The organism is Pseudoalteromonas sp. SR44-5, assembly GCF_014163675.1.
Taxonomy (GTDB): domain Bacteria; phylum Pseudomonadota; class Gammaproteobacteria; order Enterobacterales; family Alteromonadaceae; genus Pseudoalteromonas; species Pseudoalteromonas rhizosphaerae.
In genome coordinates this window covers 1-57,671 of the sequence record NZ_JACJDT010000028.1, presented here as the reverse complement: position 1 = coordinate 57,671, position 57,671 = coordinate 1, and the positions used below count along the sequence as shown (strand labels likewise).

The 57,671-nt window shown below is 39.1% G+C and carries 52 protein-coding genes (1 of these 52 running past the window's edge); 6 read left to right on the top strand and 46 right to left on the bottom strand.

The genetic code is table 11. The annotated features are described in order from the left end of the window. The 18 genes from H5154_RS14845 to H5154_RS14760 all read right to left on the bottom strand — a co-directional run. On the bottom strand, positions 1 to 695 hold the 5' portion of the coding sequence (locus tag H5154_RS14845) for a hypothetical protein (RefSeq protein ID WP_182718764.1). The gene continues 112 nt to the left of window position 1, outside the view; only the first 695 of its 807 coding nucleotides appear in the window; its start codon is at positions 693 to 695; its stop codon lies beyond the left edge, outside the window. 142 nt (positions 696 to 837) lie between these two features. Then, positions 838 to 2,334: a helix-hairpin-helix domain-containing protein gene (locus tag H5154_RS14840; RefSeq protein ID WP_182718763.1), complete on the bottom strand. Its 1,497-nt coding sequence runs from the start codon at positions 2,332 to 2,334 to the stop codon at positions 838 to 840. Positions 2,335 to 2,337: 3 nt separating this feature from the next. Next, positions 2,338 to 3,807: a PP2C family serine/threonine-protein phosphatase gene (locus H5154_RS14835; RefSeq protein WP_182718762.1), complete on the bottom strand. Its 1,470-nt coding sequence runs from the start codon at positions 3,805 to 3,807 to the stop codon at positions 2,338 to 2,340. Continuing rightward, positions 3,807 to 4,856 (bottom strand): TerY-C metal binding domain-containing protein, encoded by a 1,050-nt coding sequence (locus tag H5154_RS14830; protein WP_182718761.1) that lies wholly within the window; start codon positions 4,854 to 4,856, stop codon positions 3,807 to 3,809. Before H5154_RS14830 ends, H5154_RS14835 begins: the two co-directional genes overlap by 1 nt. A gap of 9 nt (positions 4,857 to 4,865) precedes the next feature. Then, a complete protein-coding gene (locus tag H5154_RS14825) occupies positions 4,866 to 5,510 on the bottom strand; it encodes a VWA domain-containing protein (RefSeq protein WP_182718760.1) in 645 nt (214 codons plus the stop codon). Between the two features lie 9 nt (positions 5,511 to 5,519). Further along, the gene (locus H5154_RS14820) at positions 5,520 to 6,170 is read right to left on the bottom strand and encodes a VWA domain-containing protein (protein WP_182718759.1); all 651 of its coding nucleotides are present in this window, start codon (positions 6,168 to 6,170) and stop codon (positions 5,520 to 5,522) included. Between the two features lie 146 nt (positions 6,171 to 6,316). Then, positions 6,317 to 6,772: a tellurite resistance TerB family protein gene (locus tag H5154_RS14815; protein WP_182718758.1), complete on the bottom strand. Its 456-nt coding sequence runs from the start codon at positions 6,770 to 6,772 to the stop codon at positions 6,317 to 6,319. Between the two features lie 11 nt (positions 6,773 to 6,783). Next, complete coding sequence (locus H5154_RS14810) at positions 6,784 to 7,395, bottom strand: HAD family hydrolase (RefSeq protein ID WP_182718757.1); 612 nt, start codon at positions 7,393 to 7,395, stop codon at positions 6,784 to 6,786. A 2-nt stretch (positions 7,396 to 7,397) separates the two neighbouring features. Beyond that, positions 7,398 to 8,486: a cysteine protease StiP family protein gene (locus H5154_RS14805; protein ID WP_182718756.1), complete on the bottom strand. Its 1,089-nt coding sequence runs from the start codon at positions 8,484 to 8,486 to the stop codon at positions 7,398 to 7,400. Further along, positions 8,483 to 9,256: an HAD family hydrolase gene (locus H5154_RS14800; protein ID WP_220493403.1), complete on the bottom strand. Its 774-nt coding sequence runs from the start codon at positions 9,254 to 9,256 to the stop codon at positions 8,483 to 8,485. Before H5154_RS14800 ends, H5154_RS14805 begins: the two co-directional genes overlap by 4 nt. Next, a complete protein-coding gene (locus H5154_RS14795) occupies positions 9,250 to 10,323 on the bottom strand; it encodes a phosphoribosyltransferase domain-containing protein (protein ID WP_182718754.1) in 1,074 nt (357 codons plus the stop codon). The genes H5154_RS14800 and H5154_RS14795 overlap by 7 nt, the downstream gene beginning before the upstream one ends. Before the next feature lie 357 nt (positions 10,324 to 10,680). Further along, on the bottom strand, positions 10,681 to 11,766 hold the full coding sequence (locus H5154_RS14790) for a sodium:calcium antiporter (RefSeq protein WP_182718753.1): 1,086 nt from the start codon (positions 11,764 to 11,766) through the stop codon (positions 10,681 to 10,683). Between the two features lie 12 nt (positions 11,767 to 11,778). After that, entirely contained in the window at positions 11,779 to 12,357 is a 579-nt protein-coding gene (locus H5154_RS14785; protein ID WP_182718752.1) for a TerD family protein, read from the bottom strand. Positions 12,358 to 12,386: 29 nt separating this feature from the next. Then, positions 12,387 to 12,989 (bottom strand): TerD family protein, encoded by a 603-nt coding sequence (locus H5154_RS14780; RefSeq protein ID WP_182718751.1) that lies wholly within the window; start codon positions 12,987 to 12,989, stop codon positions 12,387 to 12,389. Positions 12,990 to 13,072: 83 nt separating this feature from the next. Next, positions 13,073 to 13,648 carry a TerD family protein gene (locus H5154_RS14775; protein ID WP_182718750.1) on the bottom strand — a complete coding sequence of 192 codons (576 nt, stop codon included), beginning with the start codon at positions 13,646 to 13,648 and terminating at the stop codon, positions 13,073 to 13,075. A gap of 288 nt (positions 13,649 to 13,936) precedes the next feature. Further along, positions 13,937 to 15,043: a TerD family protein gene (locus tag H5154_RS14770; RefSeq protein WP_182718749.1), complete on the bottom strand. Its 1,107-nt coding sequence runs from the start codon at positions 15,041 to 15,043 to the stop codon at positions 13,937 to 13,939. Between the two features lie 372 nt (positions 15,044 to 15,415). Beyond that, entirely contained in the window at positions 15,416 to 15,685 is a 270-nt protein-coding gene (locus H5154_RS14765) for a hypothetical protein (RefSeq protein WP_182718748.1), read from the bottom strand. 110 nt (positions 15,686 to 15,795) lie between these two features. Then, positions 15,796 to 16,263 (bottom strand): DoxX family protein, encoded by a 468-nt coding sequence (locus tag H5154_RS14760; protein WP_182718747.1) that lies wholly within the window; start codon positions 16,261 to 16,263, stop codon positions 15,796 to 15,798. Between the two features lie 155 nt (positions 16,264 to 16,418). Between H5154_RS14760 and H5154_RS14755 the strand changes: the two genes are divergently transcribed. Further along, on the top strand, positions 16,419 to 17,330 hold the full coding sequence (locus tag H5154_RS14755; protein WP_149982351.1) for a LysR family transcriptional regulator: 912 nt from the start codon (positions 16,419 to 16,421) through the stop codon (positions 17,328 to 17,330). Between the two features lie 58 nt (positions 17,331 to 17,388). Here H5154_RS14755 and H5154_RS14750 read toward each other — a convergent pair whose 3' ends face one another. Then, entirely contained in the window at positions 17,389 to 18,240 is an 852-nt protein-coding gene (locus tag H5154_RS14750) for a universal stress protein (protein ID WP_182718746.1), read from the bottom strand. A gap of 10 nt (positions 18,241 to 18,250) precedes the next feature. Next, a complete protein-coding gene (locus H5154_RS14745; RefSeq protein ID WP_182718745.1) occupies positions 18,251 to 19,738 on the bottom strand; it encodes a SulP family inorganic anion transporter in 1,488 nt (495 codons plus the stop codon). A gap of 542 nt (positions 19,739 to 20,280) precedes the next feature. Here H5154_RS14745 and H5154_RS14740 point away from each other — a divergent pair. Beyond that, on the top strand, positions 20,281 to 21,120 hold the full coding sequence (locus H5154_RS14740; protein ID WP_259398518.1) for an ABC transporter substrate-binding protein: 840 nt from the start codon (positions 20,281 to 20,283) through the stop codon (positions 21,118 to 21,120). Positions 21,121 to 21,163: 43 nt separating this feature from the next. Here H5154_RS14740 and H5154_RS14735 read toward each other — a convergent pair whose 3' ends face one another. The 8 genes from H5154_RS14735 to H5154_RS14700 all read right to left on the bottom strand — a co-directional run bounded on the left by H5154_RS14735 (position 21,164) and on the right by H5154_RS14700 (position 34,453). After that, on the bottom strand, positions 21,164 to 23,044 hold the full coding sequence (locus H5154_RS14735) for a hypothetical protein (protein ID WP_182718744.1): 1,881 nt from the start codon (positions 23,042 to 23,044) through the stop codon (positions 21,164 to 21,166). Between the two features lie 9 nt (positions 23,045 to 23,053). Next, a complete protein-coding gene (locus H5154_RS14730) occupies positions 23,054 to 24,145 on the bottom strand; it encodes a hypothetical protein (protein WP_182718743.1) in 1,092 nt (363 codons plus the stop codon). Positions 24,146 to 24,207: 62 nt separating this feature from the next. Then, entirely contained in the window at positions 24,208 to 27,276 is a 3,069-nt protein-coding gene (locus H5154_RS14725; protein ID WP_182718742.1) for a hypothetical protein, read from the bottom strand. 432 nt (positions 27,277 to 27,708) lie between these two features. Further along, positions 27,709 to 28,884 carry a 2-methylaconitate cis-trans isomerase PrpF gene (gene prpF, locus H5154_RS14720; RefSeq protein ID WP_182718741.1) on the bottom strand — a complete coding sequence of 392 codons (1,176 nt, stop codon included), beginning with the start codon at positions 28,882 to 28,884 and terminating at the stop codon, positions 27,709 to 27,711. Positions 28,885 to 28,895: 11 nt separating this feature from the next. After that, on the bottom strand, positions 28,896 to 31,502 hold the full coding sequence (gene acnD, locus H5154_RS14715) for a Fe/S-dependent 2-methylisocitrate dehydratase AcnD (RefSeq protein WP_182718740.1): 2,607 nt from the start codon (positions 31,500 to 31,502) through the stop codon (positions 28,896 to 28,898). A 146-nt stretch (positions 31,503 to 31,648) separates the two neighbouring features. After that, positions 31,649 to 32,773 (bottom strand): 2-methylcitrate synthase, encoded by a 1,125-nt coding sequence (prpC, locus tag H5154_RS14710; protein WP_145233600.1) that lies wholly within the window; start codon positions 32,771 to 32,773, stop codon positions 31,649 to 31,651. A gap of 25 nt (positions 32,774 to 32,798) precedes the next feature. Beyond that, positions 32,799 to 33,677 (bottom strand): methylisocitrate lyase, encoded by an 879-nt coding sequence (prpB, locus tag H5154_RS14705; protein WP_145233598.1) that lies wholly within the window; start codon positions 33,675 to 33,677, stop codon positions 32,799 to 32,801. 71 nt (positions 33,678 to 33,748) lie between these two features. After that, entirely contained in the window at positions 33,749 to 34,453 is a 705-nt protein-coding gene (locus H5154_RS14700; protein ID WP_145233596.1) for a GntR family transcriptional regulator, read from the bottom strand. Positions 34,454 to 34,718: 265 nt separating this feature from the next. Between H5154_RS14700 and rsmF the strand changes: the two genes are divergently transcribed. Both rsmF and H5154_RS14690 read left to right on the top strand, forming a co-directional pair. Then, entirely contained in the window at positions 34,719 to 36,155 is a 1,437-nt protein-coding gene (rsmF, locus tag H5154_RS14695; RefSeq protein ID WP_182718766.1) for a 16S rRNA (cytosine(1407)-C(5))-methyltransferase RsmF, read from the top strand. Positions 36,156 to 36,533: 378 nt separating this feature from the next. After that, the gene (locus tag H5154_RS14690; RefSeq protein ID WP_182718739.1) at positions 36,534 to 37,358 is read left to right on the top strand and encodes a polysaccharide deacetylase family protein; all 825 of its coding nucleotides are present in this window, start codon (positions 36,534 to 36,536) and stop codon (positions 37,356 to 37,358) included. Here H5154_RS14690 and H5154_RS14685 read toward each other — a convergent pair. The 16 genes from H5154_RS14685 to yceD all read right to left on the bottom strand — a co-directional run bounded on the left by H5154_RS14685 (position 37,355) and on the right by yceD (position 51,097). Beyond that, a complete protein-coding gene (locus H5154_RS14685; protein WP_149982362.1) occupies positions 37,355 to 39,208 on the bottom strand; it encodes a metallophosphatase in 1,854 nt (617 codons plus the stop codon). The two genes, H5154_RS14690 and H5154_RS14685, sit on opposite strands and share 4 nt — an antisense overlap. 7 nt (positions 39,209 to 39,215) lie before the next feature. Continuing rightward, positions 39,216 to 39,995 (bottom strand): TatD family hydrolase, encoded by a 780-nt coding sequence (locus tag H5154_RS14680; protein WP_145233593.1) that lies wholly within the window; start codon positions 39,993 to 39,995, stop codon positions 39,216 to 39,218. Between the two features lie 11 nt (positions 39,996 to 40,006). Beyond that, positions 40,007 to 40,333 carry a PilZ domain-containing protein gene (locus H5154_RS14675; RefSeq protein WP_145233592.1) on the bottom strand — a complete coding sequence of 109 codons (327 nt, stop codon included), beginning with the start codon at positions 40,331 to 40,333 and terminating at the stop codon, positions 40,007 to 40,009. A gap of 7 nt (positions 40,334 to 40,340) precedes the next feature. Continuing rightward, entirely contained in the window at positions 40,341 to 41,237 is an 897-nt protein-coding gene (gene holB / locus H5154_RS14670; RefSeq protein ID WP_149982363.1) for a DNA polymerase III subunit delta', read from the bottom strand. Positions 41,238 to 41,326: 89 nt separating this feature from the next. Continuing rightward, the gene (gene tmk, locus H5154_RS14665; protein WP_182718738.1) at positions 41,327 to 41,971 is read right to left on the bottom strand and encodes a dTMP kinase; all 645 of its coding nucleotides are present in this window, start codon (positions 41,969 to 41,971) and stop codon (positions 41,327 to 41,329) included. Between the two features lie 93 nt (positions 41,972 to 42,064). Then, on the bottom strand, positions 42,065 to 43,036 hold the full coding sequence (locus H5154_RS14660; protein ID WP_182718737.1) for a hypothetical protein: 972 nt from the start codon (positions 43,034 to 43,036) through the stop codon (positions 42,065 to 42,067). Positions 43,037 to 43,079: 43 nt separating this feature from the next. Next, positions 43,080 to 43,838, bottom strand: coding sequence for a dCTP deaminase domain-containing protein (locus H5154_RS14655; RefSeq protein ID WP_182718736.1), 759 nt, complete (start codon positions 43,836 to 43,838; stop codon positions 43,080 to 43,082). A 27-nt stretch (positions 43,839 to 43,865) separates the two neighbouring features. Then, positions 43,866 to 44,867, bottom strand: a complete 1,002-nt coding sequence (gene mltG, locus H5154_RS14650) for an endolytic transglycosylase MltG (RefSeq protein ID WP_182718735.1) — start codon at positions 44,865 to 44,867, stop codon at positions 43,866 to 43,868. Then, on the bottom strand, positions 44,861 to 45,703 hold the full coding sequence (pabC, locus tag H5154_RS14645; protein ID WP_259398517.1) for an aminodeoxychorismate lyase: 843 nt from the start codon (positions 45,701 to 45,703) through the stop codon (positions 44,861 to 44,863). Before pabC ends, mltG begins: the two co-directional genes overlap by 7 nt. 54 nt (positions 45,704 to 45,757) lie before the next feature. Continuing rightward, on the bottom strand, positions 45,758 to 46,996 hold the full coding sequence (gene fabF, locus H5154_RS14640; protein ID WP_149982366.1) for a beta-ketoacyl-ACP synthase II: 1,239 nt from the start codon (positions 46,994 to 46,996) through the stop codon (positions 45,758 to 45,760). 118 nt (positions 46,997 to 47,114) lie between these two features. Continuing rightward, on the bottom strand, positions 47,115 to 47,351 hold the full coding sequence (acpP, locus tag H5154_RS14635) for an acyl carrier protein (RefSeq protein WP_016707440.1): 237 nt from the start codon (positions 47,349 to 47,351) through the stop codon (positions 47,115 to 47,117). A 240-nt stretch (positions 47,352 to 47,591) separates the two neighbouring features. Further along, positions 47,592 to 48,338: a 3-oxoacyl-ACP reductase FabG gene (fabG, locus tag H5154_RS14630; protein WP_145233587.1), complete on the bottom strand. Its 747-nt coding sequence runs from the start codon at positions 48,336 to 48,338 to the stop codon at positions 47,592 to 47,594. A 12-nt stretch (positions 48,339 to 48,350) separates the two neighbouring features. Further along, a complete protein-coding gene (fabD, locus tag H5154_RS14625) occupies positions 48,351 to 49,277 on the bottom strand; it encodes an ACP S-malonyltransferase (RefSeq protein ID WP_145233586.1) in 927 nt (308 codons plus the stop codon). Between the two features lie 59 nt (positions 49,278 to 49,336). Beyond that, a complete protein-coding gene (gene plsX / locus H5154_RS14620; protein WP_145233585.1) occupies positions 49,337 to 50,380 on the bottom strand; it encodes a phosphate acyltransferase PlsX in 1,044 nt (347 codons plus the stop codon). 12 nt (positions 50,381 to 50,392) lie between these two features. Continuing rightward, positions 50,393 to 50,563, bottom strand: coding sequence for a 50S ribosomal protein L32 (gene rpmF / locus H5154_RS14615; protein ID WP_002962381.1), 171 nt, complete (start codon positions 50,561 to 50,563; stop codon positions 50,393 to 50,395). 9 nt (positions 50,564 to 50,572) lie between these two features. Next, complete coding sequence (gene yceD / locus H5154_RS14610; protein ID WP_145233584.1) at positions 50,573 to 51,097, bottom strand: 23S rRNA accumulation protein YceD; 525 nt, start codon at positions 51,095 to 51,097, stop codon at positions 50,573 to 50,575. 142 nt (positions 51,098 to 51,239) lie between these two features. On the opposite strand from yceD, the gene H5154_RS14605 reads away from it, so the two are divergent. Beyond that, positions 51,240 to 51,833, top strand: a complete 594-nt coding sequence (locus tag H5154_RS14605) for a nucleoside triphosphate pyrophosphatase (RefSeq protein WP_182718734.1) — start codon at positions 51,240 to 51,242, stop codon at positions 51,831 to 51,833. Positions 51,834 to 51,851: 18 nt separating this feature from the next. On the opposite strand, the gene H5154_RS14600 is transcribed toward H5154_RS14605, so the two are convergent. After that, positions 51,852 to 52,496: an HAD-IA family hydrolase gene (locus H5154_RS14600; protein WP_182718733.1), complete on the bottom strand. Its 645-nt coding sequence runs from the start codon at positions 52,494 to 52,496 to the stop codon at positions 51,852 to 51,854. Further along, complete coding sequence (rluC, locus tag H5154_RS14595) at positions 52,493 to 53,452, bottom strand: 23S rRNA pseudouridine(955/2504/2580) synthase RluC (RefSeq protein ID WP_145233581.1); 960 nt, start codon at positions 53,450 to 53,452, stop codon at positions 52,493 to 52,495. The genes H5154_RS14600 and rluC overlap by 4 nt, the downstream gene beginning before the upstream one ends. 625 nt (positions 53,453 to 54,077) lie before the next feature. Between rluC and rne the strand changes: the two genes are divergently transcribed. Further along, entirely contained in the window at positions 54,078 to 57,452 is a 3,375-nt protein-coding gene (rne, locus tag H5154_RS14590) for a ribonuclease E (protein WP_182718732.1), read from the top strand. Positions 57,453 to 57,671 lie beyond the last annotated feature (219 nt).

Below are 57,671 nucleotides of genomic sequence, written 5' to 3'. Positions count from 1 at the left end.
TCAAGAGAAATACTACCAATCTGTTTTAATACTGCTATGCCTTGACTTGTTAAGTTAATATCCATGTCATCTGTAAACCCAACGGAGATAGGATCTGCTCCAAGTGTTAAATTAAAACTATGAGGCTTTACTAAAGAGATTCCAGTTTGAATTGGTTTTAATGTGACATTAATTGATGCTTTGCGAAATACCTCTTCTGATGTTGCGACCATAAGCCCTATTACAGCACCAGTTACAACAACACCCATCGTATAACTTAAACCAAGGTTCATTACAACTAGGCCAATTGCTCCACCAACTGCACCAGCAATTAATGCAACCTGAACTTTTAAGTTAGGAATTCTTAACGAAGCAACATACCCTGCTGCCGCACCACTGATACTCCAACCAACTAGTCGTCCTATACCATCAGAAAAAATGCTCATCGACAAAAATGCTAACAAACCACCTGCGGCCCCAATCCCAAGCCCTTTAGCTGCACCATTAAGTATTTTATTTGTATTATTCCATGAGTTACTTTGGTAATAATTTTGTACATAGACAAGAAAAGCACCTATGAGAGCTGCGTCTATAGCACCTGTGAAAACCCAACTGCTAAAAGGTGAATCAAGAAGACCTAAAATGTTTGCCAAAATGGCACTAGCACCACCACCAATACCGGCTCCTGCTGCGAATAAACCCTTTTTATTTATCATATTCCGTCCTATAGAAAAATTTATTAGTGTAACTAATTTAAGTTGAGCAAACGTCACCTAGTGATGCCTATTTTAATAAACCAAAAACTGCTATTTATTTGCTATGATTGTTTTGTTGTTAACATGTATGTCTTATACTTTTTTATTTACTATCGACCATTTGAATATTCAATAATCGGTCGCCCCTCCCATTTCCAATTAATAAATTAATTCCGTCTGTAACTTCAATTTGGCTGCCAATTGTATAAGCCTCCTTTGTTGTCGCATTAATTAAGTTAGGCATATTTTCATTCACTAAATACCAAGCATTATTATGAAAAACAAAATACCCTTGTCGTTTTTTATCACTTTCTTGTAATCTTTCATTCGGTGTAATAAAGCGATTTGTGTGCCAGCGGTACAATGACTGATTCGTATACACCATTAATCTATGATTGTCAGAAACAAAACGACCTTTTTCTCTTTCTGAATAGAAATTAATAACCGGAAGCAACCCTCGATATTTAGTGCTGCAAAAAGGACACGTTGGAGATAGTGTGTTGTCAAAAATATACCAGCCTTGTGAGCACGTATCATTAACGCATGGCTGAATCAAATCAATCGATTTAATTAGCGCGCTTTCCCACTCATCAGCTGTTGGTCTGCCCTGAGGCGAATGAAGCCCTTCAATAAACGCTCTTTCGAATAACTTACTTATGTAAGGACCTGTGATGGTATAAGGCAGTTTATTTGTGTCTTTCCAAGGTAGCTCTGTTGCTTTTACTCTTTCTACTTTTATTCTGTTATCAGCGTTTGTAGGGTGTTCCACAAATAGAGCTTTTTCGCCCATTGATAACATTTCATCTTTTTGTGGGTCTAAATCTCTTACTTTATCGCCTCGCAAGGGGTGGCGTAATAATAAGTAGTTATAGATTAGTACCGCTAATGCATGCCTATCAGTGGATATATTTGGTAAACACCTAGCAGGATCTGTTTTAGATAAGTGCGCAGTGGCTACAACCTCAGGTGCAATAAAGTCAGGTGTGCCTACTACGTCTGGCGGGTACTTTCCTGGCACAACAAGGCCATCAATATCAATGATAGTTGCAAGCCCTTCGACGGGCGACACAAGCACATTTTTATAACTTAAATCTGAGTGGGCAAGTCCTGCTGCATGTAATCTACGTACGGCTCTGGCAATAGTAAGGGATATTTTTAAGTATTTAGACCAATCTCCTTTTTCACGTTTATCAAGAAAACGATTTTGATTATTTGCAGATGCAAACCACTTACCTTGTTTTTCTTTGCCTTTGATATTTAAAAAATCATTATTGACTGAGCCGTAATCAAAAAAGAAATGAGGCTGATACGATGGCACAACGATGCCTGTGCGACCGTCGTGTTCAACAATTTTTTCAGGCCAACAAAAAAAGTTTTTCCAGTAATCACCTGTTTCATGTTGAAAAACACTTTCACGATACCGACCCGTGATCATCTCTAGTCGTTCTATACTTGCATGATCTAGCTCGTCTCTATAAAAAGCGACCACATAAGATTTACAAGGGCTAAAGTACACATCTTTCATTGCACCTGAACCAATAATCTCATCAACAAATTCTACTGTAGAGCCATCAAGTGCGTTTATTTTAACAACTGTCATAAATCACTCCTTAACTAGGCAAACAGAAATTGTACGATCGTCATGGTTACCCTTTGACCAAAAATCCATCCACTGGGTTAAACCTTTTAAGCCATCTTCGCGGTTCTTGTTTGTAATATGCGGCTCTAACTCATTCCATAATCGATCCCAATGAGGTAATGAATCTAGTTGTTTTTCTGTTTCAAACCATGCATCGGTGATCCCATCTGTAGCAAGAATAAGAGCACTCATTGATTCAACTTTTTCTACTCTAACGCGCCTGTAAACACTACCATCTTCAAATATTCTGTTATCTAAAAATCGAGTTTGTCCAGCAAATTCACCACTGTCTGGCTCGCCCATTAACACTACTGTTTTATTTTTATCATATATTGCAATACCACCGTCACCAATCCAAAAAGAAATAACAAGGTAACCACCTTGCACTTTTTTATGTGCGGCAAGTATTAATGTTGTAGAGAAGTCTTTTACGCTGTCGCCTTTACTTGCATCAACACAATTATTTATTGCTTTAGCGGCACTAAAAACAGCCTTTACAATAGTATGTTGGTAAACTTCGAGTAATGATTTTTGGTTTTCTTCGTTACTATCATTAGAAAAATCATTATATGTCTTTTCAAGTGCGCTGCCATAATGCCCATTTAAAGACTCTTTAAGTGAATCGGTTGCATTACTAACAGCTACAAATGCGCCTTGGCGAGAATATTTGCACGAACCTGCACCATCAGCAACACAGCTTATAATCCATTCGGATGACTTATCACAATAGAGTTTAAAATCGTCATCACGATGAATACCTTTGTGAGCATGCGAGCGCCCTCTTACACTGCACCCCATTAATAACATGCTACTATTTTCACAATATGCGTGGTGGGTATCTGGTTTATGAAAACGAGCCGTTTCATCTGAGGGTATATTTTTCCAAAGTGATTTCGGATCTGGCACAAAAGTTACTTTTATTCTTACAACAACACTCTGAACTTGCCCATTAGCAAGTGGGGTTGAACCGTATAAATCAAACTGATGATCGCCAACTTGAGTAGTTGTGCCAGATAGCATTAATTTATCTGGATCAAATTCTACTCCCTCAAATTCATCAACACTTTTAGTTTGAAAAAAGCTGATCTTTGTATTGGCTTCACTCTCAAAAGATATTGATTCTGAAAACAACGTATTTATTTTAAGATTAGGTAATCGGACATTAATGACCAAAGGCGGTATTTGTTTATTTACACTTAAATTGTTCTTTTTTTTATGCAATTTTCCACCCTCAAAGGTTGTTAGACGCACCACACTCTTGTCATTCTTTACTAATGGAGTAAGTTCATTAAGTAATGCATTGATATGATGCTGTACAACGGTTTGATCTAAATATTGGTTAGCTCGCTTTTGAACAAATGACTGTCTGGTATTTGTAAGTGAAGCTTGGAGTAGAATCTCAAATAATGCTTGTTCAAGCTTTACTTTGCTCATTAGCCCTGGCCTCGCGTAATAGAAAAATCACTGCTTCCTTGACTGAACTTAATACTTTTTTCGCACCATGGACACATAACAAGATCCTCGTCACCAATACACAATAGTTTACCACAACCGCACATTGCAAAAGCTGACTGATTTCCGCATTGCGGGCAAGGCGGAATACCATCAAGAGAAGAAGTATCGACGCTCTGTGCAACATAGTTATCAGAGGACCATTCAAAGTAACTTTCTTCTAATTTATAAGCGCCTTCGAGATGATAATACTTATGGTTTGGAATAAAGCGCTCCATACCTTCAACGAGTCTTGGTTTAATGTATTTAATTAGATAAGGACGCCGATTAGTTGAACAACGCCCGGTTAACGTTACACAACTTGTATCAGAAATATTCTGTTCAGAGGTATCCCTAATCACTTTTAAGCCAGCGTTATCAACTTTATCTAAAGATACTGGAGAATTTTTATTGTTTAACTCTATCATTTGACTTTGTGCTTTAACGGATGCACTTACCCACTCAATAAATTTAAAAAATTGATTTTTACCTGTATTTTCTAGCGCTAATACGGAATTTGCAACTTGATTTAATATATCAATATCTGCATTTAGACCCAGTGTAATGGCAATAAGGCTAGCATTTTTAGCGTACTTATCTTGCCAACGCGTAATTGCCTTACTAGGGTTATCTGTTGGTTTCCCATCAGTAATAAGAAAAACAATAGGTTCCCAATCACCACGGGTTTCATACGTGGTTTTTTTTACATTGGTATCTATTTCATCCATCAATACATTTAATGCGCTACCCAAAGAAGTTCCACCACCAACAGGAATTTTAGGTGGATAAAAAGAAATTAAATCAACTAAGGGGGCAATTACTTTAGATTTTCCTGCAAATGCAATGATACTAATGAACACAGTTTCTAATGAATTAGGATCTTGACGCAAAGAAGAAACAATACTCTCGATTCCTTTCTCCATCAACTCAATTGGCTCTCCTGTCATTGACTCTGAAATATCTATAACAAAAAAAATGGGTAATCTACGCATATTATTTCCTTATAATACGATTTGAAACTCAGGCGGTGGAGGTGGTAATGAGTTTTCTAATGGTCCATCAACACCCGAGCTCATAGAGCCTGCTGCAATAGAATCACTAACCCATTTAAAAAATTGCGCGAATGCAGAACTTTCCATATTGTCTAATACAACAACATTCTTTGTTAATTGTTTTAAAAACTCAGGTTTTGCTTTTGGACCCGCTGCACAGGCAATTATTTCAGCAAAGTTACTAGCCTTAACTTTAGGCAGGCTTTCTTTAAATACCATCAAGTCTGAAGGTGAACCATCTGTCATAATAAATAGCATGGGCCTAAAGTCTCCTTTAGTCTCATCAGAAGATTTAATGACATTTTTTGCTACTTTATCAACTACAAACTCTAGCGCTTCTCCCATATGAGTAGCACCAGATTTAGGTAATTCAATTTCTGAAAACTGCGCACTTTCAAGTGGAGTTAATGGTAAAATTTCTTTGATTTCACGATCAAAAGTTATTAAAGATAAATATACTGATTCAAGTGCATATGGGTCTTGTCTGAGTGCAGTGAGCATTGAACTAATACCGACATTAACTGCATGAATAGGCTCTCCTTGCATAGAGCCTGAGCTATCAATTAAGAGATATACTGGTAATCGTCGACTCATGACGAGCTCCTACTTTTTGGTTAAATCAACTAAGTTAATTTCAGGTGGTGGAGGTGGTAGGTCTGATAGTTGTGATGCTTCAGACTCACCGTTTTCGACTTTTTGAGAGTTTGTTGAAATACTTGCAGATACCCATTCAAAAAAAGCTGATATTGCATTCGAGTCTGTATTTTCAAGATGCACAACATTCTCAGTAATTTTCGTGAGTTCATCTATTTTTGCATGATGACCAGCAGCACACGCAACTATAATACCCATTTTAGTTGCTTTTAAATCATCAATGCCTTTTTGAAAGTCATCCGTTGCACCACCATCACTAAATACAAAAACTAATGGCCTCCAATCGCCTTTTTCTTCTAAGGTCGTTGTTTTGACTTCTTCATTAACTTTGTTCGCTAATAGAGTAAGTGCAGACCCTAGTGATGTAGTACCTGATGGAGTGAGTTCAGGTGCTTGAAACGACATCAAGTCTGTAAGTGGCACTGACTGAACCGCTTTACTGTTAAACTCAATTATCGATAAAAATGCAGTTTCCAATGCGTAAGGGTCTTGGCGTAAAGAAGAGAGTAAAGTTTCTAATCCATTTTTTACAGATTCAATCGGTTCTCCATACATAGATCCAGATGTATCTAATAATAGGTATACTGGTAAACGTCTCATTATGAGCTCCTAAATAGGTAATGATAAAAACTAATCTCAGAGGAAACAGCCAATATAAACTAACAACACAAGATAATAATTGTCATTATTAATTTATGAACATTTTTGCTTAGAGTCTCGTCTACACATTAGCTTTTATAACTGATTTATAAATCAAACTCAGATGGTAAAATACCAACAGCATTACAAGCATCCTTAATTGCTTGCTTTTCATCTGCGTCAAAATCTCCATCAGCTCCACCAATAATAATACCTAATTGAATACAAGCTCTCGCTTGGTCTTGCTTACCTTTTAAAGCACTTAACGCTTGAATGGCTTCTATTTTACCAAAATCATAATCCGCTTCTAATTTATTACAATAAAAATCGAATTTATCTTTTAGATCCGATGCAGAAAAAACTTTTAAAGACTCATTAGACATAATAAAACCAGTCGTTTTTTTCCGCTCATCCGCATCTATATCACCATCAGCGGCTGCAACTAATGCACATATAGCCATTGAAGCATCTGCAAATTTCTTGTTTTTAAATTGTCCAATGTTCTTTTGTAAACTATCGTTTGCATCGCTTATTTTTTCTTTAACGTTATTCCAAAAACTCATACTATTCTCCATTAATTGTTTATAAACGGACTTAATTGCCCTTTTTTAACATAAAACTTTTTTTCAGCGAGCTCTAACATGGGGATATCTACAGGTAAATTACCGTATGCCTCTTCAACTGAGCACGTTAATTTTTCACCCGCAATTAACGTATTAAATCGCGCTACTTTTTCTTCAATTTGGCACTCTGTACCAATTAATCCATTTAGTACATTAGCATCTTCTTTCAATAATGTACCAATTACTCTTTCAACGGGCCATTGTAGTTTATTAACTATACCTTCAATAAAGTATTGGGGCGAAGCGGTAATAATCCAAATTTCTACCCCTTGAGCGTGTAAATGCATCATTCTGTCTACAACAGGTTTAATAGGTGTTAATTTTTCAGCGGTATCTAAGCCTGCTTGAAATACTAGTTCGTTACTTTTTTTGTTTAAAGAAAGCATATAAAAATGCTGCTTAATTGAGTTTTTTATTGTTCTTCTGGATACTTTTTGTTTGGTAAATATGGGTAAAAGATAAGTAAAAAGAGGTCTTTTACCTAAAAAATACTTGAATAAAAAACTCAAAGAGTTTTCTTTCACTAGTGTTTCGTCAAAATCAAATACTGCAATTTTTTTCATAACTAATCTACATCTTTTATAAGTGCACAAGCACCAAATGGCATTTCAGGTAGTACACATACCTCAATACTTTTTTCGTTGGCAATAGTAATTAAATGTGCGATATTTGGGTTGTTAGCGTCATTTACAATTAAAAGATCTGGCACCCGTCGTAACATCACTCGTGTTGCTTCAGCAATTCCGGGTTTAATTCTGTTTATATCAGTCACACTAAATTTGCTCATTAATAAACGAATATAATTTTGAGTTAGCTGATGGCGTGCTTCTCTTTGCTGCTGATCTGGCACTGCTGCTAATTTATAATATACAGTTTTAAAGCAATTGGAAATTTCAAAAATAAACCAATTTGAATGATCATATTGAGCTAAATGCTCATACGAAATACACCCATGAAAATCATCTTTTTTAATCTGTTCATTAATAACTGAGCGACTAATTAAACCACTTACTGTTGAGTTCATTAACGCACTGGGTATTGCATAGTCTTGGTAAGTAACTGAGTAATCGGCAGTTCCACCTATATCAGATACAACATATAACGTATTGCTTATGTTAACTTTACGGCTGGCATTATAATCTTCAATCGCTTTTTTAAGCTCTTTAGTAATAACACCTTTGGCAGTCCAACCATCAATAAATACGATGCTTTGAGGAGGTATTTTCAAATCAAAAATAAGATAATCCAATGCATTAACATCAATACCTTTATCGCGAACAATACTAATTGAGTAATGCGTTGAATTATATTGTGAGTAGTTGTTTATACCTTTATTAACAAGCACGCCAATAGGTGTGCCCGCTCTAACTAAAGAAACAATACACACATCTTGCTTAATATTATTGGAAATGAGGCAAGATAGATTAAGAATTTCTTCAGCTAATTTATGCTTATATTTTGCTGTTAAATCATGAAATAACTTTTCATATTCAGGTGTTGGCTTACTTTCTTGGCTAACCATTTGAGAGTAATGCAATTGACCCGTTTGAATTAATCTTTCTTTATCTTCGATAGAATGAAATTCTGGTTTTATTTTTTTTAATAAGAATATGCAATCATGCTCTGGATAACTACCAATTAGTGGTGTTTTCATTGATTTAGTTCCCTATCTAAAATTTGCGAACCGTTGGGAACAATTAAAAAATCAGACTCTTTCATAAAAGGTAAATCACTATTACTGTCGCCAATACTAAACACCGTATCATGCTCTCCTATCTTCAATTTATTTTTAATATACCTAACGGCAACGTCCTTTCTTGCATAAGGTGGTAGTATTGCAAAATTACGACTATTACTGTGCAATAACATGTCATCTTCAAGTATGCTTTTTAAATACGAATCAACATCTTTCGCTTTATTTTCGCTGTAATCATTTCGTGAAACTTTAACACAAATATAAGCAGTAATACCTTGGTCAGTAATCAGCCTTACCTTTACAGTGTTACCTATTGCAGTAAAATGATTATGTAAATGGTTAAACGTTTTTACTAACTCACTTTCCCAAAATGCTAAATTAAACTCTGCGTTAATAAATGTATGCCATCCATCTAGCAATCTGTGATTTTTATCTAATATAACAGCGCCATGCGAGACCACAGCATACGGTGTGTTTTTAATAACAGGTAAACTACAATTTAAAAACGAATCTGTTCTTCTGCCTGTAACTGGTATAAATACGCCACCTGCGGCTTCAAAAACACCAAGTAGTTTTTGTTGCTGCAACGAAGAATACCCCTGAGCTTCACCCTGGTTGTTCGTTGTTGCTACAAAAGATAAATCTCTTTTTGTATTTTTTAGGTTTTTAAACAATGAGTCGTCTAAATCAGTAAATACAAATAGCCTGGAGGTACGTTGTGCTAGCATTTCCATTCGTGGTATTTAACCTGTTCAGTAAAAAGTAACCCTTCATAATTTTTTTCACTAACGACAAATATTGATTTGTTTTCAGGAAAAAAATTATATAGATAATGTTCGGTATCATTTTCGACTGTTATAATTTTATATTTATTAACTATCGCATCGCATAGTAATATTGGCGAACGATTAATAGACTGAAAAACGACTTCCACGCCTTTATTTTCAAGCCTTTCTGCCAATAAAAATGGAATGTACTGATGTTCTCCATCGGCAATAACAACGGTGCTTTGAGATGTATCAATGCCCTTTATTTTTTCTTTGTAAGGCATTAATAATCCACACCGCCCTGTATCATTTGCACAAAGCGCACTAGAGATCTTTGAGTTTACTTTTTTAGGGAGTTGAGGATTAAAACCAGGATCTTTATCTAAACTAATATTAGCTTTAAGTAAGGAAACATAACGAATTGGAATATCTAAATTAAGTTCATATAAATAGTTTTGTTCACCCATCAGGTCGACAATTGCCGTGACCACTATTTCTTCTAAATCGGGTAAGTACGGAAGTATTTTTAAAAGCAATACCTTAATAGTGCGACCTGTTGTAATTTCATCATCAACAATAACAAGTCGTTTAGATTTTACTATAAAGCTTAGCAAGTTTTCACTTGGTTGATAAAACATATGATTAACTGCGTGACTATGTTCTTCATCTACAGTAAACCATAACTTTTCATCAAGCTTATGCCTCGTGGTGTGTTGAAAGTAAACATCATCATTTTGCGTGTGAGCTAAACTATCTGCCACACCTGCACCTAAACCTGTTGCAGCCTCTGCAAAACTTACGACATAGGTTTGTGATCCCTCTCCGATTTTTTCAGCTAATTGGTTATAGGTTTGCCTCATTAACTTTGGCGAAGTTGGGGTATAACGTCCTATTAATTTGTTTACTAAAATAAAATGACGCTTAGGATTCTCTCGACAAGCAAATGTCAAAATACGATCTAATGTTGCTCTTTTTTCATCCGTTTTTAACGAGAGTATACCAGCCTTAATGTCGTAGATATGTTTCATATTTTCCAGTTATATTTTAAGTATGCTTATAAAAAATCCAGTTGCTAACCCCCTGTTTAACTGAAAATTTTTAATGTATTGATAAGTTAATTGTATTTTTCAGCTAATATTTTTGTCTATTTTTATACCCCAGCATTTAACAAACAATACTAATTTTTTATCTGTTGAATAAATAATTCGGTTAATAATAGTAATAGAAAAACGCGATAAAATATGATTATTTAAACATTTTAGTTCTTAAAGAAAAAGCGAGTAAAAAGCAATGAATTTCATGCACCATAATTATAAATGGGCTTAATATTTAAGCCCATAATTTTATTAACATCAAGCTTATATCGTTTTATAAAAAATTAATACCTATTGAATAACGAAGTACATACTCGCTGCCCAAAAAGTAAACATAGCAAGTAAAAAATACGCTATGGTTTTTGTCACTTTCTTATAATTAAATAATAAACTCGCAGCCACTGCAACTGTAACCCCAACAATAGACCAACGTAATATTGTTAAGTTTTCATCTTGTACAAGTGGTAAAGAATCTACACCATTAATTATAAACCAAGCTAATAATGGTAATGCAAATGCAATGGTTGTATCAAAAGTGTTAGATGCTAATGGGTTAGCAACTGCATCTTCATATTCACCTTTTTGAGCATCTTTAACTGATAAAATTAAGTCTGGTACAGATGATGCCGCAGCACCAAAAACTAAACCAGCAAAAAACTGAGGAACACCTAATACTGTTGCGCTGCCTAAAACACCTTCAACTAATATATGAGAAGCCCCCGAAATAACAGCAATAGCGAATGATATAACAATTAAAGCACTTGTTGCCGTAAAGGTACGGTTTGAGAAGAATAAAGCATTAAAGTTAAATGTTAAAATATTAGCAATAACACCTTTATCTTCTATTTCTTCATACTCATATTCTTCATCATCATCGCCACTTATGTGATTTTTAGCATCAAAATATAAATGAACTGCATATAGAAAATAAATTACATTTAATATAACAGCCATCCAAACTGTAAAACTATTAAAACCAAGGCAAACAATTAGTGTAATTTCTGCGGTTAAAACCCAAAAAACATCACGTAATAAAACGCGTTTATTAAGTTCAATATGCTCTACAGATTTACCATTTCCATCTCTCGCCATAATTATAGACAAAGCAGGTATAACACAACCATTAAAGATAGCAGAACCAGCTGTAACACCTAAAGCAACCATAACTAGAGATGGGTCGTTAAACCAAAATAAACAAGCAATAACAACACACATTTCAGGCATGCTAGAACCAATAGCATTCACAGTCGCCCCTTTAACCCCAGGTGGGAAGTTACGACCTAAATACCCTGCTGCCTGCTCAAATGTATCGCACGCAAACTTCAGTAAGTAACACGACAAAATAATATATATAAATGGTAATATTGTATCTAACACGTATTTCTCCGACTAGGCAATATTAACGCCATAATTAACAGCCATAGCATGCAGACCACCTGCATACCCTTGACCAACCGCTCTAAACTTCCATTCATTATTATGTCTGTACAGCTCACCAAAAATGATCGCTGTTTCAGTTGAGTAATCTTCTGATAAGTCATAACGAATTATTTCTTCATCTGACTTTTCATTAACAACGCGTATAAACGCATTAGACACTTGCCCAAAGTTTTGAGAACGGGCGTTTGCATCATGAATGGTTACACCAATAATAATTTTATGAACGTTATTAGGAACAGCCGCTAAATCAATTTTTATAGACTCATCATCTCCGTCACCTTCTCCAGTTAAATTATCTCCAGTATGCTCAATTGATAAGCAAGGAGAAGTTAATGCACCATAAAAAATGAAGTGTTGATCAGATATGATTTTTCCATTTTCATTCAACATAAACGCTGATGCGTCTAGATCAAAATCGGCACCATCTGATGAACGAGAATCCCAACCAAGTCCGACTAAACATTTACTGATACCAGGTGCAATTTTTTCAAGAGAAACATTTGCGCCCTTTTGTAAGGAAATAGCCATTAATGACTCCTTTAATATCTATAAATACTTTACAGGTAACTACTTTCAGCTGTTTTTATCGTTTGCTCAAGTTTTTTATCGCTTGTTGTTTCACCAATTGCAGAAAATTTCCAGTTGCCATTATGCTTATACAACTTACCTAAAATCATAGAAACAGAACCCGCAAATTTAGGGTCGTTCGCAATATCGTATACTGCGTGAATTGAATCTACGCGACCAGGTGTACCTTCGTATAAACGAATTGATGCAAAAGGAATTGTTTTAAAATCATCGCCACTGAACGAGTTAAGTACAAATACAATTTGTTCTGCAGCAGCTGGTAATTGGCTCAAGTTAACGTTAATAACTTCGTTATCTAGTCCATCATCACCATCAGTATCACCGGTTAAGTCGTCACCCGAATGCTGAATACCCGTTGAAGCTAGTTTTCCAAAGTATACAATGTCTAATAATTTTTTATTAGCATCAAAAACTGCACAACTTGCGTCTAAATCTACTGCAACCATTTTCTTACCAAAGAAGCCTTTTTTCTCTATAGCTCCCCAGTTAACGCCTACACAGATGTTTGTTAAAGTAGAACCATTAGATTTTTCAAGGCTGATTTTCTGACCTTTTTGTAATGAAATTGCCATTTTAAATCCTTTATATTAAAAAAAATCAGCTGAAACTATAATTAATTTCAACTGATTTATTAGTTAACTAATGTGGTGTGGTATTAAACCGATACGCCGTATTGGCGAGCTAAAGGTGCAAGACCACCTTCAAAACCTTGACCAATCGCTTTAAATTTCCACTCGCTGTTATGGCGGTATAACTCACCAAAGATCAATGCTGTTTCAATTGAGTAATCTTCAGACAGGTCATAACGTGCAACTTCTTCATTTGATGAAGAGTTAACAATACGGATAAATGCGTTTGATACTTGACCAAAGTTTTGTTTTCTTGACTCAGCATCATGAATAGTTACAGCAACTACAATTTTGGTAATATCTGCAGGGATATCTTTAAGACTAACTTTGACTGATTCATCGTCACCCTCGCCTTCACCTGTTAAGTTATCACCAGTATGCTCTACTGATTTACACTCAGAAACTAGGTTATTGAAAAAGATAAAACCGTTATCTGCTTTTACCTTGCCTTCTGCATTAAGCATAAATACTGATGCATCTAAGTCAAAATCAGCGCCGTCTGTAGCACGAGAATCCCAACCTAGACCTAATAGACAATTTGTCATCCCTGGAGCAACTTTCTCTAGAGAAACATTACCACCTTTTTGTAAAGATACTGCCATTTTAAAACTCCTTTATAATTTATGTAAACGAATAAAAATAAAACACTTACGATACAGATTTAATGTATCTACTTAAAAAAATAATACCATAATGAACTATCTAAACAAGAGCAAGGTAATAAGACTTTTTAGTCTAATGTTTATTGCCTTTATAGCGCGAAATGCAAAGAGAAAATTCATAATAAAGAATTCAGAATCTGATATGTTTTTAAATCTTTCACTGTTAAGAGTGTAATACAGCAAGCTCTATCAACCTGTAGACCTTAGATCTTCTCAATTTATAGTTCGCTATTTACTTCCTGCACTCCATTTAAAGCCCCATCCATATGCTTTATCGCAATCAGCATGACCTTTGAAAAAACGATTAAGCCTTCCTACTGCAACTATATTATTTTCAACTGTTAGCTCTGCGATAGCACAAAAACCTGTATTACTTGACGTTTCATTTAGTTGGGTTTCAATCGGGGGCATGTCTGGTACATGTAACGTTACTACAGCATTTGCTTTGTCCCAATTTGGACTGCCTGAATAAATGAATGAAAAAATAATAATACGCTTTACGTTATTAATACTATTTCCATCTATATGTATCCACTCACCGTTTGAGCTTTCACCTGTTCTGTCATCAGCTAATAACTTAATGTAAGGACTAAATTCAAAACGATTTCCTAAAGCTTGAATTATGCTCTTGTCACCGTTTTTTAGCTCTATATATGCACCAAGATCGAGATCGATTCCTGAACTGAAAAAACCGCTTTTGCCCTTTTCCCAGTTTAAATTAACTTTTATAAGACCTAATGAGCCAGCCTTTTTGGCTAAATCAACTTTAGGAGAACTTTTAGTTAAATTAATTTTACTCAAATTAACTTTTGGTGCCGGTGTAGTTACAGGTGCTATCTTAGATGATAAAGATTCAACTACGGGTTCATCCTCTATATCAACGCCATAATGCTCGGCTAGAGGTTTTAAACCGCCGTTAAACCCTTGAGCTACTAGTCTTACCTTCCAGCTATTATTTCTATTGTAAATTTCTAATAGAATTAAGGCTGACTCAGTCCTGCTAGCTGTATTTATTTCACATGTAAAATCTTCACATCCGAGTGTGAAGTTGGGAATTTCAGAAAAGTTCTTTTTATCAAGTGTTGCTACAACTGATAATTTTTCTATGTTCGGAGGAACACGATCTAAATTTACAGTTATCACAGAAGGTTGTATATGAATTGTTCCACAGACGCTTTTAGGGTTACCATAAAAAATCATATCTTCGTCTGAAGTTACTTTCCCTTCACCGTTTAAGCAAAAAACAGAAACATCTGTGCTAGTAGGTAAAGAGTGCTTTATATTTATAATTGATTGGGAAAGATTAGTATTTCCACCCATAATCAATGATGCCATTATAATTCCTTTTAACTTCCGCTGACATGATAATAATAACTTTAATATAGCACAGGCTCAATAGTCAATTATTATATTAGACATGTTTATATAAATTGTTATTTATCAAATGAGAGTCCGCATTTACGTTATTGGGGTCAAAGCGAGGTCTATTGCAGCTTTGTTGCTTGGAGTTAATTAACTAATCTTTTATTTTTGGCTTTGCGACTTTATTTTGACATTGTTGAAAATTGCGGATGCTCAAATACTTATTGATAGTGAGCTAATTCAGCTGTGAAAAATACTTCCTATCTAATATTCATAGGTTGGATCTTAAGAAAACTTGAAGTTGAACTCTATTAATCATCAAATAGTTACGCGAATTAAAACCCCTTATCTCCGAAAAACACCCAGTTGCACTTGCAAAAATCCCTGAATTTCAAGTGCGCTACCGATTGCTAAGTGCTGTGCAGGTGCTGCATTGGCAGTAATAGTCGCTACTGACTCTTCCCAATGAGCGCTAATTAATAAAATGGCACTTGGTTTTTTTAGCGTGCTTGCAAGTGATTTTAAATAAGCAACCAATTGTGTATGGTTTGGTTCATTTAACAGTGGCATTGGGCCGCCACCATGAGAGATAAATGCAATGTCTACATTATTCATAGTTACTCCAAACAAGCTCACTTAACATGAGCAAGTAAACCTTGATAGTTAAACTAACGCAAAGCTAAGACGCGGATTTATCCGTAATCCACGTCATTTCATAATAGTGATTAAACATGCTTGGACTGTAACTGCCTAGACGTTAATTTATTCGCTATAAAGTTATCAATACTAAAACGACCACCACCTTGTAATGTTAGCGCAATCAGTACTACAAACAGTGTCAGTGCATATTCGTAGCCGTTATTTGCCATAAACAAGCCATTGTCTATATGTACTGAAAAAATAGCCACTAGCATGATAAATGCTGAAATAAGTGCAGCAGGACGCGTCAATAACCCAAGTAATAATGCTAAACCGCCAAAAAATTCAGCACTGCCTGCGAGTAATGCCATTAAATAACCTGGAGTAATACCGATACTCGCCATCCATTGACCTGTTCCTTCCAGACCATAACCACCAAACCAAGCAAACAATTTTTGTGATCCATGTGCAGCTAAAATCAAACCAATTGGCGCGCGAAGTATTAAAGCGGCAAGTCCTGCATCTGATTTTAGTATCGTGTTTATTAGTTTCATTATTTGTTCCTCTTTAGCAAAGTATTTATTTACGTTTTAATTAGACCCTGTTGGGATAAGTACACTTTACTATCAATGTCATGGCGGAGTAAGATGACAAATAAAGAATGATTAACAACAAAATGTTGTTAATAAATTTAAATATGAGAAAAATTATGGATAGAATTGATGCAATGCGGGCCTTTGTATCTGTGGTGATCGAAGGTAGTTTTAGCAATGCAGCAACAACCTTACAACTTTCACCACAATTGGTTAGTAAGTACGTTTCTAAACTAGAAGAACGCCTTGCTGTACGGTTACTTAATCGCACTACCCGTAAAGTGAGCCTCACAGAAGCTGGCACTCATTATTTTCAGCATGCGCAACAGATATTGTTAAGCATTGATGAAATGGATTCACAATTAGGGGGCTTACAGCAGCACCCAACCGGAACTCTGAGAATAAGTGCTCCGGTGTCGTTCGCGTTAAAACACATGGGTAAATTAGTGACTGAGTTCCAATCACATTACCCTTTTGTTAATGTTGATTTGCAACTGAACGACCGCAAAGTTGACATTGTTGATGAAGGTTATGATGTAGCACTGCGTATTGGTCGACTCAAAAGTTCGTCTTTGATTGCCAAGCAGGTCGCGCCTATTAGATTAATTTTATGTGCCTCACCTGACTACCTTGAAAAACATGGTACTCCTGAAAAACCTGAAGATCTAAAAAACCACCGATACTTGCATTATAGCTACACAGAAATGGATACTAAAGACGAAATATATCAGTGGTTACGGGTAAAAAACACGCAACGTAGTAGCGAGTTTCAAAGTAATAATGGGGATGTATTAGTTGATTGTGCTATCGCTGGTGCTGGGATCGCATTACAGCCTACATTTATCGCCAGTGAAGCCATTAATAGTGGCAAGTTGATCGAAGTTTTACCTCAATTTGCAACGGGAGCTGTTGGTTTATATGTTGTTTATGCCCACCGAAAATTACTACCACATAAAATCAGGTGTTTTATTGATTTTATTAACGGATACTATGGTACGCCGCCATATTGGGACAAAGCAATCGTTTAATCAGTAAAGCCAAACCGCAGTGTAAGCATAATTAAACTGCGTTTTGACTCACCTAAAATTAACGCAAAATCACCAGCGGCAGTTGGGTGTTTTCTATCATTTTTAGGGTATTACTGCCCAAAAAAGCAAGTGCTATTTTTGAATGCGAAAAGGCCCCCATCACCAGCATTTCTATTTCATTTTTAGCTTTATATGCCATTAAAGAACTAAAAATATTACCTTCTAAAATGCTTGATTTGACTTCAAAACCACTTTCAACAAGCAGCGCTTCGGTGCGTTTAAATTTTTCCAACAAATCATGTTTGCCATTTTCTACAGTCACTAAATGACACGTTAAATGATGCAACAAGCCACCAGCAATAATCTGTTTAACCATTTTATCTGCTGTTTCTCGTCCATCATAAGCAAGCATAAAGTTGTTCGGCTCACTAAAGTGACGATTGGCAATTAAAATAGGTGTATGAACATGGCGAATAACCTGCTCAATATGCGACCCAATAGCTTTAAAATTCTGTTCGTGAGTTTTACCGCTTCGGCCAATAACAATCAGTCGCGCTGCATCTTCAAGGTCGCAAATTGCCTCAACAATACCGCTATGGCGCTGCTTACTTTCAATTGACTTACACCCTTGTTGGCTAGCAAATACACTCGCGTGATCTAACATTTCTTTGCCTATTTGCAATGCTAATTTACTGCGTTGCTCATCCAGTGTCGCCATCTCTGATAATAATGATGTAGTTGCACCAAAACCAATTATGCCACTTAAGTCGTCAATCACAGCAGCGTTTTGTTTTTCTATGGCATGCAAAAATAGCATCGATTTATTAAGTTTCTTGGCCGCCCAAATCCCCGCCTTACACACATCATCTGTGTAAACTGAGCCATCTATACAAGTAATAATTTTATTCATTGTGTTCTCCTTAATGGCCTGCCATGAGTTTTTCAACTTCTTCAGGGTCATTGTGAACGCCAAATTTGTCAACAATCGTTGCTGTCGCGTCGCTCATACCAATAATCTCGACCTCTGCACCTTCGCGTCTAAATTTAATCACAACTTTATCAAGCGACGACACTGCCGTAATATCCCAAAAATGCGAATGGGTTAAGTCAATCACTACTTTAGCAACGACCTCTTTAAAGTCAAACGACTCAAGAAACTGCTCTGAGGATGCAAAAAACACCTGTCCAACAACCTGATATACTCGTTCATTAGCAGATGATTGCGCTGGCTTTACAACCATAAAACGACCAATTTTATTGGCGAAGAATAGTGTCGCCAATAGCACACCGACCAATACTCCCATGGCCAAGTTATGCGTTGCGACAACAACAACGACCGTGGCAACCATTACGATGTTACTTGATAATGGGTTTTTCTTTAAATCTCGCAGTGAACTCCAAGAAAAGGTGCCTATCGACACCATTATCATCACGGCAACCAATGCCGCCATTGGGATTTGCTTTAGCCATTCATCTAAAAACACCACCATAAGTAGCAGAAAAGTACCCGCGGTAAAACTTGATAAGCGGCCACGGCCCCCTGATTTTACATTAATGATCGACTGGCCAATCATCGCACAGCCGGCCATTCCTCCCATTAAACCTGAACCTATGTTCGCGATCCCTTGACCTTTACATTCACGATTTTTATCACTAGCGGTATCGGTTAAGTCGTCAACAATTGTCGCTGTCATCATCGACTCCAATAAACCAACGACAGCAAGGCCAAATGAATAAGGAAGAATTATTAGCAGTGTGTCGAGGTTGAAAGGCACATCAGGCCATAAAAATATTGGTAAGGTATCTGGTAACTGGCCCATATCGCCAACAGTTCGAATCTCAAGTCCTACCAACATTGCAACCAAAGTTAAAACCACGATACACACTAGTGGTGATGGAATTGTTCTGCCTATCACCGGTAAGTAAGGGAATAAATAAATGATCCCAAGACCCGCAGCCGTCATCGCATAGACATGCCATGTTACATTCGTCAGCTCCGGCAGCTGTGCCATAAAGATAAGAATTGCCAACGCATTTACAAAGCCTGTAACCACGGAGCGAGACACAAAGCGCATTAAACTCCCCAGTTTTAAATAGCCTGCAATAATTTGTATCACACCGGTGAGTAATGTCGCCGCCAAAAGGTATTCTAAACCATGCTCTTTAACTAAGGTAACCATCAGTAAAGCCATAGCGCCAGTAGCAGCAGAAATCATCCCTGGTCGTCCACCCACTATCGAAATAACCACGGCAATACAAAATGAAGCATACAAACCGACTTTAGGATCCACGCCCGCTATAATAGAAAAAGCAATCGCTTCTGGTATTAGCGCAAGCGCCACCACAGTACCTGCTAATAAGTCCCCTCGGATGTTAAAAAGCCAATCTCGTTTTATTTTTTCTAACATAAAAAACCTTGTCATGTAGTTAACATTAACGCGCATACAGCAGTCAATAAAACACCGACAATGCTTTACTAAACGATGACAACCGCATTTTCATTAATGTTTTTTTATTTATTAAAACGGCACATAAATGCCTACCAATGTTTGGTATATAGGTATCACGCAGCGGTGATTTAGAGGAGGAATAACTTAGGGCGGCGTTAAACGCAAAACATTGTTCCTTATGTAGAATGAATAAATTATCGTCTTTATTCTTGCATCTAACGTATTTTTAAGCAAGCCAAGTAACTTTTGTGTAGGCGCTGATAGCTGCTGTTACTCCTTACCTTGCCAATAAAAACACATAAAAAACATGCCATCATTTACCCGTTCCTTTTCAAACGGCTGCAACGATAAACATTGCCAATGCATTTTAGTTATCGTCTTTTTAAGTTGTTAAATGCATATATGCGACTAAGCTTTAGTAATAATTACGAAAACTTATCAAATAAATGAAAAAGTACTTAGTCTTTTTATTGTTATTTTGCGGGTTCACACAGGCAACTATGACCCCTGTTAGTTACCAAGTGGGTAAGCAAACAATCATTGCGCCAGCAGTACGATATGAATATGGTTATGCCTATAACATTGGTGGCAAAAGGCTTTTAAAACTAGTCACGTTAAATTGGGCTCCTTATATCGATGAATCATTGTGCAACAATGGCTGGCTGTTTCAATTAACCGTTAAACTGTTGCTGCAAAAAGGCTATGGTGTGCATATTGAATTTTTTCCATGGGCGAGAGCGGTTAGAGCAGCCGAGTTAGGAAAAGCGGATATTTTATTTCCCGAGTATTTTATTGATGATGCCATTATGTCAGATAATAGGCCGAGTAAAACACGCAATGATTTACTGGCTTTATCCTCAGCAGTTCCTGGTGGTAATTTGTCACTGATCGCACTCAGAGGTAATAACTCAAACTATAACGGCAGTTTAGAGTCAATAAAAGATCAAATTATTGGTGTGGTCCGATCATATAAAAACACCCCTGAACTCGATGAGCTGATTGATTCAAAAAAAATTAATACCATTATTGCCAATAATGAGTATCAGCTAATTCATTTACTAATGAGCCTGAGAGTCAACCTGATTGTAGCCGATTATGATGTGTTAATTGCCAGTATTGAAAAATCTGTCGCTTCAGCAAAAGAAAAGCAACAAATGAAAAACGCTCTGGTTCCATTATCCCCTGCTCTCGCTTACAAACCATTGTATTACATGGTAAGTAAAGCAAATCCACAGTGGCAGGAAATTTTAGCCGATCTCAATAACGAGATAAGTAAAATGAAAGAGCAAAGAACACTTTTAGCCTATATCGAAAAAAATAAGCAACAGTGTAGCCGATAATAGTAAAGCGCTTAAATATTAGCAAATAAGCGCCTTTATACTACTAAAACAACGACTCAAATGTCCCATCAGGAAATAATATACCAGGCACCCCTCTTACCGCTGTTACATCTGCGATTTGTGTATCGCCAAAATATAATCCACCACTGTAGTTGCGACCTTTTTGCTTAACATCTAACCAGCGACCTTGAGCACCGTGGATCACAGCATTAATATTATTGCCTACTGTACGTAAGTTAATTTCAAGTGCTCTATTCTTTAGCCGTAAGGCAATCTCTGCATTGGTAATATCAGCTAAACGATTCAAACGACCAACATAAGCAAACTGAAAATCCGGTGCGCCATTTAATGGCGTTATCAATTGCACAGCAAATGCAAGATTCTGTGTAGCTTCATTTATAAATGGCGTTGCTTCGATTGCTTGTAAGTTAAACTGTGTCGTTTGATTTTCACTAACAAGCTGACCCTTAAAGTCAAAACCAGATACCACTGTCACAAGCTCTTCAAAAGGAGTAACGAAGCGATCGGCGTTTAGCTTTATGTCACCTGTTAACACACCGCTATTGGCGTTTTCTAATGATAGCGTTGTCTCTATATTCAGCTGCCCGGTTGTTTCACTTTGATCATTTGAAAATGGATCGTCAGTACCATCAAACGACAGCACTAAATCACTCACATCGGCGTTTAGTTGAGTATCTTGGCCTATCACTTTAGCACTCATAATACCGGAGACTTTATTACCCAACAGTCCACTTACTTGCCATTGTGGAATATTCAAATCTAGTTGTACGTCATGATCATCATACTGGCCACTAATAGCCCAAGAATAAGGGGATTGTTGGTAGTTTATTGTCAGTCCCTGTAAATTATAAACACCTGCGTCGGTATTATTTAATGGCGAAAAATTATAGAGCACGTCATAAAGCACATTCCCTAAAACGATAATAGCTTGTTGCGAGTCTTCGCCTAATATTGTTTCAAATTCAGTCAGCTTTTGTTTGAGCTCATCACTGTACGTTTGCTCTTGTAAGCGTGCCACACCTATTATATTACGCACATCTTCGAGTAACTCACGAGAGTGTAATTGCTCTTCATCTCGTTCTTGTGGCGAAATATTGCTAGCACTCCCAATCATAACGAGCTGCTGTTTGACCTCTCCAACGACGGATTGTAATAATTGATTACCATCTTCATTAAGTAAATTCTCTGACACATAGCGATCTGCAAAAGTACGATAAAGTGGCAAACTTGCTAACTGGGCCTGTTGTTCTACCACCGTATTATTGGCTGTATTTAAGCTCGCCTCGATATCCGCAGCTCTTTTTAAGATCACACCAAAAGTCAGTGCATTAGTAAGCACCTCAGCTTCAAGGTTGTCATTTAGTTGGCTGTGAGTAAGGTGATAAAAAGGTGTCGCACTCAAGCTCTGCGTGGTTATGCTTATGTCTAAGTTATTGTCGCTAATCACTGAGCTGATCGGTGATAAATAGACCTTATTTTCGCCCGGAGCTGCAAAAAAATCAGCACGGTAACTTAATGTCATATCCATCACTTCTTGATAATCAATACGACGATTGGCATTCCCATCATTCGGATTATTTCTGACTGTGCGACCACAACCTGCAAAACTTGGACATGTTAACGTCGTTGCATTTGAGGTAAATTCAACATGATGAAAATTTAAAGTTGTGGCTGATAAAGTAACATCGTTAATATCTGCAACGTCAATATTTTTTATAGAGCCCGTGTTATCATTGATGATCGTTAATGTACCCGCAGTGGATTGCCAAGGAGCAATATAAAAGCTTACCGTAGAAGACGTTTCCAGCATGGCCGGTAAAGTATCTGCTGTGCCATTATCTGATGAGCCACCACAACCAACTAATGACATAAGTAAACTAACTGATATAAGTTTTTTAAACATCACAAGTCCTTAAAACGCTAACTTCAGGCACCAATTTACATTGGCATAATACGCTTTATCAATATCGAGATTATCAGTCTGTATATTGAAACCAAAATAATCGTTCTCGATACCAAGCAAAAATGCTTCACTTTTTATTTCATAACCACCAATTACTGCCCAATGATCCCAAAAGTGCATGCGTGCTTTTAATTGAGAAAACGTATCTTGATCAAATTGTTTAACCATCAGCTCAGTAGAAAACAAATCGTTAATGCGATAATCTGCATAAACTTTGATACGCACCGGCATATCAAATTTATGCGTGACTTCGTTGTCATACTCAGACGTTGCTAAGCGTACTGTTGGCTCAGTGACAATATCCCCATCATCGTTTTCAGTAAACGGGACCTCTGTTGTATAACCATTTGCAAAACCGCTTTTTTCATACTCAGTTTCATACAGTAAGTCTTGTGCAAGTAGCCCAACGCTTAAATCATGGTTTATTTTCCAATTAACGGCTAAATCAACGCTGTACCCTAAGCCGGATGGGTTCTCATCTGGAGTAAATCGCTTAAATAAAATATCTTTCGAAAAATAAGAGTCGACCGTTAATGCGCCTTGGATCTCATCACTATAAACTGTGCCTTCGACTTTCAGATCTTGAAAATGCGTACTAGCAAAAACCGTTAATTTAGGCGTTATTGTTAATGCGTCAGAGTCTAAAAATTTGAAATCATATGAAACAAACAACCCATTGGTGGTTGATTGCTTACCGTCTAGGTAATAAACATAATTTCTATCTTCAAAAGGCAGGTCATTTTTTTCAGTATGCAAATAACGCGCGGTATCCGCATCAAAGCTTAAAACATAATCAAAGCGGCTTTGATAACCGACTTTAAAATTTCCATAGCCAACACCAAACTCAAAAACATTATAAGTAAAGGCGCTATCACCGGATGTTAATGGAGCATCAAAATCATCTATAAATGCTTTAACTGGTTGGGTCTCTGTGTACACTTCTGAATCGAATGTGGTAAAGACTTGAAACTGCTCTGCAGCGTAACTAATAGGGGTAATTAAAAAAGCGGAAAATCCTAACGTGAGAATTTTTTTTTTCATACTTATTTCACTTGTTATTATTTTAGCTAAGAGGGAGAGTACTCTCCCTCTTAAAGTTACTTTTACTTAGACGAATCTAAGAAAGTAATATCTGTGTAATCGATGACTTCGCCATCATAATATTTAACAGATATACCATTTGTTATTTCTGTAACCTGTCCGAATTCCGTAATCATATTATTGAAATTAGCATTAACAGACCCAGAGAAATCTTCACCATCTCGAGCGCCAATGAACAACTCGTAACCAAACCCATTATGTAATTGAATTTCTAATCCGTAAAGGTCTTCTTGATAGTTACCATCAATAGAAATAGTTGCGGTAAAGTTAAGGCCTGAAGTTAATCCTGAAGCCGTAATTGCAGCTATACTAGAAGAGTCGGTTCCTGCTAATGAAAGTGTCCCCACAAAACCAGAATCACCATCAATTATTTCGACTCTGCTCCAACCATTTACAGCCAATACAGTTCCATCAATAGCCGTATCTGAGTTAACTTCTTCCTCAAAGTCAATTGCTAAACATGAGTCAGATTGCTCTGTTGAGATTACGCCATAGTAAGCATCAACACAATCTTCTAAAGCATCACTCATGTTAGCTAGTGTTTCGATTTTAATAACCGCACCATCTTCGCTTTTTATCATACCACCAAAAGCAAAAATAAGTGCTTTGTTGTTGATGGAGCCATTCACAGTAACCTTTTCGCCTGTTACTGTATTCATAAGATCCAGCTCTAAATCATCTTTATCAAAACTGTAAGTCCAAGCTGGATAGCGAGTTGAAACCACATCAACTCCTTCATCGCCATAATCCCATGCTTCAGTCAATACGTCGTAGATTACTTCTGAAATATCAAATAAAGCTTGGCCACCAGTTTTAGTTATAAGCGTAGCACTACGCGCTTGTTCTGTTCCTGCTTTTACCTTAACTAACAGCTCAAACTTAGCAATTGTGGATTTAGCATTTGTTTCAAGAGTTGTAGCTGTTGTAAGAGCAGTAGCGGCTTTATCTGCAAGTTCAGTTGCAAACGCAGTACTTAATTTTGCAGCTGCTGATAATTCAGCGGCCATTGTTTTATCAATTTCTTCGGAAGCAATCGCCGCTAACGATGCAGCAGCAGTTTCAGCTTGGCCAGCAGCACTGGCAAGTTCATTTGCTTTAGTACTAAGAGCCATAGCCTGGATAATTGCAGATTGTGCTGATGCAAGAGCAGCTACAGCATTTTCTTTTGTATCAAGCATTGCTGCATCAACAGCCATCATAGCCGTCGATAAATCGGCTTGAGCAACCATTGCAGCTGAATCAGCTGAACCTAGTGAGGCATTGGCAACACTAGCATTATTTTTGGCAACATCTAGTGCTAATTCAAATGCTGCTACAGCCTCATTAGAACGTGCTTCTTCTTCTGCAATACCTTTAATTAACGTAACAACGGCAGAAAGTTGTGCTGTTATGGCATTGACTAACACATCTGATTTATCTGTTAGTTGCTGATATTCATCCCCTAAACCTGCGGCAGTGCTGGCAATTGAAGTGGCTGAATTAAGCGCAGCAGAAAGCTCTACTTGCAACTGGCTATACGCTACTTTATTACCCGATAAAGTGAATACTGCTGAACTATAAGCGAGTACTTTATCCGTTGTATCTAAACCTGCATCCCCCAATTCTTTAACTGTATTGAGTTCAGTCACGCCCTTAGAAACGGAAGTTGTAGCAGTTGCTAATGCGCTAGTGATAGTTGTTATTTGTGATTCTAATTCTGCAGCTACTTTAGCTACAAAGTCATCACCAGCATCACAGTTATCTTCACAGCCAATCTTCTCTAATGCTTTTTTTACTTCTTTTGCGGTTTCATTTAAATCTTTATCTAAGCCTTTTTCTTTTGCTTTTGCTTGCACATCTTCAACAGCTTTAGTGGCTTTATCTTTGAGTTTTGCAATCTCATCAGGATCGGTAATACCTAAGTTTTCAGCAACTTTAGTAAATGCTTCATCAATGCCTTCACCTGTTACTACTGCGGCAAAAATAAGGCTAGTATTCTCAACGGCTTTTTGTAGTTCAGCTGCAATCTTTTGGACAATTTCATTGTCACTGTTGCTTACTTTGCCTTCTTTAACCGCGGCAGACAAACTTGCAATCAGGTCTTTTAATGAGCCATTGGCACCCGCCCCCGCAACAGACTGCAATGAAACGGCAGTTTGAACTAATGCCAAAGTACCTGCATCCAGTGAATCACCTTCGCCAATATCACTGAAGTCAACCGCACCACCAAGAGAAATATCACCAAGTAAAGAAGCTGCTTTAATTGCGGTATCAGGTCCTAATATTTGAATTAATGTTTTTAAACTTGCCGCTGCAACTGCTTCATCGGAGACTGTTGAACCATCTTTAGCGCCATCTAACAATATTTTTGCTGCAATACTTGTATAAAGAGTCACATTAGCAAAGTACTGCTGTGCACCACTCCCATCACCTTCCGCAAAATTAATACCACGAGCACTTGCAGGCGCTACTGGCGCTTTAATAAACTTAACAACCTGTAGTTCAAGATCGTCTTTGTACCATTCGCCAAAATCAATCGCAGTATCACCATTATTTATCATCCCAGCGTCTTCAGATGCTGCTGGGGCTTCATCATAGCTGCCACAACCAGTAAATGAATCACATTTAACCATACTGTCATCATCTTCTTTCGACGTACTCACCGTAATATAAAGTGCTCCCGTAAAGCCGTCTTCAAGGTAAATATTATAGGCACCCGTGATTGATGTCATTGTCTCAGTTGGATTAGCTGCCGCAACCATTGCCTGTGCTTTGGCATCAGCATCAGCTTGAGAAGTCGTCGATTCTGCAGTATAGCTTGCATCAGACGCAGCCTCTAAACGATACGCAACGGGAACAGGTTCACCCGAGTCATCGACTGTAGATACTGTCACTACAGCATTTTTTAACGAACCTTTTACCGCTTTCCCAGATACTTGGGTATTAAAATTAGTGCTGACTTCGCCTTTATATACTGTAACTGGGTCAGGCTTGTTATAGTTATTATCATTATCTGAACCACAACCAGTTAGGCCGAGAGTCAATGCAACCGAGGCTGCAATTGGGGTAAATTTAATTATTCTTTTCGCCATGAAAATCTCCTTGAGTGCTTGTTAGCAAATAGCATTACTGAAATCGTAGCCTATATTAATATCAACAGTCATTTAAGTTAAAATTATGTATCAAACCGTATCAAGTTAACGCAATAAGCTACTTTGTTATTACATGTTATCAACTTACCACCAATATATGACAATTTATGGAAAAATGTAATTTTAATTACACCTGTAAATAATCAACTGACAGGCTCAAAGAATTTATATATCCAGTAAGAAAATAAAAAATAAAAACATTTAAAAACAAGTCTTTAATTATTTTTCATTTGTTTTTTAATTGATTGGGGAACAGATAAGAGATGAAATGTTAACCTAAAGATGTAAAATCACGCAAATCCATTTACATTCATTCACATAAATAAGAGAGGAAAAGTAACTTAGCAGTCACTTTTCGTTTTATTACATTAATTAATTCGCCTCTGGTACTCGGACAACGCCTTCCATTAGCACACGAGCACTGCGACTCATACTGGCCTTGGTAACCTGCCACTTACCGTTTTGAAGTATCGCTTGCGCGCCTACAGTTAATGTACCTGACGGATGACCAAAGTTAACTTCGCTCAACTGACCGCCACCAGCTGCAAGATTAACGAGCGATCCTGCTATCGCAGCTGCGGTGCCGATTGCAACAGCGGCAGTACCCATCATGGCATGATGAAGTTTCCCCATCGACATGGCACGTACCAGTAGGTTGATATTATCACTGTGAATTTCTTTACCGCTTGAAGCTAGATATTTCATTGGTTTATTAATAAATGCCACTTTTGGTGTATGTTGACGCGCTGCCGCCTCACTAATATGAGCGATCAAGCCCATTTTTACTGCTCCATGCGCTCTAATAGACTCAAGCTTAGCTAATGCTTGTTCGTCATTATTTATATCATCTTGAAGTTCAGTGCCGGTATAGCCGATATCTGCTGCATTAACAAAAATAGTAGGGATACCCGCGTTGATCATAGTGGCTCTAAGTACACCAAACTCAGGGACTGCTAGTTCATCAACCACATTGCCTGTTGGAAATAGCGCACCATCGCCATCCGCTGGATCAATGAACTCTAATTTCACCTCAGCGGCGGGAAATGTCACTCCGTCGAGTTCAAAGTCACCCGTTTCTTGTACTTCACCATTGGTCATTGGCACATGCACTAAAATGCTTTTTTTAATATTAGCTTGCCAAACTCGCACTATAGCCACACCGTTTTCTGGAATACGGCTAGCATCAACAAGACCATTACTAATTGCAAATGCGCCAACTGCAGAAGTTAAATTGCCGCAGTTTCCGCTCCAATCAACAAACGCTTTATCAATAGCAACTTGGCCAAATAAGTAATCAACATCGTGATCAGCTTGCTCACTTTTACTTAAAATAACGGTTTTACTGGTACTAGAAGTAGCCCCCCCCATACCATCGGTTTGTTTGCCATATGGATCTGGGCTACCAATCACTCGCAGCAATAAATTATCTCGCACAGAACCTGCCACTTGTGCAGCCTCTGGTAAATCGCTGAGATTAAAGAATACCCCTTTACTAGTGCCACCGCGCATGTAGGTGGCAGGTACTTTAATTTGTGGTTTAAATGTCATAGCTGTTTTCCTTATACACTTTGCGTGGCTTCTAAAAAGTCTTGAGCAAAGCGTTGTAATACGCCACCTGCAGCATAAATGGATAGTTCTTCTTGAGTATCAATACGGCACTTTGTTGGCACATTTAATACTTCACCATCAGTGCGGGTAATCGTTAAATTAACGCTCGCACCTGGTGTTAATTCACCAGTTACATCGTAACTTTCACTACCATCTAGCTTAAGCGTTTTACGGGTGGTGCCCGCTTTAAATTCCAGCGGTAATACCCCCATACCAATTAAGTTAGTACGGTGTATACGCTCAAAACCTTCTGCAGCAATAACTTCAACGCCTGCTAAACGCACGCCTTTGGCTGCCCAATCACGAGAAGAACCTTGGCCATAGTCAGCTCCTGCAACAATAATTAATGGTTGTTTGCGCTGCATATAGGTTTCGATTGCTTCCCACATCCGAGTAACTGTGCCCTCAGGCTCAATACGGGCATATGAGCCTTGTTTCACTTCGCCATTTTCAATCACCATTTCATTAAGTAATTTAGGATTAGCAAAGGTTGCACGTTGTGCAGTTAAATGGTCGCCGCGGTGCGTTGCATACGAGTTAAAGTCTTCTTCTGGCACACCCATATGCGTTAAGTACTCACCTGCTGCACTACTGGCCATAATTGCATTTGACGGTGATAAATGATCAGTTGTGATGTTATCGCCAAGTACCGCTAATGCGCGCATACCTTTCATGGTACGCTCACCAGCGAGTGCGCCTTCCCAATATGGCGGGCGGCGAATATAAGTACTTTGTGGGCGCCAATCGTAAAGTGGGTCGTTATCTTCACCGTAATCAACGGTTAAATTAAACATCGGCTCGTAAACCTTCTTATACTGCTCAGGTTTTACGCTTTGTTTAATCACTGCATCAATCTCTTCATCTGATGGCCAAATATCTTTTAAGGTTACGTCATTGCCCTGCAGGTCTTGTCCGAGTACGTCTTTTTCAATATCAAAACGAATAGTTCCTGCAATGGCATAGGCAACTACTAATGGCGGAGACGCTAAAAATGCTTGCTTAGCGTATGGGTGAATACGGCCATCAAAATTACGATTACCAGAGAGCACTGCCGTGGCGTATAGGTCGCGATCAATCACTTCTTGTTGAATAACGGGATCAAGCGCGCCACTCATACCGTTGCAGGTAGTGCACGCAAAGCCAACAATACCAAAACCAAGTTGCTCTAATTCTGACAGTAATTTGGCATCTTCAAGATACGATTGCACTGTTTTTGAACCCGGTGCTAATGAGGTTTTAACCCATGGCTTGCGAGTTAAGCCCTTCGCATTTGCATTACGCGCAATAAGACCAGCTGCAATGACGTTACGTGGATTACTGGTATTCGTACAACTAGTGATAGCAGCAATAATACAGGCACCGTCCGGCATTAAACCATCTTCATTTTCAACAACCCCAGAGATCCCCTGCACTGCCAAATCACTGGTTGAAACACGGCGATGCGGATTTGACGGTCCAGCAATATTGCGGCCAACGCTTGATAGATCAAATTTTAATACCCGATCGTACTGCGCTGTTTTTAGGCTGTCGCTCCACAGACCGGTAGTTTTTGCGTAATTTTCAACTAAGGCAATTTGCTCTTCTTCACGTCCTGTTAGGCGTAAGTAATCAATGGTCATCTGGTCGATATAAAACATCGCTGCGGTGGCACCAAATTCTGGTGTCATATTTGAGATAGTAGCGCGATCGCCTAATGTCAATGCATCTGCGCCTTCACCATAAAACTCTAAATAGCTTGATACGACACGCTGGCCACGTAAAAACTCAGTGATCGCAAGCACGATATCCGTTGCTGTAATACCCGGTTGACGTTTGCCACTGAGTTCAACACCAATAATATCGGGCAAACGCATATAAGAGGCGCGGCCAAGCATCACGCTTTCGGCTTCAAGGCCGCCAACACCTACTGCAATGACACCTAACGCATCAACATGCGGTGTGTGGCTATCAGTACCGACTAAGGTATCAGGAAAAGCAATCCCATCGCGGCTTTGGATCACCGGCGACATTTTCTCAAGGTTGATTTGATGCATAATGCCGTTACCCGGAGGGATCACATCAATATTTTTAAACGCAGTTTTAGTCCAATTAATAAAGTGGAAACGGTCATCGTTACGTCTATCTTCAATAGCGCGGTTTTTTTCAAAAGCATCAGGATCAAACCCTGCGTATTCAACGGCTAATGAGTGATCAACAATCAGCTGTGTTGGTACTACTGGGTTAACTTTAGCTGGATCGCCGCCTTTGGCTGCAATGGCATCACGCAAGCCAGCTAAATCAACCAGCGCTGTTTGTCCCAAAATATCGTGACAGACTACGCGCGCGGGATACCAAGGGAAATCTAAATCTTGTTTGCGTTCGATAAGCTGCGACAGTGCTGCGGTTAGCATTTGCGGCTCACAGCGGCGTACTAAATTCTCTGCTAAAACACGTGATGTATAGGGTAAGGCTGCGTACGCACCAGCCTTAATTTCATCAATTGCAGCTTGGGTGTCAAAATAATCGACATTAGAGTTAGGTAAGGGTTTTCTGTATTTAGTATTGTTTATGATAGTCATTACAAGACTCGCTAATTTGGTGACGGTGGTCGCACACGTATAGCGTGTTTAAGGGATGTATGAAAAAAGAGGCCTTAAAAACTATGCGCTAGTGGCAATGTGCAAAAAATAAAAGGTGAGCGTATTTTCGCCCACCTTTAATAGTCTTAACGTGATTCGATTGGCGTATAACTACGCGCTTCTGGCCCAGTGTAATCTGCACTTGGACGAATAATACGGTTATTAGCGCGTTGCTCTTTTACGTGTGCGGTCCAGCCTGTTACACGGCTCATAACAAAAATAGGGGTGAATAACTTAGTTGGAATGCCCATAAAGTGATACGCCGATGCATGGAAAAAGTCTGCGTTACAAAATAACTTCTTCTCACGCCACATAATTTCTTCACAGCGCACTGATACTGGATAAAGTACCTCGTCGCCTAGCTCTGCAGCGAGTTTTTCAGACCACTTTTTAATGATCACATTACGTGGATCTGATTCGCGATAGATTGCGTGACCAAAGCCCATAATTTTATCTTTACGCTCCAGCATGCCCATGATTTCTTGCTCTGCATGGTCTGCATCTTTAAAGCCTTCAATCATATCCATTGCCGCTTCATTCGCGCCGCCATGTAATGGGCCACGTAACGTGCCAATGGCACCTGTTACACAAGAGTGAATGTCAGATAATGTCGATGCACAAACGCGACCAGTAAAGGTTGAGGCATTAAATTCATGCTCTGCATATAAAATCAGCGATACATTCATCACTTGAGCAAATAACTCTGATGGCGCTTTATCATGTAGTAGCGTTAAAAAATGCGCGCCAACTGAGTCATCATCAGTTTGTGTTTCAATACGCACACCGTCGTGAGTAAAACGATACCAGTAACAAATAATGCTTGGGAATACCGCAACCATACGGTCAATGGCATCATTAGCCTGACTAAAGTCATGCTCCATTTCAAGGTTACCTAGCATAGAGCAACCTGTACGCATAACATCCATTGGGTGCGCGTCTTTTGGAATGTTTTCAAGTACAGTTTTCAGTGCCGGTGGTAAACCACGTAAACTTTTTAGTTTAGCTTTGTATTCGCTAAGCTCTGCAGAGGTCGGTAATTCACCGCGCGAAAGCAGGAAAGATACTTCTTCAAACTGCGCTTTTTCAGCAAGCTCTGCAATGTCGTAACCACAATACGTTAAGCCTGAACCGGTTTGCCCTACTGTACAAAGTGCTGTTTGGCCTGCTACTTGTCCGCGAAGTCCTGCGCCGCCTAATGCTTTATCTACCATGATGTGTCTCCTGTTGAATTTATTATTATTTATCAGATTTTGCTGAAAAAAGGTTATCGAGTGTATTTTCATACGAGTGATAATCTAAAAAGTCATAAAGCTCAGCACGTGTTTGCATATTTTCAATTTGGCTCTGTTGAGACCCTTCATTTAAAATTGCTGAATAGACGTTAAGTGCCGCTTTATTCATTGCTCTGAACGCGCTGAGTGGGTAAAGCACCATTTCTACGCCTACATCACTTAGTTGCTCTTTAGTATAAATTGGCGTTTGGCCAAACTCAGTAATGTTGGCCAAAATAGGCACATTAATCGCTTTGGTAAAGGCTTGATAGTCGGCAAGATCGTGTACGGCTTCTGCAAAAATCGCATCGGCGCCGGCTTCAACACAGGCTGCTGCACGTTCAATCGCGGCATTTAAGCCTTCTTTTTGAAACGCATCAGTACGCGCCATAATGTAAAAGTCACTGTCAGTTTTAGCATCAACAGCTGCTTTAATACGGTCAACCATCTCGCTTTGCGAGACAATTTCTTTGTTCGGGCGATGGCCGCACCGCTTTTGCGCTACTTGGTCTTCAATATGAAACCCCGCCGCGCCAGCTTTGGTCATCTCTTTGACTGTGCGAGCAATATTAAATGCTCCACCCCAACCAGTATCGGCATCAACAAGTAATGGTAAATCGCTGGCACCTGTGATGCGGCGAATATCTTCCAAAACATTATCAAGACTGGTCATCCCCAAATCAGGCATACCAAATGAAGCATTCGCGACACCTGCACCTGAAAGGTAAATTGCTTGATGACCCATTTTTTCAGCCATCATCGCCGTGTAAGCGTTGATTGTGCCGACGACTTGTAATGGATGATTATTGGCAATCGCCTGTTTAAATTTTAATCCTGCTGACATTACATTCTCCTAACTTTGAACGGGGTTGCTTTATGACAACTTATATTTTTTAATGGTTTAATATGACGTTTTTACTGCTCCGCGCGCTCATTTTGCGCGGCATGTAAATTAAACTTCGTTTGTATATTGGCTTGCGATGCACTGATATGGCGCTTCATCAATAACTCAGCTAATTCCCCATCATGGTTTTCAATCGCATTAATAATGGCTAAGTGCTCATCAAACGCTTTTGATACGCGAGGCCCAACCATACCCATTTGCACACGATACATACGAATTAACTGATAAAGTCCGTTACTCAATAAGTGAATAAGGTGGTCGTTTTTACTGCCTTTAATAATGCGATAATGAAAATCCAGATCGCCGGCTTCTTGATAGTAAGATTCACCCTCTTTTACACGTTGTGTTTTCAGATGCTGATTAAGTAATTGCTTTAAACTTTGTACTTCATCGGGTGCCATATTGTCGGCAGCTAAACGACACGCTAAACCTTCAAGCGCACTGCGAACTTGATATACTTCTATTAAACGTTCAGCTGTAAGTGCCACAACACGACAACCCACATTCGCTTTACGCTCAACTAAATAACAACTTTCAAGGCGGTTAAGCGCTTCACGAAGCGTTGCACGGCTTACACCATAACGCTTTGCCAGTTCTGGCTCGGATATCTTGCTACCTTGAACAATACTGCCTTCGACAATTTCTCGACGCATATCCACAAATACCTGATCTGAGGCGGTAGTAATAGGTGTTTCACTAAAAGCATCTTGCGTCATTATTCACCTTTCCAAGATTGTCGACAATTTACGGATACACTATGGTCTTTAGCTGTAAATGTGTCAACCCTAAATCAGTAAAAACTGCGTTTTAAAACGGCTATTGTCGACATAAGTATAATAAATAATGTTTAAAAACACTTAAAACACACATTTATGCACCAAGTGTCGACAGGTTTGCATACTTTAAAAGATTATTTAAGGCACTGCTCTGAGCCACTAATAATGCTAGAATACAACTTTAAAATTCTCTGTGAGCACGACCTTGGACGCCAATACCTATATTCCCCAGCATTTTATAGATGACGTAAAGACCTATTTACCTGCACACCTAACATTGGATGACTTTCTCAATGCCTGTCGCAGACCGCTTCGTAAATCTGTACGTGTCAATACGCTTAAAATGTCGGTTGAGGATTTTCAGCAGTATGCCCTTGATAGAGGCTGGACATTAAGCCCAATCCCATGGTGTAGCGAAGGTTTTTGGTTAGAGCGCAGTGAACATGAAGAGCAAGCTCTGGCACTGGGTAACACGGATCTACATTTAAGTGGCGCTATGTATGTACAAGAAGCCAGTTCGATGCTGCCACCAATAGCACTCAAAGACGCATTAACTGATGCAACTCATGTGCTCGACATGGCATCCGCTCCTGGCTCTAAAACTTCACAATTAGCAGCATTAATGAATAATCACGGGGTATTGGTTGCCAATGAATTGTCGTCATCTCGTTTAAAAGTACTCAGCGCAACATTAAAGCGTATGGGAGTTGGCAATTGTGCATTGTCGCATTTTGATGGGGCTATTTTTGGCGATTATATGTATGAATGCTTTGACAGTATTTTACTCGATGCCCCATGCTCTGGCGAAGGTACGGTTCGAAAAGATGCTGATGCCTTAAAGAATTGGTCGATTGAGTCAAACATTGATATTGCCAAAGTGCAAAAAAACTTAATAAAAAGCGCTTTCTATGCATTAAAACCAGGCGGTACATTAGTCTATTCAACCTGTACTTTAACCCCGCTCGAAAATCAGCAAGTGTGCGAATATCTTCTCACTGAGTTTACAGAACATCTTGAAATACAACCATTAGATCATTTGTTTGCAGGTGCAGAGCGAGCCACAACCAGCGAAGGCTATTTGCATGTCTGGCCGCAAACATTCGACAGCGAAGGCTTTTTTATTGCTAAGTTTAAAAAGCTTGCTAGCTGCGATAATCCAAATCAAAAAGTAAAAAAAGGTGCATTCCCTTTTCAGCCGTTTGACAAAAAATCCAGCCAAGCATTTTACACTGAGCTAAAAAAACAATTTGACCTGACATCACTCAGCGGCTCACTAATGCAGCGCGATAAAGAACTGTGGCTATTCCCTGAGCAGTTTGCCGCCATTGAAAACAAAATAAAATACGCGCGACTTGGTATCCACCTGGGCATGATCCACAAAAATGGGGTGCGTCTTAACCACGAATTTGCCACCGTATTTGGTGGCCAATGTAAGGCTAATGTAATTGCGCTAAGTAACGAGCAGGCCAATGACTACTTTCAAGGTAAAGATATTCGTTTAAGCGAACCTAGCAACGCACTTGGCGAAGTGGTTTTAACCCTTTGTGGCTGTCCGATAGGGCTTGGAAAATGGCAAAAAAATAAAATTAAAAACTCCTTACCTCGAGATTTAGTACAAAACACTCAACTGATCAGCTGGTGATAATAATAATAAGGTGTGGATAAGTTGGCAACAATCAATGTATAAAATTTAAGCTTTACGCTTCGTTTTAAGACAAACAGTTGTTTTATAAGCAGTATAAAAAATCATCATTTATTGGGTTTTTTTACATATGTTAACTACACTTAATATTACTTTCTACTTCTCCCTTAATGAACTTAGAAGGTGTTTTTAAAGTTAGCGCAGGCTCATTAGAGCCATCCCCTAAGCCCAGAACAATGCGGATTCGTTCTGGGCGTTTTTTTGTCTATAAATAAGCTATCGTCTTGAAATTTATTCAGTCTCAGTCACATAGGTAATCATTGCTTTATTACACATAACTTGTTTCTATATATAGACTAAGAAAGTGTAAGGACTACCATGTTAAAAATATCTTCATTGATCATGACTATTTCAGTACTGTCATTCTCTGTTATTGCCAATCCTGAGTCGCAAAAATACCTTGGTTTTAATTACCCGCATAAAGCGCAAAATGCTGTGAGTATCACGTTTGATGATGCCCGTCACAGCCAAGTCGATGTTGGCGCTGCGATTTTGAACAGGCACCAAGTCAAAGCAACTTTTTATGTTTCCCCTTTTAACGTCAAGCAGCGCCTAACTCAGTGGCAAGACGCGGTAAAATCGGGCCATGAAATTGCAAATCATACCAGCAGCCACGTATGTACAGGGAATTTTGAATGGTTAAGAGCACAAGACTTATCACTTGAACACACTACACTCAAGTGGCTTGAAAATGATATTTTATCAGCGCAGCAATACCTAAAAGATCATTTAGGAGTGACCCCTCGCGCCTTTGCTTATCCGTGCGGCAATACATTTGTTGGCCGGGGCATTGATACTAAGAGCTACGTGCCTTTAATCGCTAAACATTTTGACAGCGGCCGAACTTGGTTAGATGAGTCAGCTAATAATCCTAATTTTACTGATTTTGCACAGCTAACAGGACTTAGGATCGACGGAATGAGTTTTGATGAAATCATTACTATGCTGGATCAATTACGGGAAAATAATGCTTGGTTGATTTTAGCGGGCCATGAAATTGGTAACAGAGATCAATATACCACTGACGCAAAAGTACTCGAGCAATTGCTTGTTTATCTGAAAGATCCTGCTAACGGTTATTGGTTAGATACAGTAAGTAACGTTAGCGACTATGTAAAACAACAGCGCAAACCATTAAATTAATCATTGCTTAAATCAAACTCTGTGGTGCGATTATCGGGATGGAGTAACTGATAACGCGCCAGCTTTCCTTGTTGTAATTCAATCAAACTAATCGCTGAATCACTCACCAAGTATTTTTGCCCCTCCCCGATGGTTTGATGTTTATCGACTTCCATCTGCCAACGCTTTGTAAAAAAGTTTAACGGGCTTTTCGGCGCGTATAAAATCGAGTCTAACTTATCCAGCACGTTAATTAATTTACGCGGAAACTCATTTTTAATACCACTGGCAGTAAGTTGCCAAATTCTATTGGGGTGCTTACCAAAGCGTTTCTGTACGGAAAAACAGAATGAGTAATGTACATCACCCGATAAAATAAGCGTTTCTTTAGGGGTATCGTCACGGCGAAAGGTATCCAGTAACTTTTTAGCTGAGCCTTCGTGGGCCATCCAGTTTTCAACATCAACTAATAATGGCTGTCCGCAAATATTAAACAATGACTGAATAGCTTCAATTGATTTAACGCCAAACACCGGTGCGGGTGAGACAATGATCACTTGTTCATGAGTCACTAAACTTTCTTCGAGCTCAGTGAGACGCTCCCAATCAAGTAGACCAGAGGGCTCATTAAAGTTTTGCTCATTACGCCAACGATGAGTGCGGGTATCCAGCACGACCACTTTAGGCACAGTATTCAACTCATAATGCCAATGATTAAACTCGAGAATGGTTTTATCAAACGCTTTAAATTGCCATTGTTTTTGCTCAGAAAAACTCGTCTTAAACGCATCAAGTAAAGCAGCTGTTTTATGACCTGCATCATTGCCAAAGCCTTGCATCAGCCAATAACTGATCAAGCCATTATTAACAATACGGCGGCTAACTGGATGTTGGTAAATAACCTGCTCCCAACCAGCCGTCAAGTTCCAATCATCGGTAACATCATGATCGTCAAACATCATTAACGTTGAAATATTTGCCAGTAGCACCTGAACGTGTACTAAGCCATTTTTAAAATCCGTTAAAGCTGCTTTTTCATTATCAAAAACTTGCTGGCATTTGGGCGAGCTTGCTTGATAGCTAATACTATCAAAGTCAATTAAGTCCCACAGTAACGGGCTAAAATTGAGTAAATAAAGGGCTATAAACTCTTCAAAAAAGATCAAGTGATTTGCAGCTTTTAAGCTTGAAAAATGTGGCTCATCTTTTTTTAGCCAATAGCCAACCCCTATTTTATTGCGTTTTTGCCAAGGGACCGTCGGTAAATATAAGTGGCGCTGATAAAGTTGTTCACTTAACTGTGCAGGTAAATCAATTGCCAGTGGTTGCTCTTGGTATATTCCTAATACGCTGATCAGTCGTTCAATTGCTAATAACATCGCACCAGCAACATCATCGGCATACACTTGATCACCAGAGAGCAGTAAAACATCCGCCCCGGTTTTATTTACACTGCGATTTTGCTGTTGAAAATCATTCGCAGCCACTAAGCTATCTTTTGCAGGATGATGTGGGTTACGGCATGAGCCATGTAAAATCTGCTCAAGTTTTTGCGGGATCACAAATTCAGGGGTGGCTTTTCCTTGATAACAAAAATCACTTAAATCAACGTCTAAGTTGCTGTTTAAAAGGCGGTAGCTGATCAGCTGATTAACAGGCAATGTTGCGGCAATCGGTTTTACGATCACAAAGTGCAAGTAAAGATGAGTACCTAAAGCAATGCTCTGTTGCTCACTAAAAACGTCTATATCATCAAATTCAATACTAAATTGTGATGCTACAGACGTTGCAAACTGTATGCAAACCTCTGCAGCATCAGCTCGGCGCACCATCGGCCCCATTATTAATAGAGGAAGTGATGCTGTGCTCATATGCTAATTAACCTTTGTTCACTAAGTTGAACAATGAGTAGAAGTTTTCCGTAGTCGCTTTGGCTAGCTCTTTGTAGCTAATACCTTTTAAATCAGCAATGTAATAAGCAACATCTTGCACATAAGCGGGCTGATTAGTTTTCCCACGATACGGTACTGGCGCTAGATAAGGCGAGTCTGTTTCGATTAATAATCTATCAAGAGGGATTTGTTTAACAACATCTTTAAGCTCTACGGCATTTTTAAAGGTCACAATGCCAGAGATAGAAATATAAAAGCCTAAGTCGATGGCTTTTTTAGCCATATCCCAATCTTCAGTAAAGCAATGCAATACACCACCACACTTTTGTGCGTTATGTTCACGCATTAAGTTTATGGTGTCGTCGCGCGCATCGCGAGTATGAATTATAAGTGGTTTTTGTAACTCGTTCGCCACTTCAATATGACCCACAAAACTTGCTTGTTGCACGGCATGGGTGTCTTTCGAATAATAGTAATCAAGCCCTGTTTCGCCAATTGCTACTACTTTATCGTGGCTTGCTAAATCAATTAAGCGTTGTTTATCAAGTGCGTCTTTTTGATCAAGCGGGTGAACACCACACGAGGCAGAGACATCACTATAGCCTTGAATTTTTTCTAGCATACTAGGGAATTGATCAAGTGTGACACTCACACATAAAAAGTGTTCAACTTGTTTAGCCCGTGCACTATCAAGTACTTGGTCTAAGTTTAAATCGAGTTTATCAAAATCGAGTCGGTCTAAATGGCAATGAGAATCTACAATCATGTTACTGCTTACTACATGGTATAAGTTGGATTACCAGAGTTTAACATAGTCCCTAGTAGTTTTTCGATCTTCACATTTAGGTTCGTTTTATCATCGATAAAACTAATACCAATGCCCGGTGGATTAGAACTTTGCGCGCCTTGTGGCGTGATCCATGTAACTTTTCCGGTTATTACATCATCTTCAAGCGCATCCGGTAATGTCACTTTTAATGCCAATGAATGACCCATCTCATAACGCATATTAGTGCGCACAAATAGTCCACCATTTTTTAAATACGGCATATAGCAGCGGTATAATTCATCTAGATCATCTAAATCGACTAATAATTCTTGCACAATAATCCTACTTATAGCTTTTACGTAAACGATACGCTAAACGAGACACTGCCAACGGCAAGTTCAATCCTAATATCTGTGTACTGTTTTGCACAAATTCGGCCAATGCATTTTGCGCACTCTGATATGAATCAAAATCCATTCCAGCAATGAGTTGTTGTTTTAATTGTTCGCTTAAAAATAAACAAAAGACGCGAACACGCTCTGTATCTTTACTGATAATATCAACTAACGCACTGAAATTATGGCCTTGTTTTAGCTCAGTTGCAAACTTATACAATTCATCGATTACTTCCAGCTGCTCATCTTGTTGCCAACGGGCAATCAATAATGGCTGCTGGGTAAACATTTTTAACCATGGATATGCAGGAACGTGCAGTTGGGAAATCCAATTCATAGCAACATTGGCGTCATTCACTTTTACTTGTGTAAGCGCGCAGCGACTTAAAATAGTGGCCGGTAATTGCGTTGTCGCACTCGTTGTTAGTAACAAAAATCGCTGCGGGCTGGGCTCTTCTAACGTTTTAAGTAAGGCATTGGCCGCCGCTGTGGTCATTTTATGGCAATCATTGATCACCACCACTTTATTGGCATTTTGCGCCGCTGATTGATGCATGAAATCGCTGACACTGCGAATATCATCCACACCAATGCTTTGTCCATCAGCTTGCACTACATATTTGTCAGGATGAGTAACTGCTTGATTTAAATGGCAGCTCTTACAATGCCCACAAGGGACTAAGTTAGTTGCAGACAAGCACAATAATGCATTAGCCAGCTGCTCCACTAAGGCGCGCTTACCAACACCTTGTTGACCATTAAATAATTGTCCATGGTGAAAACGCCCAGCATTAAAACTGGCTGCTAATTGCTGCTCAACATTGCTAAGCCAAGGATAAATCATAACTATGCCTATATAATAATGGACCTTTTACATCTCATATTTTCTAATAGATAAAACAATGAATTGCTTTATCTTAAAAAATTTCAACTTTAAATATCAAGCGCATATTCAATTAAAAGAGAATCAATGATCTTTATAACATCCTCTAATACGCTCTCTTTAGATTTTGAGGCATCTACGACTTTAAAAGTGTTTGGTTTTTCTTCAGCTTGAGTTAAATAGCCATTTCTCGCTCGAATTAAAAAATCAAGTTTCTCATCCTCTAATCTATCAAGTTCCTGAGATCTTTGTTTAACTCTTTTAAGTCCTTCTTGTGGATCTAAGTCCAATATAATATTCATCTCAGGACTAAATCCATTTAAAGCCAAATTATTGATTTGAATGATTTCAGCAAGTTCAATGCCTCTAGCATAATGCTGAAAACTAAATGTTGCAGCATCAAATCTATCAGAAATTACAATCTGCCCCCTATTTAAAGCGGGTTTAATTTTTTCTTGTATGTGCTGAGCTCGGCCAGCTCCGAAAAGCATTAACTCTGTAGTGTGGCACATTTTCACTGAACTTGAATCTAGTAAAATTTCTCTTATTCTTTCTCCAATTTCAGTCCCACCAGGCTCTCTAGTTAGAAGAACATCGAAACCTTTAGCAATTAAATATTTTTCAACTTCGTTAATAACAGTAGTTTTGCCTGCACCATTACTACCATCAAAAACAACCATGAAACCTTTCTTCATTTTATTTCTCACTGAGATAATTTTTTACAACAACATAATTAATATATTAATTATGTTCATTAAAAATAAGGATAACAATAAAATTATCATTTATTATATTTTAGCAACTCCGCACTCTAATCTAGATTTCCCTTTCGAATAATAATGACAATCGCCACAATTTAAACAACCAAAATTAGATTGAAGTATGTAATTTGGGTTTGCTATTAAGTCTCTACATACTCCTAAATAAATATTATCTGGAAAGTTATGCAGTTCTGAAAGCTTCACTTTGCCTGATATAATAAAATTTCGATTAGGGAATTTTTTTGCCAACTCGAGCGTTTTTAACCTTCTACTTTTTAAAGCACTGTTTGTTTCTGGATATATCAAATTTTTATTTATATTATAAAACCCAAACGAAACATCGAAAAAATCAAACTTGGTTTCCATTATTCTTTCAATAAGTGGGCTCCGATTTTTATCTAATTTTTGCGAGCCTGTTAACAAAGAAAATCTAATAGACGATTGTATTTTTCTACTTTTTAAATTTCCAGCTATTTTATCTATATTTCCTAGAAAGTATTCACTGTGTTTAGAAAAGAAAGGATCAATTAACAAACTGAACAAATACCCATGCGCAGCGTGAATTTGTATATGTTTAAATCCTGCATCAATTGATATTTCAATACTGTTTTTTAAGTTAGTCAGTATCAATTCAATATCTAGAAAGCTTAATTGCGAAACGGCAACTTTATAATCTTCAATAGGATTTTGATGTTGAGTTGCAACAAACTTCTTATTTCCAGTGTAGTCAGGCCACGTTGAGCTTAATTGAATACCTGCAATACTACCGTTATTTGTAATAGAGGTCGCAAGTGTTACCCAAACTTTATCTTTAGAGATCATAGAACAAACATTATTCGTTGCATAACCACCAGAAATAACAACATTTCCTACAATGCTGCAACCAATTCCCTTCCCACTCCTTGCTTTATAAAATTCTATACAGTCTTCATCTGGTAGACCATTAGACACAAAACCAGTGTTAACTGCTAAAAAAAAACTTTGTTTTTTTATATCCATAAAATTGCTCTTGTATAAATATATAATTATTTTAAACCTAGATTTATTTAGAGAACTTCATAAATAACCATACAAATAAACTAGTAAGGAGATTTACAGTTAATCCAACAATTGGTTCAAATAATTTTGTATTAACAGCTATTAAAAGAAAAAAATTGATAAATAAGAAAAAAACTAGACCTATATTTATTTTTCTTTGTTGACCTTCTATTTTTATAAGCGATGCTGATACGATAGCGGGTAACACCTTATGTGCTTCATCTGATTCAGTAAATACCCTTGAATCGTTTTTAACTTCATTAAAATTTTTTTGAAATTGTGTTTTTATAGGCCAAGTTTTTGTTTGGTAACCGTGCTGCCCCACATACGGTGATATACTGCACTCATCTAAATAACTAAAATCAACTTTACCAATTCCTTCGTTCTGAGGTAATTCTATATATTTGTCACTAAAATTCTGAACAACCAAACCTAAATTACCAGAAAAGCCAGGATCAGCATTTGTAGACACAGCACTTAGCCCAATACTAAAAAGAGAGCCCTTACTAATTACTCTAGCAATTAAGTTATTTGGTAAATTTAACTTTTCCTTTGTAATTAGTACAACTCTATGACCAGGTTTTATAATTACTTTCTGATTAAAACTTAATTGAATAGCACTTACACCTTCAGTTAAATCATAATATTCAGTACCCATACGAAGCTCATAATATGCGGCTCCAACATTTTTTTTATCGCCATCAATAATGAGATCGCTTTTATCCATTAGTTCAATAATTGATTGCTTTGATAGTACAGACATAATACTTCCATATATTTGTGAGGAGTTTTATTTAAAACTATTTAACTGTTTTTGATAACGTAAGTAATCTTGTACTGCTTTGTTATGTTCTTTTAAGGTTTTAGAAAATTGATGGCTACCATCGCCTTTGGCAACAAAATAAAGGTACTCAGACTCAGGTGGATTGACTGCTGCAAGTATTGCCGCTTTTGACGGCATAGCAATCGGCGTAGGCGGTAAGCCATTAATTTTATATGTATTATACGGAGTATGATTAGTTAAATCTTTACGTTTTATATCACCATCAAAGTCAGCACCAATGCCATAAATCACGGTTGGATCAGTTTGCAAGCGCATTTTTGTATTTAGTCGATTAGTAAATACAGAGGCTATTAATGGCCGTTCGCTGGCAAGGCCTGTTTCTTTTTCAATAATTGAGGCCATAATCAATGCTTCGTAGGCCGTTTTAAACGGTAAATCAGCAGCCCTGTTTTGCCAAGCCTCATCAAGTACATTTTGCATTATTTTATGCGCTCGTTTGAGCACTGAGCTTGTCGTATCATTAGCATGATAATAATAGGTATCAGGAAATAACCACCCTTCTAAATGCTGATCAGAGCCGACTATTTGCTGAGATAACTCACCAAGACTTAAATCTTGACGAAGGTACTGGGCTTTACTTATTGCCGCTAACACGTCACGAAGTGACTGACCTTCAATAATTGTAAAACTAAAGCTTACTTGTTTACCTTGATTGATTTGCCGAATGTTATCAAGCACCGTGGCGTTATTAAGTTGATATAAACCAGCTTTTAAATCCGTCAGTGTCGGATCGAGTTTCGCGAGTATCTGATAACGTAAGCACCCATCTAACCATTTTTTTGCTTGCCACTGTTGGCAGAGTTGATTAAACCCCGTGCCTTTTTTAACTTCAAACAACGTATTCGCTGGCGCTTTTAAACTACTGTTAATAGTAGCTTGCAACTGTTGATAACCAACTCCAGTTACCAATAATGCTAGCAACACAATCGATATAATCACTCTTAACACGCAGACTCCTTGGTAAATAAACCATGCAATAATACTAAACTGTTTGCTAACTCAAACTGCATACCATCAATCGCTGTAACAGGCACAATTCCCATTAAGCTATTACAACTAAATACTGCCTCCATTTGCAGCAATTGTTCTAGCTTAATATCAGTAAATTCAATGGTTAACTTATCACACAGTGATTGCAGATAAACCCCTTGAATGCCACAGTTTTGCAAACTTGGACTAAAAACTCGACCATTTTTAATAGCAAAAATATTTGCCGCAGAGGTTTCAATCACATTATTGTGATAATCACACACCATTACATCATCACAATCTTGCCCTTGCATGGCACGTTTGATCATTACTTGCTCTAAACGATTTAACGTTTTCAAACCAGCAAGCAGTGGTTGCGATGCAAGTTGCACAGGACTAATAGCAAGTTTAATACCTTGTTGTGCTAATTGAGCGTAGTGTGAAGGAAACGGTAATAGCGACAGTACAATCAATAAATTGCTTTGTTCAGGAAGGCCATAACCACGCCCTCCTTCACCACGTGTAACCACTATTTTTAACACGCCCAGCGAAACCGTCTTAATATACTCAGCGATTGCTTGCTGCAGTGCCGATAAATCCAGCTCACCAAAACTAAGTCGCTGCGCGCATTCAACTAATCGTGCCCTGTGAAGTGGCCAATGCTCTACTTGAGCATCAACTATTTTTGCAGTTGTAAAAAAGCCATCGCCATAATTAAAGCCGCGATCATTGCTACTTATGCAAACGCCTTGCTGTGGCGTGACTAATTTTATTGTTTGCGCTATGTGAGTTTTTTGTTTTGGCATATTTTGCATATAAAAAAGCCCAGTAACAACTGGGCTCTTATTTTGTCTCGTTGTTAAAAAAGATTATACCTTTTTAAATACCAACGAGCCATTAGTACCACCAAAACCAAATGAGTTACATAATGCGTAATCAAGTTTCGCATCACGAGCCGTGTGTGGAACGTAGTCCAGATCACAGCCTTCATCAGGGTTATCAAGATTAATTGTTGGTGTTACTTTTTGATCTTGTAACGACAAAATAGTGATAATTGATTCAACAGAGCCTGCTGCACCGAGTAAATGACCCATCATAGATTTTGATGAACTCACCATCACATCTTTGGCAGCATTACCAAAAATTGACTTAACTGCAGAGGTTTCTGCTTTATCGCCAGCGTTAGTCGATGTACCGTGAGCATTAATATAACCCACTTGATCTGCATTGATTTGCGCATCGTTTAAAGCATTTTCCATTGCCAAGGCTGCACCGGCACCATCTTCTGGTGGCGACGTCATGTGATAAGCGTCGCCGCTCATACCAAAACCAACCAACTCAGAGTAGATTTTTGCACCTCGGGCTTTCGCATGCTCGTATTCTTCAAGTACGATAACACCTGCACCATCAGCAAGTACAAAGCCATCACGGTCTTTGTCCCATGGACGTGATGCAGCTTGCGGATCGTCGTTTCGGGTTGATAACGCACGTGCAGCGTTAAAACCACCCATACCAATTGGCGTTGAGGCTTTCTCTGCACCACCGGCAACCATCGCATCAGCATCACCATAAGCAATCATGCGCGCAGCGTGACCAATGTTGTGTAAACCTGTTGTACAGGCTGTCACGATAGAGATATTTGGACCACGTAGACCGTGCATAATCGATAAATGACCAGAGATCATATTGATAATGGTCGACGGCACGTAAAAAGGAGAAAGCTTACGTGGGCCACTGTTTAATAACTTTATGTGGTTTTCTTCAATAAGCGTTAAACCACCAATGCCCGAACCCACAGCAACACCAACGCGGGCTGCGTTTTGCTCTGTGATCTCAAGGCCAGAATCTTGTAGTGCTTGTACACCTGCTGCAATGCCATACTGGATGAACAAATCCATTTTTTTAGCATCTTTTGCCGGCATATAGGCTGACGCATCAAAATCATTCAGCAAACCAGCGAACTTGGTGCCAAAACTAGATGTATCAAAATGAGTGATAGTTTGGATACCACTTTTGCCATTTAACAAGCCTTGCCAGGTTGATTCAACATCATTACCTAGCGGCGTCAACATTCCTAAGCCAGTTACGACGACTCGACGTTTAGCCACGGTTTGCCTCCAATAAGGGAATTATTATTTTTCTGGTGGGTATTAATACCCAAATGCGTGGAAATACAGGGTATAGATAGATTAAGGGCAGCGAACGCTGCCCTTAATATGCGATTGATTACTCAGCGTGAGCCGTTACGTAATCGATTGCAGCTTGTACTGTAGTGATCTTTTCAGCTTCTTCATCTGGGATCTCAGTATCGAACTCTTCTTCAAGAGCCATTACTAATTCAACAGTATCAAGTGAATCTGCGCCTAAGTCATCAACGAAAGAAGCTTCATGCTTTACTTCTTCTTCTTTAACACCTAGTTGCTCAATGATGATTTTCTTTACGCGTTCTTGGATGTCGCTCATTCTTCTTTCCTTTATTAAAAACGCCAATGCGTTATTTTCAGATTGCGGCGTAGTTTACGGCGCATAATTCTGTGATTCAAGGATTTGCTGATAATTTTTTATCTGGTCAAACCTCTTGACGGTTATTTGTGTCTTTTATCGCTTATTTTCAGCACGAATTCAAGTATGTTTAAAGCAAGTTAACAAAAAATTCAACATTTTTCGACAAGCCGCCTCAAAACAAAATAGGAACAAAGTTCCTTACACCATGTACATCGCACCATTTACGTGCAAAGTTTCGCCTGAAACATACGCTGCTGCATCAGATGCTAAGTAACATACTGCGGCGGCAATTTCATCCGGTTGGCCTAAACGCCCAGCAGGAACATTAGCAAGCGTAGCTGCTTTTTGCTCGTCAGTTAAGCTGTCGGTCATATCTGTTTGAATAAAACCAGGAGCAACTACGTTGACTGTAATACCACGAGAAGCAACTTCACGCGCTAACGACTTAGAAAAACCAATTACACCCGCTTTAGCTGCTGCGTAGTTAGCTTGCCCTGCATTACCCATTGTACCAACAACTGAACCTATATTGATAATTCGACCGTTTTTCTTTTTCATCATCGGGCGTAACACTGCTTTAGATAAACGAAAAACTGAGCTCAAGTTAGTATCAATGATATCGTCCCACTCTGCATCTTTCATACGCATAAGTAAGTTATCGCGGGTAATACCAGCATTATTTACTAATACGTCGATATCGCCTAAATCTGCTTTTATCGCAGCAAGTGTCGCCTCGATCGACGCAGGATCAGTTACGTTTAACGCATAACCTTTACCATTCTCGCCTAAGTATTCGCTGATATTTGCAGCACCAGACTCGCTGGTTGCAGTACCGGCAACTTTAGCACCTTGTGCTACCAATGTAGTGGCGATTGCTTTACCAATACCGCGACTAGCGCCTGTAATTAGGACAACTTTGCCCTCTAACGAAAATAAATTTGCCATTTTTTCCTACTCTTATTTTGCTTCGTCAATGGCAGTTTGGCTATTCACCGAACCACATACCATTGCTTTATCAATGCGTTTAGCAAGACCCGTTAACACCTTCCCAGGACCAAACTCGTAGCTTTGGGTAATGCCCTGTGCTACCAATGCTTGTACTGTTTCTGTCCATCGTACTGGACTGTATAGTTGACGTACTAATGCATCTTTAATAGCATCCGCTGAACTTGCAGCTGTTACATCAACATTATTAATTACATCACACTTAGGTGTATTAAATGTTAAAGCAGCTAAATCTTTTGCTAATTTTTCTGCCGCTGGTTTCATTAGTTCACAATGTGAAGGTACGCTTACCGATAAAGGCAACGCACGTTTTGCACCAGCTTCTTTACACGCTTCTGATGCTCTGTCTACTGCGGCTTTATGACCTGCAATCACAACTTGACCCGGTGAGTTATAGTTTACTGGTGCAACCACTTCACCTTGTGCTGATGCCAAGCACGCGGCTTTAATTTCGTCATCACCTAAACCAATGATCGCAGCCATTGAACCCACGCCTGCTGGCACAGCTTCTTGCATATATAAACCACGGTTTTCAACCAATTTTACAGCTTCGCCTAAGCTCAACACATCAGCACATACCAGCGCTGAGTATTCACCTAAACTGTGACCTGCCATCGTTACGTCTGCATCTGGATTTGCAGCAAGCCATTGGCGGTAAATTGCCACTGATGCTGTTAATAATGCCGGTTGCGTACGATGGGTTTGATTTAATTCTTGTTCTGGACCATTAAGTACTAATGCAGCCAAATCATAACCAAGTGCCGCTGATGCTTGCGCAAACGTCGCTTTAACAATATCAGATTGCTCTAATAGTTCACTTAACATACCCACAGATTGTGAGCCTTGACCCGGAAAAACAAGTGCAATTTTTTGTGCCATACTTTGCTCTTTTAATTAAACAAATAAATAAATGTTTAAGTACACACCTGACATAGTAATTAATCGTCAGTTGCGACTTTTTTAGTTGAATGTGTTTGCTCGAAGATAGCTGCAATTTTTTCAGGAAGTTGACGTTCCACCTCTCTAGCAGCTTCGTCGATAGCAGCATGAAATGCTTTAGCTGAGGCATTTCCATGGCTTTTTACGACAATACCGCGCAATCCTACCAGAGAAGCGCCGTTATACTGGTCGGGGTTCACCCGTTTATAGAGTTTTTTTATTACTGGCTGTAACATAAATGCTAAACATTTATAGAAAAAGTGCTTTTGCAGTGCTTTGGTAAGCTTAAACATAATCAGCTTGGCAATCCCTTCACAGGTTTTCAAAGCCACATTGCCCACAAAACCTTCACAGACGATCACATCTGATTTACCAGTAAAAATATCACTACCTTCGCTGTAACCAGTATAATTAAGGTAGCTACATTGTTGCATCAGTTGTGCAGCTTGTTTGATATCTTCATGGCCCTTAATGTCTTCGGAGCCAATATTTAATAAACTCACTTTTGGACTATCACAGCCCAGTGCTTGCCCTGCGACAACCGAACCCATAATGCCAAATTGATATAAGGTTTGTGCATCACAATGCACGTTCGCACCTAAATCAAGTAAGTAAACCGGATTTTTTCGCTCAGTTGGCACAGCCGAGATCAATGCAGGACGTTTTACGCCTGGCAACATTTTCAGCACATAGTGAGCCATAAATAATAATGCACCGGTATTTCCGGCACTAACGCACGCTTGTGCCTCACCTGATTTAACTAAATCAAGAGCAACGCGCATTGAGGAATCTTTTTTAGATCGCACAGCAGAAGACGGTTCACAACTATTGGTGACTACTTGACTACAATGACGAATTATTAAACGAGGATGAGATAGAGAATCGAGAGACTCAAGTTCTTTAGATATTACTTGTTCGTTGCCACATAAGATCAATCTTAGATTGGCATTTGCATTTACCGCGTTAACGGCTGCGGGGATAGATGAACGGGGGCCATAATCGCCCCCCATCATATCTAACGCAATTGTTAGATTGGTCAGCATAAAAGCAATCTCTTATTTAGAAATTACTTGAACGCCTTTGTAGTAACCATCTGCAGTCACATGGTGACGACGATGAGTCTCACCAGATGTTTGGTCTACAGTTAAAGTTGGACCACTGATCGCATCGTGTGAACGGCGCATGCCGCGTCTTGCACGAGACTTTTTGCTTTTTTGTACAGCCATAGTCTTCTCCTAAGAATCTTTCTTAAGTTGTTTCAAAATATCAAATGGATTTGGTTTATCATCTTCCGCTTTTAAAACACCAAAGCTGGCAGGCTTTGCTGAATAACTGCATGAAGCTTCGTTGTGGGTAGCAACTAATGGCACGGCTAAAATTAGTTCGTCTTCGATTAAATCAAAAACGTTAACTTCACCATTTTCATCAAGCGCTACTTCATCGTAGTCTTCTGGAAAAATCTCTAACTCTGTATCCTCACCGACTGGTGAATAAACAAAGTCTTGAACCAAATCCAACCCTAAATCACCATTACAACGTTGACAAGTGACAGTAACATGTGTGGACAAATTGCCTCTAATCACAGCGAAACCTTGATCATCGTTTTTGCAATGAATTTTTACCGCTATTTCACCTACTTCTTCCTGCACAACTTCCCGTAAACGGGTAAGTTTTTCAAGCGGTACAATGCCGTCATACTTTAAACGGTGTTGCGCTGCCTTGCCTGGATGAAGAGTGATGGGAATTTTCACCTTTTGCATAGGGGCTGCATCATATAGATAGTTACTTGGTTAGTCAAAGTAAAAAACCAATTTTAGCTGGTTTTTCGCGATTCATTTCTTTGTTTTGCCAACGGATCTGATTTATCCTAACTCAATCTAATTTTCATTAGGAAAACAATCCATGCAGCACCCGCTTATTTTAGCCTCAAGTTCACCCTTTCGTCAGTCTTTATTGCAAAAATTTAATCTGCCGTTCGACAGTTTTTCACCTGGTATTGACGAATCAGCACTACCCGATGAAGCCCCAGTTGAACTTGTAAAACGCTTAAGTGAACTCAAAGCACGCGCAGCCACTACACTTTTTAAACAAGGCTTAGTAATTGGCTCTGATCAAGTTGCCGTATTTGAGCAACAAATCTTAGGCAAACCACACAACAAAGAAAATGCCATTAAACAACTGAGTTTATTTAGCGGTAATACAGTCACATTTCTAACGGGCTTATGTGTTTATGATATTCAAAGCAATAAAACAAAAACCCTAGTTGAACCCTTTAATGTTACATTTAGAACACTGACACAAGCACAAATATCTGCTTACTGCGACGCAGAGCAACCCTACAATTGTGCAGGCAGCTTTAAAAGCGAAGGCTTAGGTATTTGTTTATTTGAAAAGCTTAGCGGTGATGACCCTAATAGCTTGATTGGTTTACCACTTATCAAACTCAGCCAATTATTGACTGAGTTTGATCTGGATGTGTTAAGTAATCAAGACTAACTATTTATTCACTACGACTTAAACTAAACGCGCAGCTAGTTGCTGATACGAATCAACTGTCGCAATCGGTGTAAACTCGTTTAGCTGCTGGGCGTTATGCACCCCCATAGTTACACCTAAACGGTCAATATTGGCCGCTTTTGCCATCGCCATATCTATTTTGGTGTCGCCAATCATCAGCGCATCATCATGGCTAATATTGAGTTCATCGAGCAGTTGCAACAACATATCAGGAGCTGGTTTTGACAATGCATCATCACTGGTGCGGGTCGCTACAAAGTAATCCCGTAACTGTGTTTCATCCAGCAAGCGTTCAAGGCCGACTCGGCTTTTGCCGGTAGCAACAGCTAATAATACGCCACGGTTTTTTAATGCCGCTAAAGTCTGTTCTACATCAGCAAATAAGGGTGTAGGCGTGTTATCAAGATGTTTATACTGATGCTTATAACCGGCGATTAAATCAGCGTGTAAATGGCTCTGCTGAGGAAATAACACCGTCACGGCCTGCTCAAGTGATAAACCAATGATATTTTTAACCGCCTCGTCACTGGGGCAAACTACACCACAGACTCTCGCAGATTGATGCATGCAGTTAACTATTTTAGCCACTGAATCCATCACCGTGCCATCCCAATCAAATATAACTAATTTATAGGGTTTCACGGTTTTGCGGCACGTAACGTTTTAATACAATTAGCCAGCGCTTTATCAAGCGGCGCTTCTACTCGCATAGTAGTTTCATTTTTTGGATGATAAAAACTCAAATCGTGCGCATGTAAAAATAATCGCCCTAATCCCACTTTACGCATCGCCGCATCAAATGCTTGGTTGCCATACTTATCATCACAAGCAATTGCATGACCTTTACATTGTGTATGCACACGAATTTGGTGAGTACGACCTGTTACTGGTGATGCCTGCACTAACGAACATTCAGCAAAGCGCTCCAGTACTTTAAAACGAGTATGTGAAGGTTTACCTTCAACGTTATCCACACGTACTACTCGTTCACCTGATTGTAGGGTGTTTTTACGCAGCCCTTCGGTGACATTTTTAGTTTTAGAATCCCATTGCCCATCAACCAATGCCCAGTAATTCTTTTCCATGGTTTTTTCACGTAACTGTTCATGCAAGCTGGTCAACACTGAACGACGTTTCGAGATTAACAAACAGCCTGATGTATCACGGTCTAAACGATGTACAAGCTCTAAACTGCGCTCATCTGGGCGCAATACGCGCAATGCTTCAATTAAACCATAACTGAGCCCACTGCCGCCATGCACAGCCATGCCTGATGGTTTGTTAATGACGATAAGGTATTTATCTTCAAATAAAATAGCCTCTTCAAGTTTGGTTACTACATCAAGGTTTTTAGGCACAAACTCTTCACGTTCAGCTATTTGTATTGGTGGAATACGAACGATGTCATCGAGTTGTAATTTATACACAGGTTTGATGCGTTTTTTATTAACCCGCACTTCCCCTTTGCGAAGAATTCGATACACAGCGCTTTTAGGCACCCCTTTTAAATGAGTAATAAGAAAGTTATCAATCCGTTGACCTAAATGGTCTTCGGTAATCGTGACGAAAGATACTTGTAAGCCGGTTTTTTCTGACATTGCCTAATCACTGATTTAAGTAAAATAATTTTAGTTGCTAACACAGTTATAATAATGGGATAATCACCGTCGCAAATATATATTTGCAAATAACAACGGTGCTTTTTAACACATTAAAACATTCGTGATGCACATTCTGGGTAATTGATCATACAGATCCGAGATAAGTTTTCCAAAGCTTTTATACATACCCAGTTTACACGTGCCTTCAATTAACTCCGATGCGTGTAATATATCGCCAGTTAAGTTTGAGCATGAAGTGTTATTTAATGTTGATGAAAAAAGCAATTTGAACAGATAATTTGTCTGATCGTGACGGCGTACAATACGCCGTTCAGCAGATGTGTTGTAACCGTACAAGTTAATTTAATTAATGGTCGACTCTGGACAGAACTCGAATACGTCACTGTAAAAAAACAGCCGATAGTTTTGGCACCATAATAGAATTTAATAACGTGACAACACGTTATTGTCAGCCAGCACCATAAAGATACTTAGAGTACGGATACAGTACCAAGCTCCCCCACAGATCCAGTCGTGAGATTGTACAAAAAGAAGCGATGGGAGCAACTGAACAGGCGAAAAGTTTCGTCATGTCAGAGACATAACACAGTAGAGTAACAATATGAAACGTATGCTAATCAATGCGACGCAGCAAGAAGAAATGCGCGTAGCACTGGTTGATGGCCAGCGCCTGTATGATTTAGATATCGAAAGCCCGGGTCACGAACAAAAAAAAGCCAATATTTATAAAGGCAAAATCACTCGTATAGAACCGTCATTAGAAGCCGCCTTTGTTGATTACGGCGCTGATCGTCACGGATTCCTTCCTTTAAAAGAAATAGCCCGTACTTACTTCCCACAAGGTTATACTTTCCATGGTCGTCCGAATATTCGTGACGTGATCAAAGAAGGTCAAGAAGTTATTGTCCAAGTAGACAAAGAAGAACGCGGCCAAAAAGGCGCAGCCCTCACCACTTTTATTAGTGTTGCAGGTAGCTACTTAGTCTTAATGCCTAATAATCCTCGTGCTGGCGGTATTTCTCGTCGCATCGAAGGTGATGAACGCACTGAACTTAAAGAAGCTTTAAGTCGTTTAGAACTGCCTAAAGGCATGGGTTTAATCGTGCGTACTGCCGGTGTTGGTAAATCGTTTGAAGAACTAAACTACGATTTAAAAGCGCTGCTTGTTCATTGGGATGCGATTCAGCAAGCCTCTGATGGCGGTAAAGCACCGTTCTTAATTCATCAAGAAAGCAACGTGATTTTCCGTGCGATTCGCGATTATTTACGCCGTGACATCGGTGAGATCCTAATTGATAAAGCCCGTGTATTTGAAGAAGCTAAAGCGCACATTGAGCGTTTTCGCCCTGACTTCATGAGCCGTGTAAAACTTTATCAAGGTGAAGTGCCTCTTTTTACTCATTATCAAATCGAAAGCCAAATTGAGTCTGCGTTTCAACGTGAAGTACGCTTACCTTCTGGTGGTTCAATTGTTATTGACCCAACTGAAGCACTTACTTCTATCGATATCAACTCATCTAAAGCCACTAAAGGCGGCGATATCGAAGAAACTGCGCTTAATACCAACTTAGAAGCTGCAGACGAAATTGCTCGCCAATTACGTTTACGCGACTTAGGTGGCTTAATCGTTATCGACTTCATTGATATGACACCACCGCGCCATCAACGTGAAGTAGAAAATCGCTTAAAAGATGCTGTTCGTCCAGATCGTGCCCGTGTACAAATTGGTAAAATTTCGCGTTTTGGCTTACTTGAAATGTCGCGTCAGCGCCTACGCCCTTCATTAGGTGAAGCGAGCCAAGGCCCATGCCCACGTTGTAGTGGTCAAGGTACTATTCGTTCAAACGAGTCGATTGCATTGTCAATCCTACGTTTAATCGAAGAAGAAGCGATTAAAGACAATACCTCACAAGTTAATGCCCAAGTACCTGTAGCGGTTGCCTCATATCTGTTAAATGAGCAACGCCGTAGCGTGCATCGCATCGAAAAACGTCATAACTGTGATGTGGTGATCATTCCAAATCAACATATGGATACACCACATTATGAAGTAATGCGTTTGCGTAAAGATGAAACAATTGAAGCAGCAAGCTACGAGCAAATCACATTACCAGAACAAGAAGTGTATGAAACATCAAAAACACCAACGGTCGCGGTACGTGAAGAGCCGGTGTTAAAAGGCGTAGTTATGCCATCAACACCAGCACCACAAGCTCAGGCTCAAACAGCCCCAGCAGCGGCACCACAAAGTGTTGCAGCCCAGCCGCAGGTAAGTTTATTTACTACCATCAGCAATTGGTTTAAGGCTTTATTTGCAACGCCTGCTGAGCAAATAGAAAGTAAAGAGCAACAGCAGCAAAAAACAGCGAGTGAATCTCGTAATAATCCACGTCGTAACAATGACGGTGATACACGTCGTCGTAATAACCAACGTCGTCGTAACAATAATTCACGCACTAAACCGCAAAGCGAGCGTACAGAGAGCGTAGCTGAAGAAACGCCAGCAGTTGGAAACACGCAAAACAACGAGCAACAGGAAAGAAACGATAACCGTAACAAACGTCGTCGCAATCCTAACTCACGTAAGCGTAACGATGACAGCAAAGTAGTAGCAGAAAAAACCGAAGCAAAAGCTGACGTAAAAGACGTTGCACCAAGCCAAGATGTCGTTGTTGAAGCAACGGAGCAAAAACCTAAGGTTCGTCGTCAGCGCCGTAACTTACGTAAAAAAGTTCGCCTGCAAGATGAAAATGCACAACCGGCTACAACCAACAATGACGCAGAGCAACAAGCTACGCCTGTTGTTGATGACAAGCCGGCTAAGCCAGTTGTAACTCAAACTGAAGAAGTTAAAGCACCGGTTGAGGCTACTGCTGTTGAAACAACGGCTGTTGAAGCGCCTGAGCAAAAAGCTGAACAGACGGCACCAAACGAGCAAGAGACAGTAACATCGACTGATGAAGAGCAAGGCCAAACGCGTACGCGTTCACGCCGTTCTCCACGTCATTTACGTGCTGCTGGGCAACGCCGTCGTCGCCCTGAGGGTGAAGAAGCTACGCCAACGCAAGGTACACAACCACCAGCATTTATTCCAGTTGCAGATCAAGCCGCTGCTGAATATGAAGCTGAGTTAAAAGCCAAGCAAAATAAGCAAGCTGCAGAAGTAGTTGAAGAAAAACCTGCCGTTGCTGCAGAACCTACTCCAGAAGTGGTTGAACAAGCGCCTGTTGCTGCTGAAGCAACTGAAGAAGTGGTTGAACAAGCGCCAGTTGCTGCAGAACCTACTGAAGAAGTGGTTGAACAAGCACCAGTTGCTGCTGAACCTACTGAAGAAGTGGCTGAACAAGCGCCTGTTGCTGCAGAACCTACTGAAGAAGTGGTTGAACAAGCACCAGTTGCTGCAGAACCTACTGAAGAAGTGGTTGAACAAGCGCCTGTTGCTGCAGAACCTACTGAAGAAGTGGTTGAACAAGCACCAGTTGCTGCAGAACCTACTGAAGAAGTGGTTGAACAAGCGCCTGTTGCTGCTGAAGCAACTGAAGAAGTGGTTGAACAAGCGCCTGTTGCTGCTGAAGCAACTGAAGAAGTGGTTGAACAAGCGCCTGTTGCTGCAGAACCTACTGAAGAAGTGGTTGAACAAGCGCCTGTTGCTGCTGAAGCAACTGAAGAAGTGGTTGAACAAGCGCCAGTTGCTGCTGAACCTGCTTCAGAAGTAGTTGTTGAGGAAGCACCAATGGCAGAGCCTAAGCCTACTGCAAAACCTGTAGCGCACACTAAAACAGTGATCACTTCAGGTAAAGCAAGTGCGCCAATGGCACAACCTACTGCCGTTGCAGATAGCGAAGTCGCCCATACGCCAAAAGCGATGGCACACGACAAACGTGACGCTATTCCAGATAGCGGCTTACGTGCCGGTTCTATCAAACCAGCTGGTCGCGCGAATGCTGCAATGACTAAAACCATGAGTGTTGACTAACACTTTTGGTTTAGCTTAAAAGCACACTAAAAAGCCGCGTTAATGAAAATTAACGCGGCTTTTTTAATAGCAGTTATAAGGTTAAAGAGAACGATTTATACCAATCTGCCAAATTATGTGATCTAATTAGCACACTGATACTTATCTACTTTTACTAAATTGAACTTAGAAAAATCCAAGCAACTTTTAGCTTTATCACGTAAAGAGCCTAATGCGAGA

Coding starts and splice junctions, on each gene's coding strand:
- H5154_RS14840 (WP_182718763.1), bottom strand. CDS start 2,334: ATGACAGTTGTTAAAATAAACGCACTTGATGGCTCTACAGTAGAATTT.
- H5154_RS14835 (WP_182718762.1), bottom strand. CDS start 3,807: ATGAGCAAAGTAAAGCTTGAACAAGCATTATTTGAGATTCTACTCCAA.
- H5154_RS14830 (WP_182718761.1), bottom strand. CDS start 4,856: ATGCGTAGATTACCCATTTTTTTTGTTATAGATATTTCAGAGTCAATG.
- H5154_RS14825 (WP_182718760.1), bottom strand. CDS start 5,510: ATGAGTCGACGATTACCAGTATATCTCTTAATTGATAGCTCAGGCTCT.
- H5154_RS14820 (WP_182718759.1), bottom strand. CDS start 6,170: ATGAGACGTTTACCAGTATACCTATTATTAGATACATCTGGATCTATG.
- H5154_RS14815 (WP_182718758.1), bottom strand. CDS start 6,772: ATGAGTTTTTGGAATAACGTTAAAGAAAAAATAAGCGATGCAAACGAT.
- H5154_RS14810 (WP_182718757.1), bottom strand. CDS start 7,395: ATGAAAAAAATTGCAGTATTTGATTTTGACGAAACACTAGTGAAAGAA.
- H5154_RS14805 (WP_182718756.1), bottom strand. CDS start 8,486: ATGAAAACACCACTAATTGGTAGTTATCCAGAGCATGATTGCATATTC.
- H5154_RS14800 (WP_220493403.1), bottom strand. CDS start 9,256: ATGCTAGCACAACGTACCTCCAGGCTATTTGTATTTACTGATTTAGAC.
- H5154_RS14795 (WP_182718754.1), bottom strand. CDS start 10,323: ATGAAACATATCTACGACATTAAGGCTGGTATACTCTCGTTAAAAACG.
- H5154_RS14785 (WP_182718752.1), bottom strand. CDS start 12,357: ATGGCTATTTCCTTACAAAAGGGCGCAAATGTTTCTCTTGAAAAAATT.
- H5154_RS14780 (WP_182718751.1), bottom strand. CDS start 12,989: ATGGCAATTTCATTACAAAAAGGTCAGAAAATCAGCCTTGAAAAATCT.
- H5154_RS14775 (WP_182718750.1), bottom strand. CDS start 13,648: ATGGCAGTATCTTTACAAAAAGGTGGTAATGTTTCTCTAGAGAAAGTT.
- H5154_RS14770 (WP_182718749.1), bottom strand. CDS start 15,043: ATGGCATCATTGATTATGGGTGGAAATACTAATCTTTCCCAATCAATT.
- H5154_RS14765 (WP_182718748.1), bottom strand. CDS start 15,685: ATGAATAATGTAGACATTGCATTTATCTCTCATGGTGGCGGCCCAATG.
- H5154_RS14760 (WP_182718747.1), bottom strand. CDS start 16,263: ATGAAACTAATAAACACGATACTAAAATCAGATGCAGGACTTGCCGCT.
- H5154_RS14755 (WP_149982351.1), top strand. CDS start 16,419: ATGGATAGAATTGATGCAATGCGGGCCTTTGTATCTGTGGTGATCGAA.
- H5154_RS14750 (WP_182718746.1), bottom strand. CDS start 18,240: ATGAATAAAATTATTACTTGTATAGATGGCTCAGTTTACACAGATGAT.
- H5154_RS14745 (WP_182718745.1), bottom strand. CDS start 19,738: ATGTTAGAAAAAATAAAACGAGATTGGCTTTTTAACATCCGAGGGGAC.
- H5154_RS14740 (WP_259398518.1), top strand. CDS start 20,281: ATGACCCCTGTTAGTTACCAAGTGGGTAAGCAAACAATCATTGCGCCA.
- H5154_RS14735 (WP_182718744.1), bottom strand. CDS start 23,044: ATGTTTAAAAAACTTATATCAGTTAGTTTACTTATGTCATTAGTTGGT.
- H5154_RS14730 (WP_182718743.1), bottom strand. CDS start 24,145: ATGAAAAAAAAAATTCTCACGTTAGGATTTTCCGCTTTTTTAATTACC.
- H5154_RS14725 (WP_182718742.1), bottom strand. CDS start 27,276: ATGGCGAAAAGAATAATTAAATTTACCCCAATTGCAGCCTCGGTTGCA.
- prpF (WP_182718741.1), bottom strand. CDS start 28,884: ATGACATTTAAACCACAAATTAAAGTACCTGCCACCTACATGCGCGGT.
- acnD (WP_182718740.1), bottom strand. CDS start 31,502: ATGACTATCATAAACAATACTAAATACAGAAAACCCTTACCTAACTCT.
- prpC (WP_145233600.1), bottom strand. CDS start 32,773: ATGGTAGATAAAGCATTAGGCGGCGCAGGACTTCGCGGACAAGTAGCA.
- prpB (WP_145233598.1), bottom strand. CDS start 33,677: ATGTCAGCAGGATTAAAATTTAAACAGGCGATTGCCAATAATCATCCA.
- H5154_RS14700 (WP_145233596.1), bottom strand. CDS start 34,453: ATGACGCAAGATGCTTTTAGTGAAACACCTATTACTACCGCCTCAGAT.
- H5154_RS14690 (WP_182718739.1), top strand. CDS start 36,534: ATGTTAAAAATATCTTCATTGATCATGACTATTTCAGTACTGTCATTC.
- H5154_RS14685 (WP_149982362.1), bottom strand. CDS start 39,208: ATGAGCACAGCATCACTTCCTCTATTAATAATGGGGCCGATGGTGCGC.
- H5154_RS14680 (WP_145233593.1), bottom strand. CDS start 39,995: ATGATTGTAGATTCTCATTGCCATTTAGACCGACTCGATTTTGATAAA.
- holB (WP_149982363.1), bottom strand. CDS start 41,237: ATGATTTATCCTTGGCTTAGCAATGTTGAGCAGCAATTAGCAGCCAGT.
- tmk (WP_182718738.1), bottom strand. CDS start 41,971: ATGAAGAAAGGTTTCATGGTTGTTTTTGATGGTAGTAATGGTGCAGGC.
- H5154_RS14660 (WP_182718737.1), bottom strand. CDS start 43,036: ATGGATATAAAAAAACAAAGTTTTTTTTTAGCAGTTAACACTGGTTTT.
- H5154_RS14655 (WP_182718736.1), bottom strand. CDS start 43,838: ATGTCTGTACTATCAAAGCAATCAATTATTGAACTAATGGATAAAAGC.
- pabC (WP_259398517.1), bottom strand. CDS start 45,703: ATGCAAAATATGCCAAAACAAAAAACTCACATAGCGCAAACAATAAAA.
- acpP (WP_016707440.1), bottom strand. CDS start 47,351: ATGAGCGACATCCAAGAACGCGTAAAGAAAATCATCATTGAGCAACTA.
- fabG (WP_145233587.1), bottom strand. CDS start 48,338: ATGGCAAATTTATTTTCGTTAGAGGGCAAAGTTGTCCTAATTACAGGC.
- fabD (WP_145233586.1), bottom strand. CDS start 49,277: ATGGCACAAAAAATTGCACTTGTTTTTCCGGGTCAAGGCTCACAATCT.
- plsX (WP_145233585.1), bottom strand. CDS start 50,380: ATGCTGACCAATCTAACAATTGCGTTAGATATGATGGGGGGCGATTAT.
- rpmF (WP_002962381.1), bottom strand. CDS start 50,563: ATGGCTGTACAAAAAAGCAAAAAGTCTCGTGCAAGACGCGGCATGCGC.
- yceD (WP_145233584.1), bottom strand. CDS start 51,097: ATGCAAAAGGTGAAAATTCCCATCACTCTTCATCCAGGCAAGGCAGCG.
- H5154_RS14605 (WP_182718734.1), top strand. CDS start 51,240: ATGCAGCACCCGCTTATTTTAGCCTCAAGTTCACCCTTTCGTCAGTCT.
- rluC (WP_145233581.1), bottom strand. CDS start 53,452: ATGTCAGAAAAAACCGGCTTACAAGTATCTTTCGTCACGATTACCGAA.
- rne (WP_182718732.1), top strand. CDS start 54,078: ATGAAACGTATGCTAATCAATGCGACGCAGCAAGAAGAAATGCGCGTA.